The organism is Acidovorax sp. FG48, assembly GCF_057809085.1.
In genome coordinates, this window is record NZ_JBMDJH010000009.1 from 1 (window position 1) to 56,424 (window position 56,424).

Sequence of the window (56,424 nt, forward strand, 5' to 3'; positions counted from 1 at the left end):
TGCCCGCCGTGTGCCCCGCCAGATCCACCAAAATGTCTATGCCGTCCGCCCTCACTCTCTCGGCCAGCGCATCGTCGCTCAGCCCCTTGGTCGGCACCCAGTGATCCACGTAGCTCTTGTAGCGCGCCGTCTGGGCGTCTTCTCTCGCCAGGTCCGCATAGGCGTACACCTCCACACGCTCGCTGTCATGGTGCGCCAGCAGCGGCTCCATGAAGTACCTCGTCGAGTGGCTGCGAAAGTCCGGCGATACATACCCCACCTTCAGCCTGCGTCCTTGTGCCCTGGCGTTGCCGTGATCCTTCCACTGCGCCCTGTACGGCTTGCCAAACCTCTCCTCATACTCCTCGTACGCCGCGTAAATCTCCTCCCCGCTCTTGTCCGGGTGGTAGTTCAGCGTGAACAGCAGGTTATGTATAGCCGTGTGGTAGTCAGGCTTCAGTTCCAGCGCACGACGCAATGCCGCAATGCCTTCGTCCAATATACCCAGAACGTTATAGATACCGCTGAGGTAGTTCCAAGCGACAGCGAAATTCGGCCGCAATGCGAGCGCTTTCTCAAAAGCCGCCCAAGCCGCCCTGATGTGTCCCGCCTGCGCAAGTGCCAAACCCAAATTGCTGTGCGCCTCAGCATGTTGCGGGTTCAACTGCGTCACTCGCGTGAGCACATCGACAGCTTCATCGTTGCGCCCGAATTCGTACAAAGCATTACCCAGGTTGCTTTGAGCCTCCAAATCATTCGGGAGCAGCTGCGCCGCCTTGCGTTTAGCCTCAAGCGCCTCTTCGAGGCGTCCCAATGGCTGCAGCATGGTCCCGAGCGCTTTCCAGGCAAACCCACTATCTGGAAACTGCTCCACCATGGCGCGAGCCACGCGCTCACCTTCAGCATAGGCCCCTCGGCTGAAAAGGTCTGCCAACGCCTGCATGGCCTTGCGACTGGGTGTACGCACCGCGCCTTGGCGGTCAACTTGCGGTTCACTCGGCTGTACCGGCGATCCAACTGTCAGCCCGGCACCAAGACGTCCCAAGAGATCATTGACCGTTGTGCGCTGCAGCCCGGCTGCCTGCGCAATCGGAAGCAACTGCCGGACCAGGTCAGCGTGCCCCACCCGAACAAGGGCATCGAGATAACTGAACCAAAACTGCGCACTATGAGGGTTTGCATTGAGCGCGGCTTCTAGGTACGGCAGTGCTTCTTGAGGCCGCAGTAGCTGCACAGCCAACAAAACCCCCAAGTTGTGATTTGCATCAGGATGCTCGGGCGCCTGCGCGAGAAGTTCACGGTAAGCCTGTTCGGCCTCCGCATGCTCCCATGAGGAGTGATGCTGGATGGCCCGAGCCAAAATTGCGCCGAGCACGGACTGGGCTTCATCACTCTGGTTCGGATCCAGCGGCATATAGGAGTTAGACATCAGCGTCGCAGCGGCAAAGTGGCATGTTGCTAGGGAGTCTCTGCACGAATCACCGCGCCGTGTGCATCTGCGGCTTCGGGCGGTCTGCCGCGCCCACTTGTCGCTCGATTCGTGCGGAGACTCCCTAGAGGATATGTGCCCGCAAGGGAACCGAACCTGAGAGTTACCCGCTATTTGCAGGGCATCTCTTTTTACCCGCATGATCAACTCTCCCGCAAGATCGCCATCAATGGATCGTCTGGGGCGTGGCATGAACCGCTGGGTATAACTGGGAGACTGATGCCTTTGGCGATGCGGGCTATCACGGTGTAGACAAACGGCCCTGTGCCAAAGCCGGCATGCGTCCAGGATCGCGCGGGGCTGAGGGCAAGGACAAGCCTGCGGATGTGCTGATCGCCCAATTTGAGCGCACAAAGGCCAACCTCAGCGCCACGATGCTGCCCTGTTTTGAGTACTCAAGCAGCAGTTCGGTGAGATGGAGGCGCGCTATCGGGGGGGGCAAGAAAATGGCAGGCCGGATCGTCACGCTGTTTGCGCGGGACCATCTTTGGATGGCCAGGCACGAACTGCTGAGGTGTACGGGGTAGGAGCGCTTGCAACAGAGCATTGCCCAGCAAAGCTGGACAAGTGCCGTAGCGCAGCAACAGGCCGGGCGTTGCCCCCGCGAAAATACTTGCTGTTTTCGTTCAGAAGGGCTGCAGTAAAGCCCGGGTCGATTCGCGAAGAGCCTCCCGAGGCGGACTGCCATTGTTTCCACCTATAAGTCAGAACTATGCTGTATGTTCGAACTTGATTGTTCTTTGCACTTAAAACGGTTCTGACACAATCCCCAAACTATGTTTGTAATCATCGGTTACGTGGTCTGCCTAGGCTGCATCTTCGGCGTGTACATCGTGCACGGCGGAAACATCAGCGTGATCCTCAAGGCCCTGCCCTTCGAGATCATCACGATCCTGGGGGGCGCGCTGGGTGCGTTCGTGGTGAACAACCAGCCCAAGGTGATCAAGGCCACGATGGCGGCCCTCCCAATGGCGCTCAAGGGGTCCAAATACACCAAAGAGCGCTATATGGAGCTGATGGCGATGCTCTATGACATCCTGCAGAAGGCCCGCAAGGAAGGCCTGATGGCCATTGAGAAGGATGTGGAAGCGCCCCACGAATCCGAGATCTTCAAGAAATACCCCACGGTGGGCAGCGACCACCATGTGATCGAATTCACCACCGATTACCTGCGCATGATGGTGTCGGGCAACCTCAACTCCCACGAGATCGAGGCGCTGATGGACAGCGAGATCGACACCCACCACCAGGAGGCCCACGCCCCCGTGGCGGCACTGGCCCGCCTCGCCGGTGCCCTGCCCGCCTTCGGGATCGTGGCCGCGGTGCTGGGTGTTGTGAACACCATGGGCTCGGTGGGCCAGCCGCCCTCGGTGCTGGGCGGCATGATCGGCTCGGCACTGGTGGGCACGTTCCTGGGCATTTTGCTGGCCTATGGCGTAGTGGAACCCCTTGGCGGACTCGTCGAGCAAAAGACCGAGGACGCTGCCAAGGAACTGCAGTGCATCAAGTCCACCCTGCTCGCCAGCATGCAGGGCTACAACCCGGCCACGGCCATTGAGTTTGGCCGCAAGGTGCTGTTCTCCAACGTCCGCCCCAGCTTCTCGGAGCTGGAAGGGCATGTGAAGGGCAAGAAGTAGACGCCTCTAATGCAGTAGCAGCGCCACAACGCCCCATCGCCATGGCAGAAAAGAAGCTCCAGCCCATCATCATCAAGCGCGTCAAGAAAGGCGGGCACGCAGTGCATGGGGGCGCCTGGAAGATCGCTTACGCCGACTTTGTGACGGCAATGATGGCGTTCTTCCTGCTGATGTGGCTGCTCGGCTCCACGGCCAAGGGGGAGCTGCAGGGCATTGCAGCGTATTTCGCATCGCCGCTCAAAGTGGCGATGGCCGGCGGCGACGGCGCGGGTAACAGCTCCAGCGTCATCCCCGGCGGCGGAAACGATCTCGCCAAGGTGCACGGCCAGGTACGCCGCTCCGATGTGGAAGAAGCCAAGCAGCGCCGCATGAGCATCGATGCCGCGCGGGCGGAACGCGCCAAGCAGGACCAGGAACGCCTCAAGGCTTTGGAGGCCAAGATCGATGCGCTGATCACCGAAAACCCGCGCCTGAACGAATACAAGTCGCAGATCCGCATCGACATCACGCCCGACGGGCTGCAGATCCAGATCATCGACGACCAGAACCGCCCCATGTTCGACAGCGGCAGCGCGTTGGTAAAACCCTACATGCGTGACATCCTCCGCGAAATTGGCGCGGCCCTCGGTGGCGTTGAAAACCGCATCAGCCTGGCCGGCCACACCGACGCCGTGCCCTATGGCAACAGCGAAAAGGGGTACAGCAACTGGGAGCTGTCGGCAGACCGTGCCAACGCCTCGCGCCGAGAGCTGGTCTCTGCCGGCATGCCAGACGCTAAACTGGGCCGCGTGGTGGGCTTGGCCGCCAGCGATCTGCTGGACCCCAAGAACCCACGCGCCCCCTCCAACCGGCGCATCACCATCACGGTGTTGACCCGGGAGGCCGAAGAACGGCTCATGGGCAAAGGGATTCCCGAAATCACGTCCACAGAACTGTTGACTGAAAAGCGGGAAAATCCCCCCCCAAGCAGGTAACAGTTACGACTTGTCACCAAACCTGCCGCCCATGACAATGCTTACAGTAAATCTCGACTGAAAGGGTCCCAAGTGACCACAGCCCTTCGTTTTTTGATCGTTGACGACTTCTCCACCATGCGACGCATCGTTCGCAACCTGCTCAAGGAGAGCGGGTTCTCAGACGCTGACGAGGCCGAGGATGGCGTCGCCGCACTCAACAAGCTGCGCAACAGCAAGTTTGATTTTGTGGTGACCGACATCAACATGCCCAACATGAACGGCTTCCAGCTGCTGGCCGAGATCAAGAAGGACGACAAGCTCAAGCACCTGCCCGTCCTGATGGTGACCGCCGAAGCGCGCAAGGAAGACATCGTTGCTGCCGCTCAGGGCGGTGCTGCGGGTTACATCGTCAAACCCTTCACCAAGGCAACTCTGGAAGAGAAAGTGACCTTGATTCTGAAGAAGATGGGGCTATGACACCATGGACGACACACCGGACAACAGCCAGCCGGCCGCCGAAGCCGATGTTCACCACAAGATTGGCCTGCTGACCCGCCAGCTTCACGATTCACTGAATGAACTGGGGTACGCCGACAAGCTGCGCGGCTCCATGGGCGAACTGCCCGACGCCCAGAGCCGGCTGTCATACATCGCCCGGCTGACGGGCGAGGCGGCCGAGAAGGTGCTCAACCGCGTCGAACAAGCCAAGGCGCAGCACGACTACATTGCGGCGGAAACACGCAGGGTCGTCAATTCGCTGGTGGCCGACCCGGTAGCTGCCGTGGCCAAGGGCGAGATCTTCAACTTCCTGACCGACGTGGAGCGTGTGACCAAAGAGGCCGACACGCACCTCACGGAAATCATGATGGCCCAGGATTTTCACGACCTCACCGGCCAGGTGATTGCGCGCGTGGTGAATCTGGCAGCCACCATTGAAGAGCAACTGGTGCAACTGCTCATCCAGACGGCCCCGCCCAACGCCCAGGTACCCGCCGAGCCCGCCCGCCCGGCCCACCTGCAAGGCCCGGTGGTGGACCCGGCCAACACGCCCGACGTGGTCACCGACCAGTCCCAGGTGGACGATCTGCTGGCCAGCCTGGGCTTCTGACACGCTGTTTTCAGCCCAATGTGCTTCAAGCGCTAGTGCAATATGCCCTAGCCGCTATCATTTTTGAAAATGCTGATGACCATCGGCCGTAGCGGGCAGACGCCCGCCAGCGACTGAAAACACCCCGGGCCTCACCGAAAAGAGGGGGCGGCAGCCCCCTTATCCACCTTTAGATTTCCAGGTCGCTCACGACAATGGCATGACCCCAGCCGTCATGCCACCATGGAATCCAGCCAAGAAAAAAGCCTCCCCGCGTCAGAGCGCAAGCTGCAGAAAGCACGCGAAGACGGCCAAGGGGCACGCTCACGCGACCTGTCGCACCTGGCCATTCTGGGCGCGGGCGCCGCATGCATGCTGCTGCTGGCCCCACAGCTGATGGACCGCATGCAGTGGGCCATGAGCCAGCAGCTGGCGTTCAATGCGGCCACGGTGATGGCGCCGGGCACCATGCTGTCGCGGCTGCAGGACATGGTCATCGTGGGCGTGATCGCGAGCACAGTGTTCGCCACGCTGACCAGCGCGGCGGCCCTGATCAGCGCCATCGGAGCGGGCGGCTGGATCCTCAGCGCCAAGCCCATCACCCCCCAGTTCAGCCGCCTCAACCCGATCTCGGGGCTGGCCAACCTGTTTTCCAAGCAGCAGATGGCCAACGTGGCCAAGATGGTGCTGATGACGGTCATCCTGACCTATGTGGCCTGGAAGTTCCTGGGCAACAGCATCGAAACCGTTGCCATGCTGGTGCTGCAGCCCTCCCCCATGGCCCTTCGCCAGATTGCCGACTGGCTGACTTCGGGCATGAGCCTGTTGTTGCTGGTCGTGTTCCTGGCCGCTTTGGTGGACGTGCCTTTGCAGGCGTTCTTCTTCAAGGAGCGGCTGAAGATGTCTCACGAGGAAGTCAAGCAGGAGCACAAGGAGTCGGACGGCAACCCCCACATCAAGGGCCGCATCCGCCAGAAGCAGCGCGAAATTGCCGACCGCGCCAGCGTGAGCGCCGTGCCCAAGGCCGATTTTGTGGTGATGAACCCGACCCACTATGCGGTGGCCCTCAAGTACGACGAGAAGACCATGAGTGCGCCCCAGGTGATCTCGCGCGGCACCGACCTCATCGCCATGAAGATCCGCGATGTGGCCCGGGAGCACAACGTGCCCGTGCTGCAGTCGCCCATGCTGGCCCGCGCGCTGTATGCCCATGCCGAGCTGGACCAGGCCATCCCCGCCACGCTCTACACCGCCGTGGCCCAGGTGCTGGCGTATGTGTACCGCCTCAAGGCCGCGCTGCGTGGCGAAGGCCGCATGCCCGACAGCCTGGTGCAGCCCTTTGTGCCGCCTGAACTCGATCCGCTGAACCGCACCACGGTGCAAGGTGCTGCCGTATGAACACCTCCGTAAAGTCTTTGCAGCAATGGGCGGGCACCAACGCCAGCGCCCTGCAGGGCCTGTCGGCACCCCTGCTGGTGGTGGCGATTCTAGCGTTGATGGTGCTGCCCATCCCGCCGTGGCTGCTGGATGCCTTCTTCACGCTCAACATCGCCGTTGCGCTGATGGTGATGATGGTTGCGGCCTACATGCTGCGCCCCCTGGACTTCGCGGCCTTCCCTTCGGTGCTGCTGCTGACCACCCTGATGCGCCTGTCGCTGAACGTGGCCTCCACGCGCGTGGTGCTGCTCGAAGGCCACCAGGGCCCGGGTGCTGCCGGTGCGGTGATCGAGGCCTTCGGCCACTTCCTGATCGGTGGCAATTTCGCGGTTGGTCTGATCGTGTTTGCGATCCTCGTGGTGATCAACTTCGTGGTGATCACCAAGGGGGCGGAGCGCATTGCCGAAGTGTCGGCCCGCTTCACGCTGGACGCCATGCCCGGCAAACAGATGGCGGTGGACGCCGACCTGAACGCCGGCCTGATCGACGAGAAGGAAGCCAAGCGCCGCCGCGCCGAAGTGGCGGAAGAAGCCAACTTCTTCGGCTCCATGGACGGCGCCTCCAAGTTCGTGCGCGGCGACGCCGTGGCGGGCATTCTGATTCTGCTCATCAACATCATTGGCGGCTTCACGATTGGCGTGTTGCAGCACGACCTGTCGGCCAAGCAGGCGGCCGACAGCTACATCCTGCTGGCCATTGGCGATGCGCTGGTGGCGCAGATTCCCGGCCTGCTGATCTCGGTGGCCGCCGCCATGGTGATCTCCCGCGTGGGCAAGGACCACGACATGGGCCGCCAGATCGTGCAGCAGCTGTTCATGTCGCCCCGCGTGCTGGGTGTCACGGCCGGCATCCTGATCCTGCTGGGCCTGATTCCTGGCATGCCGCATGTGGTGTTTCTGACCATGGGCGGCCTGCTGGGGTATGGCGCCTGGATGATGTACGAGCGCCAGAAGGTGCCGCCCGTCGTCGAGGCCCCACCGCCACCGGTCACCGACGGCGAAGCCACCTGGGACGACCTGCAGCCCGTGGACCTGTTGGGCCTGGAGCTGGGCTACCGCCTGATCAGCCTGGTGGACAAGAGCCGCCAGGGCGACCTGCTCACCCGCATCAAGGGCGTGCGCCGCAAGTTTGCGCAGGAAGTGGGCTTCCTGCCCCCCGCCGTGCATGTGCGCGACAACCTCGAACTCAAGCCCAGTGGCTACCGCATCACGCTGCGCGGCGTGGTGGTGGGCGAAGGCGAGGCCTTCCCTGGCATGTTCCTGGCCATCAACCCCGGCGGCATCACCACCCCACTGATCGGCACGGCCACCACCGACCCCGCCTTTGGCCTGCCAGCACACTGGATCGACGATCGGCAGAAGGAAGCCGCACAAATGGCGGGTTTTACCGTCGTTGATTCCGAAACCGTGATGGCCACCCATTTGTCACACTTGATGCAAGTGCAAGCCGCCAAGCTCCTCAGCCGCACCGAAACGCAGCAGCTGGTGGAGCACGTGGCCAAGCTGGCTCCCAAGCTCATCGAAGAAGTGGTCCCGAAAATGGTCTCCATCGCAACGTTCCAGAAGGTCCTCCAGCTGCTGCTGGAAGAGTCTGTGCACATCCGCGATATCCGCACCATCATCGAGACGCTGGCCGAGCATGCCGGTGCGGTCTCCGACCCCGTCGAGCTGGCCCGCCGCGTGCGCATTGCGCTCTCGCCCGCCATCGTCCAGCAGATCTACGGCCCCACCCGCGAGCTCAACGTCATCGCCATCGAGCCCGGCCTGGAGCGCCTTCTGGTGCAGGCCCTGGGCAACACGGCAGGCCCTGCGCTCGACCCCGGTGTGGCCGACATCCTCACACAGAAGGCCGCCGAAGTGGCCCTCAAGCAGGAAGAGATGGGCCTGCCCGCCTGCCTGCTGGTTCCCGATCAGATCCGCAATGCCATCTCCCGTCTGGTGCGCCGCGTGGCGCCCCGCCTGCAGGTGCTGGCACACAGTGAAATTCCAGAGACCCACACCATCCGTATTGGGCCGATCCTTAAAGGTGCATCAGCATGAACATCAAACGCTTTACCGCCCCCACCTCCCGGGAGGCTCTGGCCAAGGCGCGCATGGCCTTTGGCGACGGCACGCTGATCCTGTCCAACCGCCCCACGGCCAACGGCGTGGAAGTGGTGGCCACGGCCGAAGACACGCTGTCGGCCCTGGATGGTGGTGCCCCCGCCTCTTCGTCCAATGCGCCCCTGCTGGCACCCAGCACCCCGCGCAGCGCCCCACAGCGCGCCAGCCAGCCGGCGGCAGCATCGGGCCTGGGCCGCAACCCGGTCGAGGAAGACACCGAACAGCTGGCCATGAGCACGCTGTCGTTCCAGGACTATGTGCGCGAGCGCATGCTGCGCCGCCGCCACGAGGCCCTGAACGGCCCGTCGGAGCCCCAGACACTGTCTGAACGCAGCCGCGACCAGGAGCCCGAACGCGAACGCATGTCCACCCCATCGGTGGCGCGCCACAACCCGCTGCGCACCATTCCGATGGACATCCCGCCCGAGCCACCACGCCGCCGGCAGGAGGCTCCCAGCGCCCACCTGATCCAGTCGAACAACCAGAGCGTGATGAACGAACTGCATGCGATGAAGGAGCTGATTGAGGACCGCTTCAACACGCTGGCCTGGCTGGGGCAGGCACGCCAGAACCCGATCCAGTCCAACCTGATGCTCAAGATGATCCGTGCTGGTTACTCCCCCTCGCTGGCCCGTGCTGTGCTCGAACGCATGCCCGAGGATCTGTCGGCGGGCGAATCGGTACGCTGGCTGATGGAGGTGCTGGAGCGCAACCTCAAGACCGACCAGACCGATCCCCCCCTATATGAACAGGGCGGCATCTTCGCCATGGTGGGCTCGACCGGCGTGGGCAAGACCACCACCACGGCCAAGCTGGCAGCGATGTGTGCACGCATCCACGGCCCCGGCAGTGTGGGGCTGATCACACTGGACACCTACCGTGTGGGCGCGCACGAACAACTGCGCACTTACGGGCGCATGCTGGGCATCGTGGCCCACTTGGCGCACGACCGTGCCGCGCTGCAAGACCTGCTGGGCCTGCTCAGCGGCAAGAAAATGGTGTTGATCGACACCACCGGCGTGGCCCCCAGGGACCCCCGCAAGCGCGACATGCTGGATGTGCTGGACCTGCCCCATGTGAACCGCCTGCTCGTGCTCAACGCCGGCTGCCATGGCGACACGCTGGATGACGTGCTGACCGCCTTCAAAACCGACGGCTCGCAACAGGCCATCCTGTCCAAGGTGGACGAGGCCGTGAAGCTGGGCCCCGCCATCGACGCGCTGATCCGCCACCAGATGGTGCTGCGCGGCGTGACCAATGGCCAGCGTGTGCCCGAAGACTGGGAGCGTGCCAACGCCCACCAGCTCATCAGCGCCTCCATGCGGTCGCCCGCCAAGTCGGCCTTCGACCCCAAGGCCACCGACCTGAACTTCTTTTTTTCGCACTCTCCCGATACCGTGACGGAGGGGGGATTGGTCGATGCTTGATCTGGGTTTTCATCAGGCGGCCAGCCTGCACAGCCTCACCCCGCAGGCGGAGCTGCGGCTGCTGGCGGTCGCCAGCCAGGGCAACACGGCGAATGGCCTCGAAACGCTGTGGCAGATCTGCGCCAGCCTGCAGCGGCTGGGCTACCCGGTGGTGGTGCTCGACGGCACGGCGCAGGAGTCCGACGACAGCCCCGGGCTGCTGCACCTGCTGCAACACGCCACATGGAATGACGGTGCCAGCCTGAACCTGGGCGCCACTGCGTCTTCGCTCGCCGTGATTCCGGCGGCCAAAGGGCTGCAGCACCTGAGCCGCAAGGCCGGTGACACCGCCCGATCCCCCATGGAAAGCCTGTTGCCCTACTTCAGGACCTATGGCCTGATGGTGATTCACGCACCGGCGTCCACCCTGGGGCCCCTGCTCACCCACACGGCCACGGTGCCGCTGGTGGTCATGGGCAGCGGCGCAGCGGGGGTGATGACGAGCTACAAGAGCCTCAAGCAGATCGCGCTGCACACGGGCTTGCCCTCCATGGTGGCAGCCTTGCTGCACAGCAACACGGCCGCCGAACGCCGCAAGGCCCAGTCCCAGTTGATGACACTGCAGGCCTGCGCCGAACGCCATCTGGGCGGCCCCATTCGCACCACCACCATTGCCACGCAGAACCCCCAGGATCTTCAGCGTCTGGCCTTGCAACTGCTGGAAAATGCGGGCACCATGAACGGAGCGCTGGCTGCGCTGACACCCAGCAACTTGACAGGCATGCCTGCGCATTTTGTCCGGAGCCACTGACCAGAGCCTGTGATGCACCTCTACGTACCCACGTTGACCCGCACTGCCCCCAACGGTCTGGCCAGTCGCCAGCCCCGCGAGGCGGATGAAGTTCGGGCGATGGCACCCCCAAGCGGCTCCAGAACAAGATCGCATACCCGCCTTACCAGTGCATAACACCCTCTCTATGTACACCGCCAAAGGCCAGCTTGATCGCGATGCCATGATCCGCCAGCATGTACCGCTGGTACGGAGGATTGCGCACCACATGATCGCCAAGCTGCCTCCCAATGTCGAACTGGATGACTTGATCCAGGTCGGCATGATGGGGCTCGCCGAAGCCCTCTCGCGCTATGAAGTCGCGCAGGGCGTGCAGTTTGAAACCTTCGCCACCCAGCGCATCCGGGGCGCCATGCTCGACGAGTTGCGCGAGGGTGACTGGATGAGCCGCAGCTCGCGCAAGAGCCAGAAAGACATCGAGCACGCCGTGCACCGGCTGGAACAAAAGCTGGGCCGCAGCCCGCTGGAGTCTGAAATAGCTGGCGAAATGGGCATGAGCCTGGCGGACTACCAGAACCTGCTGGGCAAGGTACGCGGTACCCAGCTGGTGTACCTGGAAGACATGACGCATGGCAACGACGACGAGGACGGTTTTCTGGACCGCCACGTTGCCGACAGCGCAGCCGACCCGGTGGAGCTGCTGCGCGATCAGCGGCTCAAGACATCACTGGTCAACGCCATCAAGACCCTGCCGGAGCGCGAGCAGCACATCATGGGCATGTATTACGAACATGACATGAACCTCAAGGAAATTGCCGCCGTGTTGGGCGTGACCGAGTCTCGGGTGTGCCAGTTGCACAGCCAGTCGATTGCCCGCCTGCGCGCCAAGATGCGCGCACACTGAGCCCGCGCGTCAGGCCACGAGCCGGGCAACACAAGGCATTGCGGGGCCAACAGTTTGGATGGCTGCGCGGGCGGGCACCTCTTGCGCCCTGGCCCGCCCCTCCCTCAGAAAAGTCTTTGGTGCTCAGCCCGCAGAGCGGTAGATGCGCGCCACGCCTGGCGCAGCTCCGCGCGCGCCCAGGCCGTCCCCGTAGGTAGAAGCTGCATTGGACGGAGGCAACAAGCCCGCGGCCTGGCGGTCGGTGACGGCGGCCAACCGGGCCAGGCTGTCACGGTGCAAAGTCAGCATGGTGCGGATGGCATCCGCACGCTTCTGCAGCGAAGCCGGTAGCGGCATGCCACGCGCGGCGGCTTGTTCGAGCGCACGCGAAAAGTCGGCCGCTGCATCGCGCAAGGCCGTACTGTGTTTTTCCAGAGAGAGGGGATCTGCCGCGAGAAGTGCGGCGGAGACTTGTTCGATCCGCTGTTCAACAGCTGAGAGAGATTCTTCCAGAGTCATGGCGCATTGTGCGACGGATTGCGCCCTCTAACAAAACGCCGATCAGCCCCGGGAGCGGGACAGGATCTCCTGGGCGTTGGACAGCAGTTTGTCGGCAATGGCTTCCGCGTCGACCGAAAATTCACCCTTCTCGATGGCAGCGCGCACGGCCTTGACCTTGCCTGCATCAAAATCGGCCGTGCTGCGGGTGGCGGGGCTGAGCGCGCGGGCTGCGGTGGACACCGTGACGGGCACACCGGCGGATGACGCAACCAGTGCGTCTTTCGTGGCTCCTTCCGCCGCGCTGGCGGGAGCCTTGGCTTGCTTGGCAAGCCCCGTCGGCGGCAACCCGCCCGGCAGTTCCGGTGTTTGACCTATCTTCATCGCTCTCTCCACCACCCCGTTGGATGTGGGGCATCAGTAGCAATGTTTTCGACCCATTTGGCCCGGACTTTAGCCATTTATTACCGGGGCGTCATCACAGAGTGACATCCACCGTCCCAGAATCGTTCACAGTTCCGCTCACGATACGCCCATTCTCCATGCGAACACGCACAGTCTGTCCGGCCGAGCCCGCCGTCAACGCCTGGCCCGCCGAGCTGACTGCGTAGCCGGGCCCCTGGGCCACCACCTTCACCTGCGCACCCGCCTTGAACAGCAGCGGGGCCCGCACCATGGCCTGGCGCACCGCCTGACCCGCCACGAGCTGGCGAGCGGCGGTCTGACCCACCCACAGGTCAGGGTTGGCCAGGACAGGGGAGGCATCGGCCGCCCAATCCACTTCGGCCTCGGTGGCGTCGTTGGCCGTCAACACGGCGCCCGGCGCTACATTGTTGGTCAGCACCCAGGCGGGCCCAAACGCTTTGATGGTGACGGGTAAAAACACATTCCATGCGGTCGCGCCTTCCACACAACGCAGCCCCAGGCGTGTACGGCCCCACAGGCGAGCACCCACGGGGAGATAAGGTTCAACGCGCGCACAGGGTGCCAGCCGCAGGCGCGAATCCAGTGAGCCAACACTCACTTCCATGCGCAGCGGCAGTGCGGAGGACTGGTTGCGAGCCAGAGCATCGTCCAGCCAGCGCTGGGTGAGCGGGCCGAGGTCTGCCGCAGGGTCCGCCGCCGACTGGGCGTGAGCGACACCGCTGGCACCGAATGCGGCCCCGGCCACGGCACCCACCAGACACCAGGTGCGCACCAAGGCGCCAGCACGCACAAGCAGCCGCGGCCGGGCGGCGCAGCGCAGCGCGGCGTTAGCGTCAGAAAAAAGGGTGTGGGCGGTCATAGGGGCCTCCTGGGCATCGGATGGCCAGGCTGCCTGCGCACGGGGCGCAACGGAAGGCAGAGGCCATTTCACCCCTGGAACTATAGGCACGCGCCTTGAACGCAAAACCCGGAACTGCGCATCCATTTGCCACTTCTTCGCGCTTTAGAAAAAAGGCGCGGTTTCCATAATCAAGCAACGCCAAAAAGGCCCCTCGGGCTGGCGACTTTGCAACCGACGGTGTGAGGCACACATGCTTGACAAGATGACTAACCAGCTGAATTTTCACGGCAACGCCCTGGTGCTGCGCGGTGAACGCCAGCGCGCCATCGCCAGCAACATTGCCAACGCCGACACGCCGGGCTATGTGGCTCGGGACTTCAAGTTTGGCGATGCGCTGCGCGAGGCCACGGGCGTGACATCTTCGGCCACCGGCACGCCCGGCGCGGCCATCACACGGCTGGCCACCAGCGGCTCGTACGGAACCGCGGGCACCACCGATCCGCACCACATTCCGCTGCCCACCGTGAATTCCAGCACCAGCATCGACCGGCAAGGCGCTCTCGGCTACGCCGTGCAGACGCAGCCCAGCCTGGACAACAACTCGGTGGACCTGGACCGCGAGCGTGCCAACTTCGTGGACAACGCCGTGCGCTACGAAGCCACGCTGCGGTTCATCAACGGCAACGCCAAAACCATGCTCAGCGCCATTCAGGGCCAATAACTACGCAGCCCAGCAGCTCAGAAAGCGAGCCACCCCATGTCCATGTTCTCGATCTTCAACGTGTCCGGCAGCGCCATCAGCGCGCAGTCGCAACGGCTCAACGTGGTGGCCAGCAACCTGGCCAATGTGGATGCAGTGGCCGGTCCCGACGGTCAGGCCTACAAGGCACGCCAGGTGGTGTTCCAGACAGCGCCGATGGGCGCCGACAGCTCTGCAGGCGTCAAGGTCAGCGGCATCAGCGAAAGCAACGTGCCGGGCCGGCGTGTGCACGATCCCAGCCACCCCTCGGCGGACGCCGAGGGCTATGTGACCCACTCCAACGTCAATGCCGTGGAGGAGATGGTCAACATGATCTCCGCCTCGCGCTCGTACCAGAACAACGTCGAGGTCATGAACACGGCCAAGTCGCTGCTCCTCAAGACCCTGCAGATGGGCCAGTAATTCCCGGGAGACCCCACCATGATTGTCAGCAGCGCCACCAACACCACGCCTACGGCGGACTCGTCCAGCACGAAAACCAACTCGGCCACCGACCCGGCAGCCGCGCAGGACCGCTTCTTGAAACTGCTGGTGGCGCAGCTGAATAACCAAGACCCCATGAATCCGCTGGATAACGCCCAAATGACATCACAGATCGCACAGATCAACACTGTGACGGGCGTTCAGCAGCTCAACGAAACCGTCAAGTCCTTGGCAAGCCAATTCGCCGCTCAGCAACTGATGCAAGGTAGCAATATGGTGGGCCGGCAGGTGCTCGTGGAGGGCAACACGATGACCGTGGACGAGACCAGCAAGAAAGCCACTGGCGCATTTGATTTGGCGGGCTCCGCCGCCAGTGTGACCGTGCAGGTGCTCGACCCGACAGGCAAGCAAGTGGGTGTTGTCGAGATGGGCTCACTGCCCGCAGGGCGTTACAACTTCAGCTGGGACGCCGCGCAGTACCAAGGTGACGCCAATGTGCGATTCAAGGTGGTCGCCAACAACGCCAAGGCAGTCGTAGGAGCTACGCCGCTGGCCGTGGACAAAGTGGTCGCCGTGAGCATGGATGGCGGCAAGCTCCAGCTGCAACTCGGGCGCGGGGGCGTTGCCACACAGGATGGCATCAAAGCGATTTTGTAATTTCCCAGACTTTCCACCAGGAGCACCAATATGTCATTCCAACATGGCCTCTCAGGCCTCAACGCTTCCAGCAAAAACCTGGATGTGATCGGCCACAATATCGCCAACTCTGGGACCACCGGGTTCAAGGCATCCCGCGCCGAGTTCGCGGAAATGGTGGCCGCATCCATGGGTGCTGGTGGCGGAAACTATGGCATCGGCGTCGAAGTGGCCGCAGTTTCACAACAATTCTCGCAAGGCAACATCACCGTAACCGGCAACAACCTGGACGTAGCCATCAATGGCAACGGATTTTTCAAGGTCATGCAGACCGATGGTTCTGCGGCCTACACCCGCGCTGGCAACTTCAAGCTCGACAAAAACGGCGATCTGGTGACCAATACCAGCGCCAAAGTCATGGGCTTCAAGGTGGACCCGACCACCGGCCTGAGCACCTCCGAAGCCACCCCCCTGAGCTTTCCCACAGGCGCGCCGATCCAAGCTAAGCAGACCGACAACATTACCGCCACGTTGAACCTGGATGCGCGCGCCAACGATGCCGTCGGGGTGCCCGCCGATCCTGGCCCACCACCCGTCCCCGCCATTCCACCAACACCGCGATCCACCTACGGCACTTCGATCAATGTGTACGACACCCAGGGTGTCGCCGTACCCGTCAATCTTTATTTCGAGAAGAACGGATCGAATACTTGGGATGTCTTCACGAGCCTGGATCCGGCAGCCACCTCCGTAGGTACCGTCGTCTTCGATGGCAATGGCGTGTATGACATCACAGCCAACACCCCCATCACCATTCAAGTGGACCCCGTCGCGACCAACCCGAACAACCCACCTGCCCCTTGGGACGTCACCCTCGACCTGTCGAATTGCACCCAGTTTGGCAGCAAATTTGCTGTGGCAGACCTCAAGCAGGACGGCTACGCATCGGGCGACCTCACAAGCATCAACATTTCCAACGACGGTATGGTCATGGCCAGTTACTCCAACGGCGTGACACGCGCCGAGGCGCAAGTGGCGCTGGCAAACTTCCGCAACCCCCAAGGCCTGCTCTCGGTGGGAGGAAACAACTGGGTGGAGTCTTTCGATTCTGGCCCAGCCGTCCTTGGCAAGCCCGGGGACGGTAATTTCGGCGCCCTGCGCTCGGGCGCCCTGGAAGACTCCAACGTGGACCTCACCGCCGAGCTGGTGAACATGATGACCGCCCAGCGCGCTTACCAGGCCAACGCACAGACCATCAAGACGCAAGACCAGGTGATGTCCACCCTGGTGAACCTGCGCTGATCGGCTGACCGCCCCTACTGAACCCGCCCAGGACCCCGGAGAGCCCCCATGGACCGCATCATCTACACCTCGATGACAGGCGCCAACGCCGCTGCCCACCGGCAGGCGGTGCTGTCCAACAACCTCGCCAATGTGTCCACCGGCGGGTTCCGCGCCGAGATGTCCACCTTCCGCTCGGTGCCGCTGCAGGGCGACGGCGCCAAGACGCGCGTGTTTGCGCTGGAGGCCACCTCGGGCTACGTCAATACCCCCGGCCCCGTGCAGCGCACCGGCCGCAATCTCGACGCGATGGCCGCAGGCAACGCCTGGTTTGCCGTGCAGGGCCTGGATGGCACCGAGGCCTACACCCGCGCCGGCAGCTTTGAAGTGTCGGCCACGGGCCAGCTGCTCACCCCCACCGGACTGCCTGTGCTGTCGGATGGCGGCGCGCCCATCGACGTGCCGCCCGGAGCCGATGTGTCGCTCGGGTCGGACGGCACCGTGACCTCCAAGATTCCGGGCCAGCCCGCCCAGGCCATTGGCCGCCTCAAGCTGGCCACGCCCACGCCCGAAGATCCGCTCAAACGCGGCGACGACGGGCTGTTCCGCACCACCTCGGGCGACCCCATGCCCAACGACGCCAACGCCCGCATGCTGTCGGGCGCGCTGGAGGGATCGAACGTGAACCCGGTCGAATGCATGGTTGGAATGATCGCTGCATCACGCCAGTTCGAGCAGCAGATGAAGCTGCTGCAGACCGCCGAAACCAACGACAAGACCGCCAGCCAGTTGCTGAGCATGAACGGCTGATGCCGCTGCCCCACCCTGCACGCACCCGCCAAAAGGAAGCACCATGATCAACTCCCTCTGGATCGCCAAGACCGGCATGTCTGCCCAGCAGACCCAGCTCGACGTCATCTCGCACAACCTGGCCAACGTCTCCACCACCGGCTACAAGCGCAACAACGCGGTGTTCGAAGACCTGATCTACCAGAACCTGCGCCAGGTGGGCGCCAATACCACCGAGCAGAACCAGCTGCCCACCGGCCTGCACCTGGGCCTGGGCGTGCGCACGGTGGCCACCAGCCGCAACTTCATGCAGGGCAGCCTGCAGGAGTCCAAGAACAACCTGGATGTCGCCATCAACGGCAACGGCTTCTTTGAAGTGACCATGCCCGATGGCACCGTGGGCTACACCCGCGATGGCTCGTTCCAGGTCGATGCCCAGGGCCGCATGGTCACATCCAGCGGGCTGCCTGTGGTCAACGGCATCACCATTCCGGCCAACGCCACCAGCGTCACCATCAGCGCTGAAGGCGCCGTGGCCGTGACCGTGCCGGGCAACACACAGCCGCAGACGGTGGGCAACCTGGCCATGGCCAGCTTCATCAACCCGGCCGGCCTGGAGCCCATCGGGCAGAACCTGTTCAAGGAATCCGCTGCGTCCGGCCAGCCCCAGCAAGGCACCCCCGGCACGAACGGCCTGGGCATCATCAAGCAAGGGTTTCTGGAAGCCTCCAACGTCAACGTGGTGGAAGAGCTGGTCACCATGATCCAGACCCAACGCGCCTACGAGATGAATTCCAAGGCCATCCAGACCTCGGACCAGATGCTGGCCAAGCTGGCCCAGCTGTGACCTCCCTTGTGACCGCCCGTTTGCCCGCGCTTTCGCCCAGGACCTCCGCCATGCGCACTTTCACACGCTCCCTTCGCCTGCTGCAGGCACTTGGCTCGCTGCACGCGGGCGTTCCCGCCCTGGGCGCAGCACTGCTGTGCGCTGGTTGTGCCAGCCTGTCGCCACCGCCGCCGGTGGACATCCTGCCCACCACCCCGCCCCCGCTGGCCGCTGCACCGCGCACCCCGCCCCCGGTGACGGGCGGACTGTTCCACAACGCCAGCTACCGCCCCGCGTTTGAAGACCGGCGCGCGCGCCTGGTGGGCGACAACGTGACCATCCAGATCGTGGAAAACGTGACGGCCAGCCAGAAGTCGTCGTCCACGGTGGACCGCACCTCTGAAGTCTCTGCTGGCGTGACGGCCCTGCCCTTCACCAGCAAGACCTTCACCGACAAGCTGGGCGTTGGCGCCAATTCGGGCAATGCGTTCTCCGGCAAGGGCGGCACCGAAAGCGCCAACACCTTCACCGGCTCCATCACCGCCACGGTGGTGGATGTGCTGCCCAACGGGCACCTGGTCATCACCGGCGAGAAGCAGATCGGCGTGAACCAGAACGTGGATGTGCTGCGCTTTTCGGGCACGGTGGACCCCCGCGCGCTACAACCCGGCAGCATCGTGAACTCGACCCAGGTGGCCAACGTGCGCGTCGAATCGCGCGGACGCGGCGCACAGAACGAAGCCCAGGCCATGGGCTGGATGGGCCGGTTCTTCAACACCGTCACGCCGTTCTGACCAGCCCGGGCGCCCTGAGTGCGCCCAGTGCGCCCATGCCCCCAGTCCTTCCGGCATCTGACGGAAGGCTGGGCGTTGCCTTTGTTCACTACGAATTTGATAGCTATCAGCGCATATTGCACTAGCGCTTCTGGCCATTTTTGCTCAAAAATGGCCTGTCAGACCGCTCGCAGGCCGTGCCTACGCCCCCCTTGCCAACGCGGCTAAGGACCCAGCCAATAAGCCGGTGAACCCGCTTCTTTTTGGGTTTTAGTTCTGGCCATGGCCCACCACAATGGATGCCATGAAAGCCTCGTCCCACTCCCCCCTGACCCGCACGGCGCGCGCGCTGTGGCTGCTGCTGGCCCTGGCGGCCGCAGGTCTGGCAACGCCTGCACAGGCCTTGCGCATCAAGGAAGTGGCGGCAGTGCAGGGCGTGCGCAGCAACCAGCTGACGGGCTACGGCCTGGTCGTGGGGCTGGACGGCACGGGCGACCAGACCACGCAGATGCCCTACACCACGCAGGCCATGTCCAACTACCTGCAGCAGATGGGCATCAGCCTGCCCCCCGGCACGGCGTCGCAGTTGCAGCTCAAGAACGTAGCGGCGGTAATCGTCACGGCGCAACTGCCCGCCTTTGCCCAGCCGGGCCAGCAAATCGACGTGAACGTTTCGTCCATGGGCAACGCCAAATCGCTCAAGGGCGGCACACTCATCGTCACACCGCTGCGTGGCGCGGACGGCGAGATCTATGCGCTGGCCCAGGGCAACATGGTGGTGGGCGGTGCAGGCGCATCGTCCGGTGGCAGCAAGGTGCAGATCAACCACCTGAGCGCCGGCCGCATTCCGCTGGGTGCGCAGGTGGAGCGGGCCGTGCCCACCCCCCTGAACGAAGGCGACACCATCAACCTGGGCCTGAACGCCTCGGACTTCCAGACTGCCCGCCGCGTGGCGCAGGTGATCAACGCCAAGCTGGGCAACGGCCTGGCCACCGCGCTGGACGGCCGCACGGTGCAGGTGCGCGCGCCCATCGACCCCGGCGCCCGCGTGGGCTTCATTGCCGACCTGGAAGAGCTGCCGCTCGAAACCTCCACCCCCTCGGCCAAGGTCGTCATCAATGCCCGCACGGGCTCGGTGGTGCTCAACCAGGCGGTCACGCTGGGGCCTTGCGCCATCGCCCACGGCAACCTGTCGATCACCATCAGCAGCACGCCCGTCATCAGCCAGCCCAACCCGCTCTCGCAAGGGCAGACGGTGGTCACGCAAAAGAGCGACATCACCATCAACCAGGAACCGGGCAACGTGATCCAGATGCCTGCGTCGCCACAGCTGGCCGACGTGGTCAAGGCCCTCAACACGCTGGGCGCCACGCCCGGAGACCTGCTGGCCATCCTGCAGGCCATCAAGGCCGCCGGCGCGCTCAACGCCGAGCTGGAGGTGATCTGACATGGCCCGCCCTGCTGCCGCTGCGTGCGCCATCCACCGGGAGCGACCATGGCCCTGACCCTGCCCTCGTCCAGCACCACCAGCCCGTCGAACGCGCTGGCCGTCGATATCCGCTCGCTCAACTCCCTCAAGTACGAAGCGGGCACCGCCAACAGCGCACAGGTCACGCGCGAAGCGGCCAAGCAGTTTGAATCGCTGTTCATGCGCGAACTCATCAAAAGCATGCGCGACGCCACGATGAAGTCCGGCCTCATGGAAGGCGAGCAGGCCAACCTGGGCCAGGACATGCTGGACCAGCAGCTATCGGTCAACATGTCGGGCCTGCAGGGCGGTCTATCAGAAGCCATCGCCCGCCAGCTCTCGCGCCAAATGGGCGGTGCGGACACCAACTTCTCGGTGCCGTCCACGCTCAGCTTGCCGCAGGCACAGAACCGGTCGGCGGCTTCCGCCACCACTTCGTCCGTCGATACCACCCTGCCAGTGCCCAAGGGCCGCGAAGGCTTTGTGCAGCACCTCAGCGGCACCGCCGAGCGCGTGGCGCAGGAAAGCGGGATTCCCGCCAGCTTCATGCTGGGCCAGGCCGGGCACGAAACCGGCTGGGGCAAGAGTGAAATCAAGACCGCCAACGGCGGCAACTCGTTCAACCTGTTCGGCATCAAGGCCGGCAAGGGCTGGACCGGCAAGGTGGCCGAGATCACGACCACCGAATACATCAACGGCACTCCGCGCAAGGTGGTGGCCAAGTTCCGCGCGTATGACTCGTACGAGGACTCGTTCCGCGACTACGCCAAGCTCATCACCGACAACCCGCGCTACGAGAAAGCCCAGGCCACCGCCAAGACGGGTTCTGCCGTGGCCTATGCGGCCGAGCTGCAAAAGGCCGGATACGCCACCGACCCCGAGTACGCCAAGAAGCTCAGCGGCGCCATCAACAGCGCACTGCGCGTACAGCGCGCCCAGGCGTGATGGACGAGAAGAACCGAGGTAAGCCATGAGTCTGCTCAACGTCGGCGCCCGCGCCCTGCTGGCCAACCAGGTGGCCTTGCAGACGGCAGGCCACAACATTGCCAACGTCAGCACGGCGGGATATTCCCGCCAGAGTGTGGTTCTGCAAACCGTGCAGGGGCAGTTCACGGGCGGAGGTTACATCGGCAAAGGTGTCGAGGTGGCTACCGTGCTACGCAACCACAGCGAACTGCTGACTCGCCAAGCTACTGCTGCTGCCGCTATTGATGCAGGAGATACCTCAAGGCTGGAGCGCCTGCGCCAGCTGCAAGACGTCTTTAGCGGCGGTGAAAGCGGTATCGGCATTTCAGTCAACCAAATGATGAACGCGCTGTCTGATGTGGTCAACAGCCCCATGGATCTGACGGCACGCAACGTGGCGCTCACCCGGATGGACGAACTTGCATCACGGATGCGCGATGCCTCACAGCGCCTGGACGAGATTGGCTACACGGTGCAGGAACAGTTCAAGGGCAGCATATTCGCTGTGAACAATCTGGCGAAGAACATCGCAGAAGTCAATGGACAGATCGCCCGCGCCAAGGGCAACGGCCAGCCCGCCAACGATCTGCTCGACCGGCGCGACCAACTGATCCGAGAAATCAACCAACATATACAGACATCGCAAGTGGAGGCCGACGACGGCTCGGTCAGCGTTTTTGTGGCGGGAAGCCAGCCGCTGGTGCTCGGCGACAAGGCGGCCTCGCTCTCTATTGATAACCCCGCCGACTTTGGCGCTGGCAGCGGGCGCAAGGTACTCAATTTTGTTGCGCCAGGCTCTTCAGTAAAGGTCGAACTGAACGAAAGCATGCTGGGAGGCGGCGAAATAGCGGGCCTATTGCGCTTTCAGAACAACGATCTGGCTGAAGGGCGTAATCTGCTGGGCCGCATGGCCGTGGCCATCAGTGAGTCCATGAACCAGCAAAACAGGTTGGGCCTCACGCTGGATGGGCAGGTGGGAGACAACCTGTTCGCCCCCATCGCCCTCGGAAATGCCGTTCCTAGCAGTACGAACAGCTCTTCCGTCGACCTGTCTCTGACCGTGACAGATCCAACCCTGTTACAGGCATCCAACTACACCATCGACTTCACAGCTCCCGACGCCGGCTCGGTCACACGCCAATCGGATGGGAAGGTATTTGCGTTCAACGGTTCAGGGCTCCCCCCTGTCACTGTGTCAGACATCTTCGCGGCCCAGGGCTTGGGAGTCGCACTATCCGGCCCCCCCAACCCTGGTGACCGCTACATGATCACCGCCTTACAGGGAGCGGCCGCCGAATTCAAGGCCTTGCAATACTCGCCGGTGGACCTGGCCGCTGCCAATCCTGTGAACGCTGCGATGGGTCCCACCAACCAAGGCAACCTACAGCTAGTGGGCCTCAAAGCGCTGAGCAATCCACCTGGCACCACAGTACCAGTGACCATCACATTTGACAGCCCCAGCACCTACACTCGCTCGGATATTGCTGGAACGTTCACCTACACCCCCGGCCAACCCATCACCTACGACAACGCCACCCCGCCCACGGGCTGGTCTCTGACCGTGACGGGCACGCCGCGTGTGGGCGACACCATCACCCTGGACGACTCTCTGGATCCAGCCTATGGCGATTGGTACAAACGCGATGCGGGTAATGCCCGCTCACTGATGAATCTGCGCGACGTACCCATGTTCGATGGAGCTACGCTATCCGACGGTTTTGCCAGCGCCATCGCGCAAGTTGGCACCCGAACACAAAGCGCGACATTTGCGGCCGAGTTGTCCTCCTCCATCGCCAGTAACCTGGAACGTGACCGTACCGCCGTCTCAGGCGTCAACCTCGACGAGGAGGCAGCACGCCTGATTCAGTACCAGCAGGCCTACCAAGCGTCTGCAAAGATGATTCAGATCGCGCAGAATATCTTCGACACTTTGATAGCAGGGCTGGCGCGCTGACCCGTCCCGAAAGGAGTCCGTCATGAGCAACTCTTTGTACCGGCTTAGCACGGCCAACCAGTTTGACAGCGCGCTGCGCAACCTCAGCCAGCGCCAAACGGCCTTGTCTAACCTGCAAGAGAACCTCACCTCAGGTAAACGCGTCGTGCGCGCGAGCGACGACCCCGTGGCCGCCGCGCAGGCCGAACGCGCACTCACGCGCCTCAAAAGAAACGACACAGACCTGCGCGCATTGGACATGCAGCGCAACACCATGGCATTGGCCGAATCCACCTTGGGCGAGGCAGGAGACGCCATGCAGGCCTTTCGTGAGTTGGTAGTCAGCGCAGGCAACGGCACACACACGCAGACAGAACGCGATGCGATCCTGCAGCAACTCGTGAGCCTGCGCGAGCAGATCATGGGCTATGCCAACCGAAAAGACGCCAACGGCCTGCCGCTGTTTCAAGGACTGGGCAGCGCACAGACACCTTTTGGCGGTGTCCCGGCATCGTTCAGCTTCTCTGGACTCCCGGGCCAACACGCCAGCGGGAACATTGAAATCGCCAAAGTGCTCGACGGCGACGCAGCCTGGATGAGCGTACCCACCGGGAATGGGGTGTTTGAAGTCTCCCTCGGTGCGGGCAATACCGGCAAAGCTTGGACCGATGTGGGACAAGTGACGGATCCTTCGGCTCTGACAGGCCACAACTACAGCATTCAGTTTTCGGTGGTGGGAGGCGTGACCACCTACGACGTCATCGATAACGACGCCGTCTCCACGGTGCTCACAGGCCAGCCCTATACGCCGCCAACGACCATTGCCTTTGATGGCTTGCAGCTGAAGGTATCAGGGGTACCGGCAGACAATGATCGTTTCGACCTCGGACCCAGCCAAAACTCCAATGTCTTTCAGGTGCTGGAGGATGCCATTGGTGCTATCCGCAACGCAGGCAAACTCGACGGCAGTACCTCGTACGGTAGCCTGACGCACGGCATCACCCGTGGACTGGCCGAAATCGACGCTGCCATGAACCGGCTTCAGACTTCTCGCGGATTGGCAGGTGACCTGCTCAACCGAGCCGACCGCATTGAAGGAGAGCTGGACACACGCAACGTTCAGCTTGAGGATGATCGCTCACGCGCCGAAGACCTCGATATGATCAAAGGAGTGTCAGACTTCCAGAATCAGCAGGTTGGTTACGAGGCAGCACTCAAGTCATACTCGATGACACAAAAACTCTCGCTTTTCAACTTCATTGCTTAATGGTGCAATCCGTCCTAGGTAGTCTGATCCTGGGCTACCGCCCTCTGTGGAACCGAGCCCGCAAACTCGCAGGCATCCAGCTGTACGCCCACAACGAGGCCTCGGCCACCGTCGATGGCGGCCACCTGCTGCGCACGCTGCAGGAGCTGTGGTCGGCCAGCTCGCCGCCGCTGCTGATCTCGGCACAGACCCGCCAGCTGCTGTGCGACCTGCTCGAAAACGCCCCGCGTGCCGCGCCATGGATCGAGGTGCGCGGCGAGTGGCTGTCGGACTCGGCCATTTATGACCGCGTGAAGGCCGCGCACCAGCGCGGTCTGCGCCTGGTGTGGCGTGGCGACATGGACAAGTTGCCCGAACCCGAGATAGCCCGCTGCTTTGACAACAGCCTGCTGACACTGCGCCCCGCAGACGCCGTGGCTGCATTGCAGACCACACCGCCCCGCCCCGGCAGCGCCGCAGCCGCTGCGCCCCCACCGGCGGCCAAGCGCGCTCCCAGCCCGGTGCTGGCTGGCCAGATGTACGAAAACATCGCCAGCCGGGCCCTCATGGAACACTGCCTGGACCACGGCAACGCGATGGCCCTGGCCGGCTGGCCGACCGAGGACGTGCTCTACAGCCTGCGCCACCACCCGCAGCAGCCGTCGCACGCGGTGATCTTCAAGCTCATGAAGGCCATCGACGACGAGCAGTCGTTGGAGACGTTTGAAGACATCATGGGCGAGGACCCGCTGCTCGCCTACCGCTTCATGGTCTACACCAACTCGGCCGCGCTCGGCCTGCGCACCGGCATCGATTCGCTGCGCCGGGGCCTGGTGATGATGGGCTACAGCTCCATCAAGCGCTGGCTGTCCGACCAGCTGCCCCATGCGAGCACCGAGGCCAACATGCAGCCCGTGCGCGAAGCCATGGTGATGCGCGCCCAGCTCACGGCACGGCTGCTGGACGCGGGCATCGAGAACGACCTGCGCCGCGAGATCTACCTGTGCGGCCTGCTCTCCCAGCTCGACGAGCTGCTGGGCGAGCCCCTCGGCACCATCCTCAAGCGCCTGCCCCTGTCCGAACGCATCTACGACGCCACGGTGCTGCGCACCGGCCCTTACACCGGCGGCCTGCAGATGGCCTGTGCGCTGGAGACCGACGATGCCAGCGCCATTCGCCAGCTGTGCGAGACCTTCGAGATGGACCTCGAAGAGGTCAATCGCGCGCTGCTGCGGGTGTTGTCTGATCTGGAAGTGGAAAGAAAATAAGCCCTGCCGAGCAGCTGCGCGTGTCCTCCCCAGAGGCTGCCTCCCGTTGCCCCAACGAGGAGCCCGCTTCGCACGACGGGGCCGCGCTCAGCGACTCACCGGGCCTGCTCGTCGCGCACCCGTGCAAAGATCTTCCAGAACGCCGCCTCCTGCGTCGTCGCAAAGTTGATGCGCATGAGGGTGCTGGGTTTGCGCTCGGCATGGAACAGGGCGCCGGGCGCCAGCAGGTAGCCCTCGTCCAGCATGCGCTGGGACAGCGCATCGGTGTCCACCCCGGTCTCCACCCAGCCAAACAGGCCCACCGGCTCGGCCGCAAAGGTGCAGCCCGCCCCGAGGGCCAGCTTCACGCTGCGCGCGCGCGCCGCATCCAGCCGGGTGCGAATGCGTTCGGCGTGGCGGCGCAGCTGGCCCTGCTCGATGCACAAGGCCAGGGCTTTTTCCAGCAGCGCGGGTGTGGTCAGCGTGGCCAGCAGCTTGGTGTCGAGCAACTGCTCCACCAGCGCGGGCGGCGCGGCCATGAAGCCGATGCGCCAGTTTGGCGCGAGGATCTTGGCAAAGCCGCTCACGTAGATGGTGCGTTGCAGGCCATCCAGCGCCGTGAGGCGCGTGGCGTGCTCGGGCGCAATGTGGCTGTAGGTGTCGTCCTCCACCACATGGAAGTTGTGCTGGTTGGCCAGTTGCAGCACGCGGTGGGCGCTGCCCGGCGTGAGGCAATAACCCGTGGGGTTGTGGAACACGCTCACGCTGACGTAAAGCTTGGGCTTGTGCACCTCGCAGTAGCGCGCCATCACCTCCAGGTCCGGGCCATCGGCGCGGCGCGGCACGGGCAGGATGTGCATGCCAAGCGCCGCCAGGCGCGCAAACTCCACCGCCCAGCCGGGCTCCTCCACCATCACCGGGTCGCCCGGGCGCAGCAGGGTGCGGCTCACGATGTCGAGCGCATGGGTGGCCCCCACGGTGGTGATGATGTTCTCGGGCACCGTGTGCACGTTGAGCGTGGACAGCTTCTTGGCCAGCACACGCCTCAGGCCTGCATCGCCCAGCGGCTCGCCGTATTGCAGCGAGAAGTCCTGCAGGGCCCGTGAGTTGGTGACCTTGCGCACGGCTGCAGGCATGAAAGTGGACTCCAGCCAGTCGGGCGGAAAGACCCCCATGCCGGGCTGGGGCTTGTCGCTGATCTTGTGGAACATGCCCCGGATCAGCGCCGTGGCGTTGACGGGCGACACGCCTGGGCCCGCGCGCCCCGCCGCGCGCGCTGCAAACCAGTGTGCCGTGCTCCAGTTGGCGGCCGCACTCTCCAGCCCGGGGTCCACAGGGTGGGCGTCCTGGTCGTCGGCAGCATGGGCCGCGCGGCCACTTTCGCGCACAAAAAAGCCCCGGTTCTTGCGCGCCTCCACCAGCCCCTGGGCCAGCAGCTGGTCATAAGCCGCCACCACGGTAGACGGGCTCACCCCGTTTTGCTGCGCGCACTGGCGCACCGACGGCAGGCGCGCGCCGGGCGCCAGCAGGCGGTTGCGGATGCGCTCCGAGATCCGGGCCGACAACTGCTCGGTGAGCGACTGGGTGGAGGATTTCATCAGCATGGCAAGGCCCCGGGTGGTGTACTGTCTTCGCAACCAATACAGATTCAATACTGCGCTGAATGACTGTACTGGTCATGTATTGGTTTGCAAGATTACATTGAACCCACACAACCGACAAGAACCCCTCTGCAATTCCCCATGAGCGTCGCCGAACTCACCGCCCTGCTGCTGTTTTGCACCGCCATGAGCTTTTCGCCGGGGCCCAACACCACCCTGTCCACTGCGCTCGCGGCCAATCTGGGCCTCAAGCGCGCGCTGCGCTTTTGCTTCGCCGTCCCTGCGGGCTGGACGCTGCTCATGCTGGGCAGCGGCCTGGGCCTGGGTGCCCTGATCACCGGCGTGCCAGCCTTGCGCTGGGCTGTGACGTTGCTGGGCGTGGCCTACATGCTGTGGCTGGCTTTCAAGCTCAGCCGCGCCGGCCAGATGACGGCCATCGACACCTCGCGCCTGAACGTGACCTTCTGGCAGGGTGTGGGCCTGCAGTTCGTCAACATCAAGGCCTGGATGCTGGCCCTCACGCTCAGCGCAGGCTGGGTGGTCAACGCCGCCGGGCAGCCGGCCTCCAACCCCGGGGAGCGCCTGGCCATCATCTGCGGCGTGATGATGGTGTTTGCCTTCACCAGCAACTTTGTCTATGCGCTGGTGGGCTCGCTGCTGCGCCAGTGGCTGGCGCAGGGCACCCGGCTGCTGTGGTTCAACCGCACGCTGGCACTCGTGCTGGTGCTCACGGCGTACTGGATGCTCACCCTATGAACCGCACACAGGAAAAAGAAGCCCTGCTCTGGGGCCTGGTCGGCGTCACGCTGTTTGCGGCCACCTTGCCCATGACGCGGCTGGCCGTGGGCTCCACCGATGCGCCCCAGTTGTCTCCCTGGTTCGTCACGTTCGGGCGCGCCGCCGTGGCGGGGCTGCTGTCCATCGGCTACCTGCTGTGGCAACGCGCACAGGGGCGCCTGAACCTGCCAGTGCGCGCCGAGTGGCCGCTGCTGGGCATCACAGCGTTCGGCGTGATCGTGGGCTTCCCGTTGTTTCTGGCGCTGGCACTGCGCCACGTGCCCAGCACCCATGGCGCGGTGGTCACCGCGCTGCTGCCACTGTCCACCGCCCTGCTGGGTGCGCTGTGGTACCGGCAGCGGCCCTCGGCAGGCTTCTGGGCCTGTGCGGTACTGGGCAGCGGGCTGGTACTGGGCTTCATGGTGTGGCGCGCAGGCGGCCTGTACCTGGGCGCGGCCAACGTCTACCTGCTGATTGCCATGACCACGGGCGCTTTGGGCTACATCGGCGGCGCCCGCCTCACGCCCCGGCTGGGTGCCGAGCAGGTCATCTGCTGGGTGCTGGTGTGCAGCCTGCCCCTCACGCTGCCCGTGGCCTGGTGGTTTGCGCCGGCCATGCCCTCCAGCATTGGCGCGATGAGCTGGGCAGGCTTTCTTTACGTGGCGCTGTTCTCGATGTGGATCGGCTTCTTTGCGTGGTACCGCGCACTGGCGCTGGGTGCCGTGCGGGTCAGCCAGATCCAGCTCATTCAGCCCTTTTTGAGCCTGCTGTTTGCGGTGCCGCTGCTGGGTGAACACCTCGATACCGTGACCCTGGTGTTTGCCGTGGCCGTGATCGCCACCGTCTTCATGGGCAAACGGATGCCCATTCAACAACGAGGAGCCCCCGCATGAGTGCCATCACCCCGGAGCAGCGACTGCAACAGTTGGGTCTGGTGCTGCCCACCGTGTCCGCCCCGCGCGGCAACTTCGATGCCTATGTGCTGGACGGCCACACGCTGTACCTGTCGGGCAAGGGATCGCCCCTGCGCAACGACATGGCGGTGGTACCCAAGGTGGGCCGCGAGATCAGCACGGACGAGGCTCGCCAGCACGCCCGCGACGTAGGCCTGCACCTGATTGCCACGATGCAGGCAGCCCTCGGAGACTTGTCGCGCGTGCGCCGCGTGGTCAAGCTGCTGGGCATGGTGAATGCGGTGCCCGACTTCATGCAGCACACCGAGGTCATCAACGGCTGCTCCGACCTGCTGGTGGAAGTGTTTGGAGAAGCGGGGCGGCACGCGCGCTCGGCCGTGGGTGTCGGCTCCTTGCCGCGCGGCTTTGCGGTCGAGATCGAGGCCGTGGTGTCGATCAAGGACTGAAACCATGCATTTGCAGAACATCGCCTTTGCCACCACCGACTGGGCCAGCATTCCGCGCGAAGAAAAAAGCGCCGAAGCAGGCCAGGCCTTCTGGCGCACCCAGACATTTGGCGAGGTGCGCGTGCGCATGGTCGAGTACACACCCGGCTATGTGTCCGACCACTGGTGCACCAAAGGCCATGTGCTGCTGTGCCTGAGCGGCGAGCTCCACACCGAGCTGGCCGACGGCCGCCAATACACCCTGACGCCGGGCATGAGTTACCAGGTGGCGGACAATGCAGAACCTCACCGGTCCACCTCCCCACAGGGCGCCACCCTGTTCATCGTGGACTAAGAAGATATGAACGCGCCCGCCAGGGCTGCTACCCCCCATTTTTTGACAACAACTTTGCAACCGTAGCGGCCCAGGCGGCCACCCGCAGGAGACGAGAGTGAAACTGAACGACCTTCCCACCACCAGCACGTGGACCCTGGCACGCCGTGCCGAGCGCATGAACCCCTCGGTCATCCGCGAAATCCTGAAGGTCACCGAAAAGCCCGGCATCATCAGCCTGGCGGGCGGCCTGCCGTCGCCCAAGACCTTCCCGGTCTCCGCGTTTGCCGCCGCCTCCGCCGCGGTGCTGGCCAATGACGGCCCCGGCGCCCTGCAATACGCCGCCAGCGAAGGCTACGGCCCGCTGCGCCAGGCGATTGCCGACTTCCTGCCTTGGGACGTGAGCCCCGACCAGATCCTGATCACCACCGGCTCGCAGCAGGCGCTGGACCTGATCGCCAAAATCCTCATCGACGAAAACAGCCGCGTGCTGGTAGAAACCCCCACCTACCTGGGCGCGCTGCAAGCCTTCACGCCCATGGAGCCCAACGTGGTGTCCGTGGCCAGCGACGACCAGGGCGTGCTGATTGACGACCTGCGCGCCAAGGTGGGCACGGGCGCGGACAAGGCGCGTTTCCTGTACGTGCTGCCCAACTTCCAGAACCCCACGGGCCGCACCATGAGCGACGCACGACGCGCCGAGCTGGTGGCCGCCGCCGCCGAGCTGAACCTGCCCCTGGTGGAAGACAACCCCTACGGCGACCTGTGGTTTGACGCCCCGCCGCCCGCCCCGCTCACGGCCCGCAACCCCGAGGGCTGCATCTACATGGGCTCGTTCTCCAAGGTGCTGGCCCCCGGCCTGCGCCTGGGCTACATCGTGGCGCCCAAGGCCGTGTACCCCAAGCTGCTGCAAGCCAAGCAGGCGGCCGACCTGCACACCCCCGGCTACAACCAGCGCCTGGTGGCCGAGGTGATGAAGGACGGCTTCCTGGACCGCCACGTGCCCACCATCCGCGCGCTGTACAAGCAGCAGTGCGAGGCCATGCTGGCTGCGCTCGACAAGGAAATGCAAGGCCTGGGCGTGCACTGGAACCGCCCCGACGGCGGCATGTTCCTGTGGGTGCGCCTGCCCGAAGGCATGAGCGCCATCGAGCTGCTGCCCAAGGCCGTGGAGCGCAATGTGGCCTTTGTGCCAGGGGCGGCCTTCTATGCCGACAACGCCGACCACCGCACCCTGCGCCTGTCGTTCGTGACCTCCACCGTGGAGCAGATCGCCACCGGCATCGCCGCCCTGGCTGCGGCGATCCGCGAGAGCAAGGGCTGATTCACCATGCTGAGGCTCTGGGGGCGCCTGTCGTCCATCAACGTGCGCAAGGTCGTGTGGGCCGTGCAAGAGCTGGGCCTGCCCTCGGTGCAGCGCACCGACGCGGGCGGCCAGTTCGGCATCGTGCGCGAGGCACGCTACCTGGGCCTCAACCCCAACGGCCTGGTGCCGCTGATCGAGGACGAAGACACGGGCGTCACGCTGTGGGAGTCCAACGCCATCGTGCGCTATCTGTGCGCCCGGCATTCGCTGGGCAACCTGTACCCCGAAGACCTGCCCACGCGCTTTGTGGCCGAACAGTGGATGGACTGGCAACAGACCACGCTGAACCCCGCAGGGCGTGATGCGTTCCTCCAGTGGATTCGCACCCCCGCAGCACAGCGCAACGAGGCGCTCATCGCCGCATCGGTCGCACTGACCGAGCCGCTGATGGCGATGCTCGATGCCCACTTGGCGCGCCAGCCCTTCATGGCGGGTGAGCGGTTTACCATGGCCGACATCCCGGTGGGCTGCGAGATCCACCGCTGGTGGGGCCTGCCGCAAGATCGCGCCGCACACCCCCACCTGGAGCGGTGGTACAACACGGTCAGCACCCGCCCCGGCGCCCGGGGCGTGTTGGATCAGCCTCTCGCGTGAGCCTCTCCATGCACCAGCGCCCCTTCAAGCAGATCGACGTGTTCAGCGACCGCCCCGGCTACGGCAACCCCGTGGCCGTGGTGCTGGATGCCGACGGCCTGAGTGACAGCGACATGCGCCGCTTTGCGGCCTGGACCAACCTGTCGGAAACCACCTTTCTGATGCCGCCCACCGACGCCGGGCGTGCGGCCGGGGCTGACTACCGCCTGCGCATCTTCAGCCCCAATGGCGAGCTGCCTTTTGCGGGCCACCCCACGCTGGGCACCTGCCACGCCTGGCTGCAGGCGGGCCACCGCCCGCAGCAAGACGGCATGGTGATCCAGGAATGTGCGCTGGGCCTGGTGCGCATTGCCCTGAGCGGCGACACCCTGGCGTTTGCCGCGCCCCCGCTCAAGCGCAGCGCCCCCAGCCCCGCGCTGGTGCCGCTGATAGCCAGTGCCCTGGGCCTGCGCCCGCAGCAGATTCTGGGTGCGCAGATGCTGGACAACGGCCCCGTGTGGCTGGGCTTGCTGCTCGACAGCGCCGACACGGTGCTGGGCCTGCACCCCGACCACGCCCGCCTGAAGGACCTGGGCCAGGACGTGGGCGTGATCCACGTGGGCCCTGCCGCCAGCAACACCGCCCAGCCCGGCGTGGTGGTGCGCGCCTTTGCCGCCCCCATGGGCAACCCTGAAGACCCGGTCACGGGCACCCTCAACGCCAGCCTGGCCGAATGGCTGATTGCCGACGGCCTGGCCCCCCGCAGCTACCTGGTGGCCCAGGGCGAATGCCTGGGCCGCGCGGGCCGCGTGCACATCCGCCAGGACGATGACCACCAGCTGTGGGTGGGCGGCCGCGCGGTCACCTGCATTGAAGGCACGGTGCTGCTATGACCCCGCACCGCACTGCACCACGCCCCAGCGGCTGATTGCCCCCTCGGCCCCGCCAGGGCACCGAGCCACTACCACCTGTTTGCACACCGGGCCACACCCCGGTGAGCCCCCGGCGTGCCCGGCCCACCCCGCTTTACTGCCCGCTTGATTGACCAAGGACCTGACCACCATGCACCAACGCCCCTTCCAGCAAGTCGATGTGTTCACCGCCACGCCCTACCGGGGCAACCCCCTGGCCGTGGTGCTGGACGGCTCCGGCCTCAGCACCGAAGCCATGCAGGACTTCACCAACTGGACCAACCTGTCCGAAGCCACCTTCCTGCTGCCGCCCACCCCGGAAGGCCGCGCCGCCGGTGCCGACTACCGCGTGCGCATCTTCTGCCCCGGGCGCGAACTGCCTTTTGCAGGCCACCCCACACTGGGCAGCTGCCACGCATGGCTCAAGGCCGGCGGCCAGCCCCAGGTGGCAGGCCAGGTGGTGCAGGAATGTGGCGTGGGCCTGGTCACGCTGCGCCAGGATGGCGAGCGCCTGGCCTTTGCCGCGCCGCCGCTGATCAAGAGCGGCCCGCTGGCCGAAGAGGATGTGGCGCTGATCGCGCGCGGCCTGGGCGTGGCACGCAGCGACATCCTGCACCACGCCTGGTGCGACAACGGCCCCAACTGGCGGGGCGTGATGCTGCGCAGCAGCGAGCAGGTGCTGGCGCTGAAGCCGGACGCCAGCATCCTTGGCCAACTGGACGTGGGCGTGGTCGGCCCGCGTGGCAAGGTGGGCGTCATTGGCAGCACCGACGCCGAAGGCATCGCCTTTGAAGTGCGCGCTTTCTTCCCCGGCAACAACGGCCTGGCTGAAGACCCCGTGACCGGCAGCCTCAACGCCGCGTTGGCCCAGTGGCTCATCGGCGCCGGGCTGGCCCCCACGCAGTATGTGGCCGCCCAGGGCACCTGCCTGGGGCGTGCCGGGCGGGTGTACGTGCAACAGGACGGCGACACCATCTGGGTCGGCGGCAGCTCGGTCACCTGCATGGCCGGTGAGGTGCTGCTGTGACGGCGCTTAGCCAGCCCCCCTGCGTGGACCACCTGGTCGTGCTGGCGGCCAACCTGGCGAGCGGTGTGGCCTGGTGCGCGCGCACGCTGGGCATCACCCCCACGGCGGGCGGCGAACACCCGCTGATGGGCACGCACAACCGCATCATCAACGTCTCCAGCCCGGCGCATCCACGCGCCTACCTGGAGATCATTGCTATCAACCCAGGAGCGCCCAAGGCAATATCCACTGGCGCAAGACGTTGGTTTGACATGGATGACGCCAATTTGCAGACCCAGGTGGCACAACACGGCCCCCAGCTCATCCACTGGGTGGCGAGCGTGCCCGACGTGGCGGCTGCGTGCACCACGTTGTCGGCGCTGGACATGGATCGCGGCGCCGTCATCACCGCCAGCCGCCCCACGCCCCATGGCCTGCTGCAATGGCAGATCACCGTGCGCGACGACGGCCTGCGCCTGATGGACGGATGCCTGCCCACGCTCATCCAGTGGGGCGCCGTGCACCCCTGCGACAGCCTGCCCGCGAGCGGCGTGCAGCTGGAACAACTCGCACTGCAGCACCCGCAGGTCTCCACGCTGCAGGCGGCATGTGACGCCATCGGTGTCGGCCCCCAGGTCGCCGTCGCCGCAGGCAACGCGCCTGGCCTCACGGCACACCTCTCCACGCCGCTGGGCCCCGTCACCCTGTGGTCCTCTACCGAAAAGAAAGCCGCCGCATGAACACCCGCCTCGACCCCACCGCCCTGCTGCCCACCCTGGCCGACATCGAAGCCGCTGCAGAGGTGGTGTACCGCGACTTCGCCGCCACGCCCCAGTACCGCTGGGGCCTGCTCAGCCAGCGCCTGGGCACCGACTGCTGGCTCAAGCACGAGAACCACACACCCGTGGGCGCGTTCAAGATCCGGGGTGGCCTGACCTACTTTGACCAGCTCGCACAACGCGGCGCGCTGCCCCAAGAGGTCATCAGCGCCACACGCGGCAACCACGGCCAAAGCATGGGCTGGGCCGCGCGCCGCCACGGCGTGGCCTGCACCATCGTCGTGCCGCGCGGCAACTCAGTGGAGAAGAACGCTGCCATGCGCGCGCTGGGCGTCACGCTCATCGAGCACGGCGACGACTTTCAGGAAGCGCGCGAACACGCCATGCAGCTCGCGGCCCAGCGCGGCGCCCACATGGTGCCCAGCTTCCACCCCGACCTGCTGCGGGGGGTGAGCACCTACTGGTGGGAATTTTTGCGCGCCGTGCCGCAGCTCGATGTGGTGTACGTGCCCATCGGCCAGGGCTCGGGCGCATGTTCGGCCATCGCCGCCAAGCTGGCGCTGCAGCACCCCGTGCGCGTGGTCGGCGTGGTCAGCAGCCATGCCACCACCTACGCCGACTCGCTGGCCGCTGGCCATGTGGTCGAAGCACCGGTGACCACCCAGCTCGCCGACGGCATGGCCTGCCGCGTGGCCGACGCCGAGGCCCTGGCCGTGCTGGCACCCCACATCGACCACATCGTACAGGTGAGCGACGCCGAGGTGGCCGCCGCCATGCGCGCGATCTTTACCGACACCCACAACGTGGCGGAGGGTGCGGGCGCCGCCGCGCTGGCGGCAGCCCTGCAGGAACGCGACCAGCTACAGGGTTTGCACGTGGGCCTGGCGTTGACGGGCGGCAACGTGGATGCGCCCATGTTCGGCAGCGTTCTGGCGGGCTGAAGCCCTTGCGGATTCAACCTAAAAAGCTACACATTTAATAGCATCGGTCGCTTTTGCGACAAACGCCTGCGGCGGGTTCTGATCACAATCCGCCGCATGGGAACCCTCTACCTCGTGCGCCACGGCCAGGCCTCGTTTGGCGCAGAAGACTACGACCAGCTCAGCGCGCTGGGCCGCCAGCAGGCGGTGCGCCTGGGCGAACACTGGCGCGCACGCGGCTTGGGGTTTGACGCCGTCATCACCGGCACACTGCGCCGCCACACGCAGACGCTGGAAGGCATCGCCGAGGGCCTGCAGACCACGCCCAATGCGCTGCAGTTGCCAGGCCTCAACGAATACGACAGCCACGCACTCATCGCCGCCATCCACCCCCAGCCCCTGGGCCCGGCCGACACGCCCGAGCGCTACCGCGCGCACTTCCGCATCCTGTGCGACGCACTGGCGCAGTGGATGGCAGGTGTCATCAGCCCCCAGGGCATGCCCAGCTGGAACGAATTTTCGGCCGGCGTGCGCAGCGCGCTGGACCATGTGCGCCACCACCACGCAGGCCAGAACGTGCTGCTGGTGAGCAGCGGCGGCCCCATCTCCACGGCCGTGGGCGAGGTGCTGGGCACGGCGCCCGAGGTCACCATTGCGCTGAACATGCGCATCCGCAACAGCGCGGTGACGGAGTTCTCCATCTCGCCCAAGCGATTGATGCTGCAGACCTTCAACACGCTGCCGCACCTGAATGAGCTGGAGCATGCGCAGTGGGTCACGCACGCCTGAGCACCGAGATTTCGGCTTTTTGAGCCTTTCAGGCTGCTTGCGTTAGTGGATCATGCGCCAGTAGCTATCAATAAGATAGCAAATCGATTCAACCCAGGTCAGGCCCGCTCGCCAGGGTAGATAGCGGCAGCGCCTGCAGCTCCTGCAGCAGCGCCACCAGTTGCTGCGCTGCAGCGTCTACCACCGCTTGCCCCTTGTCGGCCGTGGCTGCGGCCGCGTCACCCACGGCACCCGCCGGGTGGTAGTCCTGCATCTGCCAGCCCAGCTTGGCGCTTTTGCCGTTGCCCAGGATGGCGTAGCGCTCCGACCGGTCTTGTGAAGTGGAGCGGAAGTTCTGCGCCTGTTCCATGCGCACCGTGGCGGGCGCCAGGTGCAGCATCATCGATGTCTCGATCTCGCCTGCGTGGATGCCAAAGCGGTGCTCCTGGGCGCTGAACTGGCCCGCTACCGCGTCTGGCAGCGGCAGGCTGAACCAGCTGGCGCTGTAGACGATGAGATCGCATCGCGTGCGCAGCTCGCGCGCCACGATGTCCATCACGCTCACCTGGCCGCCGTGGCCGTTGAACAGCAGCAGTTTCTGGATGCCCGCGCGCGCCACGCATTCACCGATCTCGGTCCACAGCGCAATCACCGTAGCGGGCGACAAGGTGAGCGTGCCGGGAAAGCGAATGTGCTCCGGGCTCAGGCCCACGTTCTGTGGCGGCAAGAACAGCACGGGCAACTCGGCGGGCAGCTGCGGCAGCGCGGCATCGATCACGCCCTGCAGCAGCGTCGCATCCACCGACAGCGGCAGGTGTGGCCCATGCTGCTCGACAGCCGCCACCGGCAGCACGGCCACCACCTGTTCAGCCTGCCCGCTAGCCTTTAGCGCCGCGAAATCACGGGTGGACAAGTCGGCCCAGAAGCGGGAGGGCAAGGGAGTCAATGCGGCAGAAGTCATGTGTGCATGGTAGCGGCGCTGTTGATGCCTGGGAAACGGCCAGCGCCGCCGCTAACATGCCACCATGACCCAAGACCTCTTCCGCCAAGACGCCTACCTGCGCGAATGCAGCGCCCACATCACCGCCGTCACCGAGGCCGGGGTCGTGCTGGACCAGACCGTGTTCTACCCCCTGGGCGGCGGCCAGGCCGGCGACAGCGGCGTGCTGGTGCTGGCAGACGGCACGCAGATCACCATTGCCGACACCCGCAAGGGCAAAGATGCCGATGGCAACCCCACCAGCGACATCGTCCACGTCCCTGCCCCCGGGCAGGAAGACCGCGTGGCGCAGCTCACGCCCGGTACGGCCGTCACCGCCCGCATAGACTGGGAGCGCCGCCACCGCATGATGCGCCTGCACACCACCAGCCACCTGCTGTGCCACGTGGTGCCGCAGCTGGTCAACGGCTGCTCCATCACGCCCGACTATGCGCGGCTGGACTTTGCAATGACCGACCCGCTGGACAAGGAGCACCTGACCGCCGCCATCGCCACCCTGGTGGCCGCTGCGCACCCGCTTACCGTGGCCTCGATCAGCGACGAAGAACTGGACGCCAACCCCGCCCTGGTCAAGAGCATGAGCGTGCAGCCTCCGCGCGGCACCGGGCGCATCCGCACCATCCGCATCGGGGGCGAAGGCGGCGCGCCGCTGATCGACCTGCAGCCCTGTGGGGGCACGCATGTGGCCAACACCTCGGAGATCGGCGGGATCGTGGTGACCAAAATCGAGAAAAAGAGCGCAACGACCCGGCGGGTGGTACTAGGCTTTGCCCAGTGATAAGCCGCCCGGCCCCACTGTCAACAATCTTGAGCCACCGCAGCCCCCGGTTGCATTGGCTTACGCAGGCAGGCGGACAACGGGGACAATAGCGCCCGCGCGCAGCAGCCGCCCGGCATCCGGGTGGCGATGACCGGGCCTCCCCCGGGGGCTGCGGCGCCTACCCTTGCCTGCCGCCATGCCGATCTCCCTGCGCTCCGTCTCGTTTGCCACCCTGCGCCAGCACCGCTGGTTCCGCCCCGCCGTCCGCGCGCTGGCGGGCTTGATCGCTCTTTGGCTGGTCACCTGGCTCGCCATCCCGCCGCTGGTCAAGGGCCCGTTGGAGCGCATCGCGTCCGAGCAACTGGGCCGCGCCGTGACCATTGGCGGCATCGACTTCCAGCCCTGGAGCCTCGAATTTGCGCTGCGCGACGTGGCCGTGGCGGGTGCCAATGGTGCGCCCCCGCAGCTGACCATTGGCCGCATCTATGCCGATGGCGAGCTGCAATCGCTGTTTCGCCTGGCGCCCGTGGTGGATGCCTTCACCATCGACAACCCGGTGCTGCGCATCACCCACCTGGGCGACGGCCGCTACGACGTGGACGACATCATCGCCAAGGTCACCGCGCCCAAGAACGACCCCGAGCCCGACCAAGGCCCCGCGCGCCTGGCGCTGTACAACCTCGCACTCACGGGCGGCAGCATCGACTTCATCGACAACACCATCAGCGAGACCCACGAGGTGCGCGCGCTGACGCTGAAGGTGCCGTTCATCAGCACCCTGCCCTCGCAGCGCGAGGTCAAGGTGGAGCCCCACCTGGCGTTCACGCTGGACGGCAGCCGGTTTGACTCGTCCGCCGAGGGCACGCCGTTTGCGCAGACCGGCAAAGCCGACGCGCAGATCCGGCTGGATGGGCTGAACCTGGCGCCCTACCTGGGCTACCTGCCCGCCAACCTGCCCGTGAAGGTGCAAAGCGCCACGCTGGATGCGGATGTGAAGGTGGCCTTCGAGCAGCACCCGCGCATGGCCGTGAAGCTGAGCGGCACCGTGCAAGCCAGCGGCGTGCGCATGGCCGACCGCCAAGGGGCCGACCTGCTGAGCTACGAGCGCCTGAAGATCGACATGGCCGATGTGCGCCCGCTGGAGCAGATCGTGCGCCTGCAGCATGTGGAGCTGACGGCGCCGGTGGTCACGGCCACACGCGATGCGGCGGGCCAGATCAACCTGGCACAGCTGGCGGCGCCTGCACAGCCTGCAACGCCCGCCAAGGACAAGACCACCGCACCTGCAGCGCCAGCATCGGCCGACGCGGCATCTTCACCGCTGACCACCGCCAGCACAGCCTCCGCCCCTGCGTCCTCCGCCTCCACGGGCAAGGCCAAGGCCAAGACAGTCGCCCCCGCCTGGTCGGTCGAAGTCGCCACGGCCGCCGTGCGTGGCGGCACCCTGCGCTGGGCCGACGCCACCACGCGCCCCGCCGCGGCCCTGCAGGCCACCGAATTTGCGCTGGAGGCCGCCGACATCGCCCTGCCCTTTGCCAAAGACAACGCCAAGCCCTTCACCTTCAAGGGCGGGCTCAATCTGCAGGGAAGCACGCTCAGCTTCACCGGCGAAGCCACGGACCAGAAGGCCCAGCTCAACACCACCCTGAACGCCCTGGCCCTGCAACTGGCCGCGCCCTACCTGGCCCAGGCGCTGGAGCCCACGGTGACCGGCCAGCTCAGCGGCGACGTGGGTGTGCTGTGGCAAGCCCCCACAACAGCGGCCGCACAGGCCGGCGCCACGGGTGTCACCCTCAAGGCGGGCCCCCTGGCGCTGGAGCAACTGGCCTTCAAGCAGGGCAAGACCACCTTGGCCAGCCTGGGCAAGCTGGAAATCGCAGGCGCCGAAGTGCCCCTGGACGCACGCACCGCCACGCTGGAGCGCCTGGCCATCAGCCAACCGCAACTGGCGGTGGAGCGCGGTGCAGACGGCCGCTGGATGTTTGAGCGCTGGCTGAAATCTGAGAAGGCCGCCCCCGCCGCGCAAGGCAGCGCCACCGCAACTGCAGACCCCGCCCCCGCCAGCAACACCGCGCCCTGGAAGCTGCGCGTAGCCGACTTCTCGGTGCAGGGCGGCACGGTTTCCCTGGCCGACAACGCCCAGCCGCGCCCCGTGGCGCTGGACGTGACGGCCCTGGGCATCACCGCCCGCAACCTGGCCAGCGACGGCAGCAAGCCCGAGGCCTTCACGCTCACCGCCCGCGCCGCCGCGCCGGGCAAGGGCGGCAACAAGGCCGTGCCCGGCACGATCGACTACCAGGGCACGCTGGCCCTGCAACCGCTGGCCACCCAGGGCAAGCTCGACGCCACGCGCCTGCCGGTGCACGCACTGGACGGCTACCTCGCCAGCCAGCTGTCGGTGGAGCTGCTGCGCGCCGATGTGGGCTACCGGGGCCAGGTGGCGCTGGCGCAGACGGACAAGGGAGTCAGCCTGCGCCTGAGCGGCGATGCGGTGGTGGAAGACCTGCGGACCAACAGCACGGCCGCCTTCACCCCCAAGACCGAGGCCCAGGTGGGCGAGGAACTGCTGGCCTGGAAGAGCCTGAACCTGCGCGGACTGGCCGTGGCCACCGCCCCCGGCACCGCGCCGCGCGTGGAGGTCAAGGAAACCAGCCTGGTCGACTTCTTTGCACGCATCACGATCAACGAGGCCGGCCGCATCAACCTGAGCGACATTGCCAAGACCCCGGCCGAGGCCCAGGCGGCCAACGCAGCCAGCGCTGCTGCCAGCACAGCGGCACCCACCGCACCGGCTCCCGCCACAGCCGCATCGGCTGCGCCAGCGGCCACCCCCACGGCCGCAGTGGCCCAGGCCGACCCGCTGGCACCCGTGGTCGTGTTTGGCCCGGTGAGCCTGGTCAACGGCAAGGTGCTGTTCTCCGACTTTTTCATCAAGCCCAACTACTCGGCCGACCTGTCGGAGCTGACCGGCAAGCTCAGCGCGTTCTCGTCCGAAGCGCCCGGCGGAGATCCCGTGCTGGCCGACCTGGAGCTGCGCGGCCGTGCCGAGGGCTCGGCGTCGCTGGAAGTCGCCGGCAAGCTCAACCCGTTAGCAAAACCGCTGGCGCTCGACATCGTGGGCAAGGTGCGCGATCTGGAGCTGCCCCCGCTCACGCCGTATTCCGTCAAGTACGCCGGGCACGGCATCGAGCGCGGCAAGCTCAGCATGGATGTGAACTACAAGGTGCTGCCCAATGGCCAGCTCACCGCCAGCAACCGGCTGGTGCTGAACCAGCTGACCTTTGGCGAACCCGTGGAGGGCGCGCCCAACAGCCTGCCCGTGAAGCTGGCCGTGGCCCTGCTGGCCGACCGCCAGGGCGTGATCGACCTGGACCTGCCCATCAGCGGCTCGCTCAACGACCCGCAGTTCCGCATCGGCCCGGTGATCTTCAAGATCATCGTCAACCTCATCGGCAAGGCGCTGACCTCGCCCTTCAGCCTGCTGGCCAGCGCCTTTGGTGGTGGCGAGGAAATGAACCATGTGCCCTTTGCCCCCGGCAGCGCCACCCTCACGCCCGAGGCGCAGCAGAGCCTGGACAAGGTGACCAAGGCCCTGACCGACCGCCCCGCGCTGAAGATCACCGTGACCGGCACGGCCAGCCTGCCGGACGAACGCGAAGGCCTGCAGCGCGAGCACCTGCAGCAGCTGGTGCTGGCCGAAAAACGCCGCGCCAACCCGGCGGACACCGCCCCCGTGTCGGCCGCCGAGTACCCTGCCCTGCTCAAGGAGGTGTACCGCCGCGCTGACATCCCCAAGCCGCGCAATCTGGTCGGCCTGGCCAAGGACCTCACGGTGCCCGAGATGGAAGCCCTGCTGCTGGCCCACCAACCCGCCACCGAGGCCATGGCCGCCGAACTGGCCACGCAGCGCGGCCAGGCGATCCGCGCGTACCTGGTGGCGCAAAAGCTGCCGGTGGAACGGCTGTTCGTGGCCGCGCCCAAATCGGGCAAGCAGCCCGAAAAGTGGACCCCGCGTGCGGATTTGAGCCTGGCGACACAATAAGCGGCTGGCTGGCGGGAGGTTCTGGGCGAATCTCCCACCAGCCAGTCCCATCGCCCCGCAGGCAGAGCGCAGGGCGCCGGAACCAATCCCGCCCCGCCCGCTCCCACACTGCACCATGCCTTCACGCCTGTTCCACCGCCTTGCAGCCACTCTCTTTTTTATAGCTGCCAGCGCTTTATGGACTAGCGCTATCGCCCAATTGGGCACCAAAACAACCGGCCAGGGCACCAGCGTGGTCACCACGCCCTATGTGCGGGCCGAGCTGCTGGCCCATGCGCCCCAGGGCGTGGCACCCGGCCAGCCGCTGTGGCTGGGCCTGCAGATCACCCACCAGCCCGAGTGGCACACCTACTGGAAGAACCCCGGCGACTCCGGCCTGCCCACCGACCTGGCCTGGACGCTGCCCGCCGGGCTGGACGCGGGCGAGATCGCCTGGCCCCTGCCCAAGAAGATCCCCATCGGCACGCTGGCCAACTATGGCTACGAAGGCACGGTGCTGCTGCCTGTTCCCGTGACGGTGGCCAGCACCTACGCCCCCGGGCCGCTGGCCAAGGACGCGACGATCAAACTGCGCGCCTCGTGGCTGGTGTGCCGCAAGGAGTGCATTCCTGAAGAGGGCGAGTTCACGCTGCAACTGCCTATCCAGAGCACCACGGCGCTCAACGGCGCGGCTTTCGAGGCCGCCGCCAAGGCCCTGCCCCAGCCCGTGCTGGCGGGCACCAACGGCGTCGTTCCCGACAGCCAGGCGCAGATTGCGGACGGCAATGTGCTCAACGTCAGCGTGCAGGGCCTGCCCGTGGCGCTGCGCGGCAAGACGCTGGACCTGTTCCCCGAAACTGCCGAGGTCATCGACAACGCCGCGCAGTGGAAGCAGGCCTGGAACGGCAGTGTGTGGACCGCTCAGATTCCCCTGTCCGCCCAGCGCAGCGCCAGCCCCAGCCTGATGCCCGTGGTGCTGGCCGAGCAGGCGGCCCCGGGCCACGGCACCGGCCCCGACACCCGCACCGGCTACCGCGCCGAACTGAAGGTGCTGGGCACCTGGCCGCAGGGCGCATCGGTGGCCAGCGTGTCACCCGCCCTGGAAGCCGCACTCAAGGCGAATGCGGCGCAGGCGGGCGGCGCGGCAACACCAGCTGCTGGCTCTGGCGCCTCGTCGCTCACCCTCACCGCCGCATTGCTGGGCGCCTTGCTCGGCGGGCTCATTCTTAACCTCATGCCCTGCGTGTTCCCGGTGCTGGCGATCAAGGTGGTGGGCTTCACCCAGCATGCGCAAGACCGGCGCGCGCACCGCATCAGCGGCATGGCGTACACGGCAGGCGTGGTGCTGTCGTTCATTGCCCTGGGCGCGCTCATGCTGGGCCTGCGCGCAGCGGGCGAGGCGGTGGGCTGGGGCTTTCAGCTGCAGTCGCCCGCTGTGGTGGCATCGCTGGCAGCGCTGTTCACGCTGATCGCGCTCAACCTGGCGGGCGTGTTCGAGTTTGGGCATTTCCTGCCCTCCTCGGTGGCCAGCCTTCAGGCGCGCCACCCGGTGGCCGACAGTTTTCTGACCGGTGTGCTGGCTGTGGCCGTGGCCTCGCCCTGCACGGCGCCGTTCATGGGCGCGTCCATGGGGCTGACAGCCACGCTGCCTGCGCCCCAGGCGCTGGCAGTGTTTGCCGCGCTGGGGCTGGGGCTGGCGCTGCCGTACCTGGCGGCCAGCTTTGTGCCCGCCGTGGCGCGCGCCCTGCCCCGCCCCGGTGCGTGGATGGACACCTTCCGCAAGCTCATGGCCTTCCCCATGCTGGCCACTGTCGTCTGGCTGGTGTGGGTGCTGGGCCAGCAAAGTGGCATCGACGGCGCGGGGGCGCTGCTGATCCTGCTGGTGGGCCTGTCGCTGGTGGTGTGGGCCCTGTCGCTGGCCGGGCGGGCGCGGGTGTGGATGGCCACGGTGTCCATCGCGGCCATGGCCTTGCTGGTCTGGACCTTTGCGCCGCACGTCACCAACATGCCTGCCGCGCAGGCGGCCGCGTCGTCCCCGCAGGTCTCCGCCACCGGCTGGCAGCCCTGGGCACCCGGCGCGGCCGAGCAGATCGTGGCCGGTGGCCGCCCCGTGTTTGTGGACTTCACCGCCGCCTGGTGCGTGACCTGCCAATACAACAAGAAGACCACGTTGGCGGATGCCAACGTGGTCGCCGACCTGCAAACCAAGAACGTGGCCCTGCTGCGCGCCGACTGGACGCGACGCGACCCTGCCATCACCGCCGCCCTGGCGTCGCTGGGCCGCAGCGGCGTGCCGGTGTACGTGTTCTACCGCCCCGGCAAGCCGCCGGTGGTGCTGACCGAGGTGCTCAGCGTGGACGAGGTGCGCGCCACCATCGCCCAGTTGTAGCCCTCCCCGCTTTCGACCACCCGCCAACCCTTCAGGAGACCCCGCCATGAAGTTGCTTCGCCGAACGTTGATTGCCACCGCCGCCCTTGTCGCCCTGGGCGCCCAGGCAGCCGCCACCGTGGGCCAGCCCGCGCCCGACTTCACGCTCAAGGACACCAACGGCAAGACCGTGCGCCTGTCGGACTTCAAAGGCAAACACGTGGTGCTGGAATGGACCAACCCCGGCTGCCCCTTTGTGCGCAAGCACTACGACAGCGGCAACATGCCCGCCACGCAAAAAGACGCCACCGGCCAAGGCGTGGTCTGGCTGTCCATCAACTCCACCGAAAAAGCCAGCAGCGACTACCTGGAGCCCGCCAAGCTGATGGCCTGGAAGCAGGAGCGCAAGGCCACCCCCACCGCCGTGCTGATGGACGAAGAAGGCACCGTGGGCAAGAGCTACGGCGCACGCACCACGCCGCACCTGTACATCGTCAACCCACAGGGCCAGCTCATTTACGCGGGCGGCATCGACAGCATCCCCTCAGCCCACCCGGCCGACATCGAGAAGGCCACCAACTATGTGAAGGTGGGGCTGGCCGAGGCGCTGTCAGGCAAGCCCATCTCGGCGACGACGACGGCGCCGTATGGGTGCAGCATCAAGTACAAGTCGCCGGCCTGACCTGCCGCTGCGAACCCGAGGGCATGCGTACACTGTTTGCATGCTCCACACCCCCGACACCATCAGCACCCTGCGCCACCTGCTGACCGCCTGCCGCACCATCGCGGTGGTGGGCCTCTCGCCGCAGTGGCACCGCCCCAGCTACTTTGCGGCCAAGTACATGCAGGCGCACGGCTACCGCATCGTGCCGGTCAACCCGCTGGTGGCGCGTGAGGGCGGGCAGATCCTGGGCGAGACGGCCTACGCCAGCGTGACCGAGGCGGCTGCCGCGCTGGCAGCGCAGGGCCAGAAGATCGACATGGTGGACTGCTTTCGCAAGAGTGAGGACATCCCGCCGCTGGCCGACGAGGCCGTCGCCATCGGCGCAAAGTGCCTGTGGCTGCAGCTGGGCGTTTTCAACGAGGCCGCAGGCCTGCGCGCCGAGGCCGCCGGGCTGCAGGTGATCCAGAACCGCTGCGTGAAGATCGAACATGCCCGGCTGTTTGGTGGCCTGGGCTGGATGGGCGTGAACACGCGCGTGATCAGCGCCAAGCGCTTGCGGCAGCTGCCTTACTAGCAAATTGATAGCTGCCAGCGCATATTGCACTAGCGCTTGCGGCCTATTTCATTCAAATTCCTTCACCCAACCCCCTGCGCAGCACTGCGGGCTGCGCCACCGCCATGACAGAGCCCACATCCAACGGCGCCGACCGCCACTTCGGCTTTGGCACCCGCGCCATCCACGCCGGCGCCCAGCCCGACCCCGTGACCGGCGCGCGCGCCACGCCCATCCACCAGACGACCAGCTTTGTGTTCGACAACGCCGAGCACGCGAGCAGCCTGTTCAACCTGCAGACCTTCGGCAACGTCTACAGCCGCATCAGCAACCCCACGGTGGCTGTTTTTGAAGAGCGCATCGCCAGCCTTGAAAACGGCCGCGCGGCGCTCGCCTGCGCCAGCGGCATGGCCGCGCAGATGGCGGCGCTGCTGGCCATCCTCAAAACCGGCGACCACATCGTGGCGGCCAGCACGCTCTATGGCGGCACGGTGGGGCAGCTGGGCGTGGGCTTCAGCCGCCTTGGCATCGAGACCACCTTTGTGGACCCGGCCGACCCCGAGAACTTTGCGCGCGCCATGCGCCCCAACACCCGCGCCGTGTACGGCGAGACCATCGGCAACCCGCTGGTCAACGTGCTCGACATCGCCGCTGTGGCCGAGGTGGCGCATGCGCACGGCGTGCCGCTCGTCATCGACAACACCGTGGCCAGCCCCTACCTGTGCAACCCCTTGCAGCTCGGCGCCGACATCGTGGTGCACAGCGCCACCAAGTACATCGGCGGCCACGGCACCACCATGGGCGGTGTGGTGGTGGAGGGTGGCAAGTTCCCGTGGGACAACGGCAAATTCCCCGAGATGGTGGAGCCCAGCCGCGCGTACCACGGCGTGAAGTTCTACGAGACCTTTGGCGACTTCGGCTACACGATGAAGGCGCGAATGGAGGTCAACCGCACCTTTGGCGGCGTGCTCTCGCCCATGAACGCGTGGCAGCTGCTGCAGGGCGCCGAGACGCTGCACCTGCGCATGCGCGAGCACTGCCGCAACGCGCTGGCCGTGGCGAAGTTTCTGCAAAGTCACCCGCAGGTGGCGTGGGTCAACTACCCCGGTCTGCCGGATTCGCCGTGCTACGACCTGGCGCAAAAGCAGTTCCGCGCGGTGGACGGCACACCGGGCGCCTCAGGCATCCTCACGTTTGGCGTGAAGGGGGGCGCAGCAGCGGGTGAGAAGTTCATCGACGCCTGCGAGTTCTTGAGTCACCTGGCCAACATCGGCGATGCCAAGACGCTGGTGATCCACCCTGCATCGACCACGCACCGGCAGCTCAATGAAGAAGAGCTGGCCCGCGCGGGGGTGAGCGCGGACATGGTGCGGCTGTCGGTGGGGATTGAAGACCTGGATGACATCCTGTGGGACATCGACCAGGCGCTGGGGCGCGCAGCGGGCTGATCGCCCAACGGCCTACACAGGGCCGACCGGCGCGCCCAGGCGCTGCGACAAGCTCCGCGCCGCCTCGCGCAGATGCTGCGCCGCCGGGCTCGCAGGCCCCGTCTGCAGCGTGGCGCTGGGGCCGATCACGGCGATGCACAGCACCAGCTGCCCGAACCCATCAAACACCGGCGTGGCCAGCGCGCTAATGCCGGGCAGGAGCTGGTCGGTCACTTCGCTGATCTGGTGCTGGCGCACGGCCTCCAGTTCGGCCGCAAACGCGGGCTCATCCAGCGCACCCGCAAACCCTTCGGCCGCCAGCGCGGCGGCGGCGCGCTCGCGCGGGCCGAAGGCTGCAAACACCTTGCCCGTGGCCGTGTGCCGCACCGAGGCCGTGGTGCCGTGGCGCATGGCCACGTACACGGCCGTGGGGCCTTCTTCCACCCGAATGATGGTAGGGCCGTTGTCGCCCCAGACCGAGGCCGACACGGTGTAGCCAATGCGCTGGGCCAGCGCGGGCAGCTCGGCAATGGCCAGACGCACCGGGTCCACCTGCTGCAGGCTGATCAGGCCCAGCTGCATGGCCAAGGGGCCCAGGCCGTAGTGGCCGCTCACGGCATCCTGCTCGATCAAGCCCAGCTTGCCAAAGCTCACCAGGTAGGGGTGGGCCTTGGCGGCCGTCATGTCCGCCGCGCGGGCCAGGTCCTTGAGGGCCATGCGCCGACCGGTGCGGGCCAGCACTTTCAGCAGCTGGCCGCCCACCTCCACGCTCTGGATGCCGCGCGGGCTGCGGGGCGTGTCTTCGTCGTCGGCGGGGGGCAGGTCAGGAGTCGTGGTGGGCATGGGGCGATTGTCCACGCAGCGCAGCATCCACACGCTCTTCGGGTTTACACCTAAACAAATGCGTTAGACATAAACAAATTTCTTGCCTAACATCAACGCGTTCCGTTTAGATAAATGCATTCGCCATTAACAAATCAACACCATGAGCACCGTCAAAACCTTTGCCTCCGCCGCTGACCTCGAAGTGAAGAAGGTGAGCTTCGACAAGCTCTCCGACCACGCCTATGCCTACACGGCCGAGGGCGACCCCAACACCGGCATCATCATTGGCGACGACGCGGTGATGGTCATTGACACCCAGGCCACGCCCGTGATGGCGCAGGACGTCATCCGCCGCATCCGCGAGGTGACGGATAAGCCCATCAAATACGTCCTGCTCTCGCACTACCACGCAGTGCGCGTGCTGGGTGCCAGCGCTTACGGTGCCGAGCACATCATTGCCAGCGAGGACACCCGCGGCCTGATCGTGGAGCGCGGCCAGTTCGACAAGGACAGCGAGATCGGCCGCTTTCCGCGCCTGTTCCAGAACGTGGAGAGCGTGCCGGACGGCCTGACCTGGCCGACCATGACCTTCAACAAGAAGATGACCCTGTGGCTGGGCAAGCTGGAGGTGCAGATCCTGCAACTGGGCCGGGGCCACACCAAGGGCGACACGGTGGCCTGGTTGCCGCAGGAAAAGATCCTGTTCAGCGGCGACCTGGTGGAGTTCGACGCCACGCCGTATGCGGGCGACGCGTATTTCCAGGACTGGCCGCAGACCCTGGACAACATCGCAGCCCTCAAGCCCGAAAAGCTGGTGCCCGGCCGTGGCGCCGCGCTGCAGACGCCCGAGCAGGTGCAGGCGGGCCTGGCAGGCACGCGCGCCTTCATCAGCGACCTGTACGAGAGCGTGAAGGCCAGTGCGGCCAAGGGCGAGGACCTGCGCAAGGTCTACGAGGCCACGTTTGCCCAACTGCAGCCCAAGTACGGCCACTGGGTCATCTTCAACCACTGCATGCCGTTTGACGTGACCCGGGCGTACGACGAGGCCACGCAATACCCGGACCCACGCATCTGGACCGCTGAACGCGACATTCAAATGTGGAAAGCCCTGGAAGGCTGAACCGCCGAGGTTGGAGGAGACAAAAAATGAACCCCAGAGACATTCCCCGCGAGGCCTTCCACGCCAGTGGCGCCGAGGTGCAGGCCATCGACTTCGGCTACGTGCGCTCGCCCGACCAGAACAGCGCCACGCCTGCGCAGCACCCCATCGCGGTGATCGGCGCGGGCCCCGTGGGCCTGTCGCTCGCCATTGACCTGGCCCAGCGCGGGCAGCGCGTGGTGGTGCTGGACAACGACCACAAGCTCTCCATCGGCTCGCGCGCCATCTGCTTTGCCAAGCGCACGCTGGAGATCTGGGACCGCCTGGGCGTGGGCCAGCGCATGGTGGACAAGGGCGTGTCGTGGAACCTGGGCAAGGTGTTCCTCAAAGACGAGCAGCTGTATGAATTCAATCTGCTGCCCGAAGAAGGCCACGAGCGCCCCGCCTTCATCAACCTGCAGCAGTACTACGCCGAGGCCTACCTGGTGGAGCGTGCGCTGCAGCTGCCGGGCATCGACATCCGCTGGCACAACAAGGTGACGGCCGTACAAAGCCGCCCCGATGGCGCGCTGCTGAGCATCGACACGCCCGAGGGCGCCTACCAGATGGATGCGCAATGGCTGGTAGCTTGCGACGGCGCACGCTCGCCCACGCGGCAGATGCTGGGGCTGGAGAGCAAGGGGCGCATCTTTCAGGACCGCTTCCTGATCGCCGACGTGAAGCTGGCGGGCGATGCAGACTTCCCGACCGAACGCTGGTTCTGGTTCGACCCGCCCTTTCACCCCAACCAGAGCGTGCTGCTGCACCGCCAGCCCGACAACGTCTGGCGCATCGACTTCCAGCTGGGCTGGGACGCTGACCCCGAAGAAGAAAAGAAGCCCGAGAACATCATTCCGCGCGTGAAGGCGCTGCTGGGTGCAGATGCACAGTTCGAGCTGGACTGGGCCAGCGTCTACACCTTTGCCTGCCTGCGCATGGACCAGTTCGTGCACGGCCGCGTCATCTTTGCGGGCGACAGCGCGCATGGTGTGTCGCCCTTCGGCGCACGCGGTGCCAACAGCGGCGTGCAGGACGCCGAGAACCTGGCCTGGAAGCTGGACTGGGTGCTCCAAGGCCGCGCCAGCCCCACGCTGGTGGCCACCTATGGGCCGGAGCGCGAATACGCGGCCGACGAGAACCTGTGCAACTCCACCCGCGCCACCGACTTCATCACGCCCAAGAGCGAGGTGAGCCGCCTGTTCCGCGACGCGGCGCTGCACCTGGCGCGTGAACACGCCTTTGCACGGCGCATCGTCAACAGCGGGCGCCTGTCGGTGCCGGCCACGCTGCACCAGTCGCCGCTGAACACGCCGGATACCGATCACTTCGCAGGCACCCAGGTGCCCGGTGCCGTGCTGCTGGATGCACCGTTGACGAAACAGGGCCAGCCCACCTGGCTGCTGCGCGAGCTGGGGCCGGACTTCACGCTGCTGGTGTTTGGCCCGGCTCCGGCATGGGCCCATGACCTGCCCGGTGTGAAGGTGCTGCAGATCGGCATTGACGTGATCGACCACCAGGCGCTGGCCGCCCAGCGGCTGGATGCGCTGCCGCGCACCGTGTACCTGGTGCGGCCCGACCAGCATGTGTGCGCACGCTGGCGCACGCCCACCGAAGCGGCTGTGCGCAGCGCACTGGCCCGTGCGACGGGCGCAGCCGTCTGACCAGGAAGACGACAAGGAACATGCCCATGCTGAACACCCAACCGAACCTGCAGGCCTGCGACGACTTCTATGAAGCGCTGATTGCCGCGCACCAGGGCCTGTCCACGCCCGAGAGCCACGCCATGAACGCACGCCTGGTGCTGCTGCTGGCCAACCATATCGGCGACCAGTCCACGCTGCAGCACGCGCTGCAACTGGCGCGCGGCAGTGCCGTGCCCACGGCCGACCGGCGCACCACCCCGGCCATCACGCCCGTGGTGCCCACCCACGCGGTGGCGGCCTAGCCCGCACCTTTTCACCTGGCACTTCAGCACCGCGCAGACGGTGCGGGGTCCGACCCGCCTTGAACTTTGACCACTACGGAGACAACACCACCATGCAGCGCAAACATTTCCTCGCCACCCTTGCGGGCCTGGCACTGGCCACCACCCTGCCCCTGGCCCACGCCCAGGATTCCAAGCCACTCGAATGGGTGGTGGGCTACGCGGCGGGCGGCGGCTCGGACATCGTCGCGCGCACCATTGCCGAATCGATGTCGGCCACGCTGGGCCGCCCCCTCATCATCAACAACAAGCCCGGCGCGGGCACCAACATCGCCGCAGAGTACGCAGCGCGCAACAAGGACTACGGCAACCTGATGTTCTCGGCCGACTTCGCCACGCTGGCGGCCAACCCGTTCCTGTTCAGCAAGCTGGCCTACAACGCCGAAAAGGACTTCCAGCCCGTGGGCCTGCTGGTGCGCTTTCCGATGTTCCTGGTGGTGTCCAACAGCGTGCCGGCCAAGAACCTCAAGGAGTTCATGGCCTGGGCCAAGGGCCAGGCCGATGGCGTGAACTGGGCGTCGGCGGGGCCGGGCAGCCCGCACCACCTGGTGGGCGAGCTGTTCCGCGAGCAGAGCGGTCTCAAGCTCACGCATGTGCCCTATCGCGGCGCAGCCCCGGCCATCCAGGACGTGATCGGCGGCCAGGTGCCTGCGATGTGGATCGACAGCGCCACGGTGTACCCGTTCCTCGCGGGCAACAAGGTGCGCGCCATTGGCGTGGCCAGCCCGCAGCGCGTGACCACCATGCCCGATGTGCCCACGATTTCCGAGCAGGGCCTGCAAGGTTTTGAAGGTTTTGCGTGGCAAGGCCTGGTGGTGCCCACCGGCGCGCCGGCCGATGTGGTAGCGAACTTCAGCAAGGCACTGCAGACGGCACTGGCGGACACGCGCACCAAGGCCCGACTGCAGGCCCTGGGTGTGGAGCCCATGCCCGGCACTGCGGCGCAGATGGGCAGCTTTGCGCGGGCGGAGCGCGAGAAGTGGGGCCGCGTCATCACCAAGGTGGGCGTCAAGCTGGATTGAGCCCCTGAGCGGCTGCGCCGCTTCCCCTCAGGGGGTCGCCACCCGTGGCTTGGCGAAGCCAGCTCCACGGTGGCACTGGCGATGGCCGCGCGCCAGTTTTGCCGCCTGTGGACTTTAGGCTCTGCCGAGCCTCGCGTTTCGGAAAGTGGGCAGCGCCGATCCGCGCGTTACGCAGCGGCTGATCGGCAGCGTGCCAGCCGCCGTTTGCGGTGCAGGGCGGGGGCCAGCCACAGCAGCTGCACGGTGGCGTAGCCCAGTGCTGCGAGCAGCAGTCCCAGGGTGGGCAGGCCGATCAGCAGCGGCGTGCCCAGCGCCTGCATCCAGGTGCCCAGGGCCTGCACCGTGAACTCCCCCCCAGGCGCCACGCTGCTCCAGGCGGGCAGCGTCTGCGCGCCGGGCATCACCAGCGCCCCGAGGTAGAAGGCCATGACATACAGCGGCACCGTGGTGAGCGGGTTGGTATAGAAGGTGGCCACGCCCCCAGCCACCACGTTGCCGCGCAGCCAGGCGCACACCAGCAGCGTGCCCGGGATCTGCAGCGGCCCGGGGATCAGGCCGCAGAACATGCCCGCCGCCACCCCGCGCGCCAGCGGCTGGCGCTGGAAGCGGAACAGCGCGCGCCGCTCCAGCCAGGGCTGGAACTGCGCGAGCCAGCTGCGGTCCAGCAGCTGGCGAGCCCGGGGCTCCAGCGCGCGCAACCATCGGCGCAAGCGACACAGCGGCTGCATCATGCGACGAAGGCTACCGCAGTGCCGGCGCCCCACAAGGCGGTGAGGCCCACCAGCAGGTTCACGTCGCGCGGCTCGTTCTCAGCGTGGTAGGCCATGGCTGTGGCCCCTACCAAGCCCAACAACATGCACAGCATCACCGATTCGATCAGATCCATGGCTCAAGTCTCCCGGTTCGGCAGCGATCAGGCCTTGGGGGGCAGTGCGGGTGGGGCGCCCTTGGCCGCCTCGCCCGAATTGCGCAGCGACAGGAAGATCGACCCGGCGATCAGCGTGGCCGTGACCAGCAACGCATAGCCAATCGGAATCTTCACAAAGTCGATGAGCAACATCTTGCCGCCAATGAAGACCAGGACCAGCGCCAGGCCATAGGCCAGCAGGTGGAAGCGGTCGGCCAGGTCTGCCAGCAGGAAGTACAGCGCACGCAGGCCCAGGATGGCAAAGATATTGGCCGTGAGCACGATGAACGGGTCGCTGGTGATCGCGAAGATGGCCGGGATGCTGTCCACCGCAAAGATGATGTCGGTCGTGCCGATCAGGATCAGCACCACGAACAGCGGCGTGTAGTGCTTGACGCCATTGATCATGGTGGAGAGCTTTTCACCGTCGAACTGGTCGGTGATGCGGATGCGCTTTTTCAGGAACTTGAGCACCGGGTTGGTGGCGATGTCAGGTTCCTGCCCGGCGGCAAACCACATCTTCACGCCCGTGACGACCAGGAACGCACCGAACACATACAGCAGCCAGTGGAAGGTGGCCAGCAGCCACGCGCCTGCCAGGATCAGCAGCGTGCGCAGCACGATGGCGCCGATGATGCCGATGATGAGCGCGCGCTTCTGGTACTGCGGTGGCACGGCAAAGTAGCTGAACAGCATCAGGAAGACGAAGATGTTGTCCACCGACAGGCTCTTCTCCACCAGATAGCCGGTGATGAACTGCATGGACACCGTGTTGGCGACCTCGCGCCCCTGGCTGCTGTCCAGGTACCACCACAGAATGGCCACGAACACAAAGGCCAGCGAGAACCACAACAGGCTCCAGCGCGCGGCCTCGCCCATGGTGACCTTGTGCGCGCCCTGGCGCTCCATGACCAGCAGGTCCACGCCAATAGCGATGACCACGAAGACGGCAAATCCCGCCCACATCCACCACGTTCCGATTGTTTCCATCGAGTTTCTCCAAAGATGCCCTCACACGCCCAGACCAGCCGGGCGCCCAAGCCCCGCACTGTAGGGGCCGATGTACTTCTTTAAAACCTGTGATCACAGTAGTATTGGTTCGGTTTTTACGAACCAAAACCCTCTCCCATTGGAAAACCCCATGAGCCAGAGCTTCAACTACCGCCATCTTTTTTACTTCTGGGTGGTGGCCAAGGAGGGCGGCATTGCCCGCGCCGCCGAGCGGCTGGACATGGCCGTGCAGACCATCAGCGCCCAGGTGCGCGAGCTGGAAAAGTCGCTGGGCGTGAGCCTGCTGCGCACCGAGGGCCGCAACCTGGTGCTGACCGACGCGGGCGTGGCTGCGCTGCACGAGGCCGACCACATCTTTGCGCTGGGCGAGCTGCTGCCCGTGCGCGTGCGCGAGGCCGCCACAGGCCAGACGTTGCGGCTGAACCTGGGTATCTCCGACGGCATTGCCAAACTGGCCGTACACCGGCTGCTGACCCCCGTGCTGGACGAGCCCCACCTGCGCCTGCTGTGCCACGAGGGCGAGTTCCAGCCCCTCCTGGGCGAGCTGGCGCTGCACAAGCTCGATGCCGTGCTGGCCGACCGCGCCGCGCCCCCCAACCCCGCCCTGCGCACCACCAGCCAACTGCTGGGCACGAGCGCGATTGCCTGGTACGCGCCGCCGCTGTGGGCCGAGGCGGCGGCCAACAACTTCCCGCACAGCCTGGCCGTGGTGCCTGTGCTGCTGCCCACCGACCACGCCGCCATGCGCGCGCGCATCGACCACTGGCTGGAGCGCGAACGCATCCGCCCGCACATTGCCGGCGAGTTTGAAGACAGCGCGCTCTTGAGCACCTTTGCCGCCACCGGCATGGGCGTGATGCCCGCGCCGGTATCGCTGGGCGAGCACCTGGCCCAAACCCACGGGCTGGTGCAGGTGGGTACCGCGCCCGACGTGCAGGAGCAGTTCCACCTGATCTACAGCGCGCGCAAGGTGATGCACCCGCTGCTCACGCGGCTGCTGGAGGCGGGCCAGGGCGGAACGCTATTGAATTAATAGCTGCTAGCGCATATTCATCTAGCGCTTGGGGCCAAAAACACTCAAAAACCGACGCATACCCCCTGCGCAGGGCCTGTCAGTCGCGCCCGGCCCGCTCGATGTGCAGCGCGGCCGATGCCGGGTCGGAGAAGCACAGCTCGTGGCTGCCCGGGCACTCCACCAGGCGGAACAGGCCCAGCCGCTCCGACAGGCGCGGGTGCCACGGGAGGCTGTGGGGCAGCGCGGTGTCTTGCTGCGCGTTCAGGTAGCTCTTGCCCACCTCCAGCGCGGCCAGCGGCACGGGCAGCTGTGCGGGTTCGGTGAAGGTGCGGTAGGGGTGGGGGTTGAGCAGCGCGTAGGTGCTTTGCGCCAGGGCCTCGTCGGCGTCGTTGATGAAGGCCTCGCGCCAGATGGGGTACGGCAGCATCACGGCGTTGCCGTTGCTGGCCGCGACCTGATCGAACAGTGCGCGGTAGTGTGGCGGCACCAGGTCGTTCAGGCACTCGCCCGGCTGCGGCACAAAGGCGTTCCAGTACACCAGGCGGCGGATGCGCCCAGGCAAGCGCGCAGGCATGTGGCTGATGACCATGCCGCCATAGCTGTGGCCCACCAGGCGCACATCGGTCAGGCCTTGGCTATCGATGAAGGCCGCCAGCGAATCCACCGCATCGGCGAGACCCGTGGCCGCGCGGTCGTCGCCGGGGCGGTTGCCCGCGAGCGTGGGGCAGTGCACCGTGTGGCCGCGCTCGCGCAGATGGGTGGCGGTGGCTTCCATCTCGGCACCGGTGTGCCAGGCGCCATGGACCAGGACATAGGTATCCGGCATGTGTGTGTCTCCTTGAGGTTGTTTTGCAGAACCGGGCAAACCGCCCTGCCGCTACCTTAGAAACACCGGGCGGCGCTGAATGGCCTGCGCGTGCCAGCCGGCTGTGCTGGGTGTGCCAAAAGCTCCACCGCCGTGCAGCACGGCAAGGCGAAGCCACAACGACACGGATGATTGGGAAACGGAATCAGCCGCCGCGCCGCCACTGCGCGGGCGACACGCCCATGGCGCTCTGAAAGGCGCGTGCGAAATGCGAGGGGTCGGCAAAGCCGCAGCGCCGCCCGATCTCGCCCACGGCCACATGGGCCAGCTGGGGGCGGCGCAGCAGCTCAGCCGCCCGCGCCAGGCGCAGTTCGCGCAAGGTGCCCGCAAAGGTATGGCCCTGCGCCGCAAACGCCCGGTGCAGGGTGCGCAGCGACACGCCCGCCTCCTGCGCCAGCGCTGGGGCCGAGAGGCTGGGCTGGTCGATGCGCGCCCGCAGCAACGCGCACAGGTGGGCATGCAGGCTGCGCGCAGCGGTGGGGGCGGGTGGCTGGGGTGGCTCCAGCGCCGCGCACAGCAGCGCCCCCAGGTGGTCGGACAGCAAGGCGGGCGGCAGGGCCTGCGCCGAGGCCGGTTCGCGTGCCAGTTGCACGGCCAGCGCCCCCAGGCTC

Annotated in this window: 55 protein-coding genes and 1 pseudogene (1 of these 56 only partly in view); 44 read left to right on the forward strand and 12 right to left on the reverse strand. The window is 65.9% G+C overall.

Annotation, left to right across the window (positions count from 1 at the left end; genetic code table 11):
- Positions 1–1,408, reverse strand: a 1,408-nt coding sequence (locus ACODSU_RS14005) for a tetratricopeptide repeat protein (RefSeq protein ID WP_488842735.1), incomplete at its 3' end; no start/stop codon positions are given.
- Between the two features lie 272 nt (positions 1,409–1,680).
- Here ACODSU_RS14005 and ACODSU_RS14010 point away from each other — a divergent pair.
- The 10 genes and pseudogenes from ACODSU_RS14010 to ACODSU_RS14055 all read left to right on the forward strand — a co-directional run.
- Positions 1,681–1,995 (forward strand): annotated as a pseudogene (locus ACODSU_RS14010) (IS5/IS1182 family transposase); the annotation flags it as partial.
- 249 nt (positions 1,996–2,244) lie between these two features.
- On the forward strand, positions 2,245–3,105 hold the full coding sequence (motA, locus tag ACODSU_RS14015; protein ID WP_056172898.1) for a flagellar motor stator protein MotA: 861 nt from the start codon (positions 2,245–2,247) through the stop codon (positions 3,103–3,105).
- A 41-nt stretch (positions 3,106–3,146) separates the two neighbouring features.
- On the forward strand, positions 3,147–4,079 hold the full coding sequence (gene motB, locus ACODSU_RS14020) for a flagellar motor protein MotB (RefSeq protein ID WP_488842736.1): 933 nt from the start codon (positions 3,147–3,149) through the stop codon (positions 4,077–4,079).
- Positions 4,080–4,151: 72 nt separating this feature from the next.
- The gene (cheY, locus tag ACODSU_RS14025) at positions 4,152–4,538 is read left to right on the forward strand and encodes a chemotaxis response regulator CheY (protein WP_015015821.1); all 387 of its coding nucleotides are present in this window, start codon (positions 4,152–4,154) and stop codon (positions 4,536–4,538) included.
- Between the two features lie 4 nt (positions 4,539–4,542).
- A complete protein-coding gene (locus ACODSU_RS14030) occupies positions 4,543–5,169 on the forward strand; it encodes a protein phosphatase CheZ (protein ID WP_488842737.1) in 627 nt (208 codons plus the stop codon).
- 222 nt (positions 5,170–5,391) lie between these two features.
- Positions 5,392–6,546 (forward strand): EscU/YscU/HrcU family type III secretion system export apparatus switch protein, encoded by a 1,155-nt coding sequence (locus tag ACODSU_RS14035; RefSeq protein WP_488842738.1) that lies wholly within the window; start codon positions 5,392–5,394, stop codon positions 6,544–6,546.
- Positions 6,543–8,624 carry a flagellar biosynthesis protein FlhA gene (gene flhA / locus ACODSU_RS14040; protein WP_015015824.1) on the forward strand — a complete coding sequence of 694 codons (2,082 nt, stop codon included), beginning with the start codon at positions 6,543–6,545 and terminating at the stop codon, positions 8,622–8,624. Before ACODSU_RS14035 ends, flhA begins: the two co-directional genes overlap by 4 nt.
- Positions 8,621–10,114 (forward strand): flagellar biosynthesis GTPase FlhF, encoded by a 1,494-nt coding sequence (flhF, locus tag ACODSU_RS14045; RefSeq protein ID WP_488842739.1) that lies wholly within the window; start codon positions 8,621–8,623, stop codon positions 10,112–10,114. Before flhA ends, flhF begins: the two co-directional genes overlap by 4 nt.
- On the forward strand, positions 10,107–10,904 hold the full coding sequence (locus tag ACODSU_RS14050; RefSeq protein ID WP_488842740.1) for a hypothetical protein: 798 nt from the start codon (positions 10,107–10,109) through the stop codon (positions 10,902–10,904). The genes flhF and ACODSU_RS14050 overlap by 8 nt, the downstream gene beginning before the upstream one ends.
- A gap of 166 nt (positions 10,905–11,070) precedes the next feature.
- Positions 11,071–11,787, forward strand: a complete 717-nt coding sequence (locus tag ACODSU_RS14055; RefSeq protein ID WP_015015827.1) for an RNA polymerase sigma factor FliA — start codon at positions 11,071–11,073, stop codon at positions 11,785–11,787.
- A gap of 123 nt (positions 11,788–11,910) precedes the next feature.
- Here ACODSU_RS14055 and ACODSU_RS14060 read toward each other — a convergent pair whose 3' ends face one another.
- The 3 genes from ACODSU_RS14060 to flgA all read right to left on the reverse strand — a co-directional run bounded on the left by ACODSU_RS14060 (position 11,911) and on the right by flgA (position 13,549).
- Complete coding sequence (locus tag ACODSU_RS14060) at positions 11,911–12,285, reverse strand: hypothetical protein (RefSeq protein WP_110961864.1); 375 nt, start codon at positions 12,283–12,285, stop codon at positions 11,911–11,913.
- A gap of 42 nt (positions 12,286–12,327) precedes the next feature.
- The gene (gene flgM, locus ACODSU_RS14065; protein ID WP_110961863.1) at positions 12,328–12,648 is read right to left on the reverse strand and encodes a flagellar biosynthesis anti-sigma factor FlgM; all 321 of its coding nucleotides are present in this window, start codon (positions 12,646–12,648) and stop codon (positions 12,328–12,330) included.
- 94 nt (positions 12,649–12,742) lie between these two features.
- Entirely contained in the window at positions 12,743–13,549 is an 807-nt protein-coding gene (flgA, locus tag ACODSU_RS14070) for a flagellar basal body P-ring formation chaperone FlgA (RefSeq protein WP_488842741.1), read from the reverse strand.
- A 232-nt stretch (positions 13,550–13,781) separates the two neighbouring features.
- Here flgA and flgB point away from each other — a divergent pair, with 232 nt between their 5' ends.
- The 12 genes from flgB (at position 13,782) to ACODSU_RS14130 (ending at position 25,900) form a co-directional block, all read left to right on the forward strand.
- Positions 13,782–14,252 (forward strand): flagellar basal body rod protein FlgB, encoded by a 471-nt coding sequence (gene flgB, locus ACODSU_RS14075; RefSeq protein WP_015015831.1) that lies wholly within the window; start codon positions 13,782–13,784, stop codon positions 14,250–14,252.
- A gap of 36 nt (positions 14,253–14,288) precedes the next feature.
- The gene (flgC, locus tag ACODSU_RS14080) at positions 14,289–14,693 is read left to right on the forward strand and encodes a flagellar basal body rod protein FlgC (protein WP_015015832.1); all 405 of its coding nucleotides are present in this window, start codon (positions 14,289–14,291) and stop codon (positions 14,691–14,693) included.
- A gap of 21 nt (positions 14,694–14,714) precedes the next feature.
- Positions 14,715–15,371 (forward strand): flagellar hook assembly protein FlgD, encoded by a 657-nt coding sequence (locus ACODSU_RS14085; protein WP_488842858.1) that lies wholly within the window; start codon positions 14,715–14,717, stop codon positions 15,369–15,371.
- A gap of 30 nt (positions 15,372–15,401) precedes the next feature.
- On the forward strand, positions 15,402–16,652 hold the full coding sequence (gene flgE, locus ACODSU_RS14090) for a flagellar hook protein FlgE (protein ID WP_488842742.1): 1,251 nt from the start codon (positions 15,402–15,404) through the stop codon (positions 16,650–16,652).
- Between the two features lie 48 nt (positions 16,653–16,700).
- Complete coding sequence (flgF, locus tag ACODSU_RS14095; protein ID WP_015015835.1) at positions 16,701–17,441, forward strand: flagellar basal-body rod protein FlgF; 741 nt, start codon at positions 16,701–16,703, stop codon at positions 17,439–17,441.
- A 43-nt stretch (positions 17,442–17,484) separates the two neighbouring features.
- Positions 17,485–18,267 (forward strand): flagellar basal-body rod protein FlgG, encoded by a 783-nt coding sequence (flgG, locus tag ACODSU_RS14100; protein WP_015015836.1) that lies wholly within the window; start codon positions 17,485–17,487, stop codon positions 18,265–18,267.
- Positions 18,268–18,317: 50 nt separating this feature from the next.
- Complete coding sequence (locus ACODSU_RS14105) at positions 18,318–19,040, forward strand: flagellar basal body L-ring protein FlgH (RefSeq protein WP_488842743.1); 723 nt, start codon at positions 18,318–18,320, stop codon at positions 19,038–19,040.
- A gap of 283 nt (positions 19,041–19,323) precedes the next feature.
- Positions 19,324–20,466: a flagellar basal body P-ring protein FlgI gene (locus ACODSU_RS14110; RefSeq protein ID WP_015015838.1), complete on the forward strand. Its 1,143-nt coding sequence runs from the start codon at positions 19,324–19,326 to the stop codon at positions 20,464–20,466.
- Between the two features lie 48 nt (positions 20,467–20,514).
- Positions 20,515–21,432 carry a flagellar assembly peptidoglycan hydrolase FlgJ gene (flgJ, locus tag ACODSU_RS14115; protein ID WP_110961858.1) on the forward strand — a complete coding sequence of 306 codons (918 nt, stop codon included), beginning with the start codon at positions 20,515–20,517 and terminating at the stop codon, positions 21,430–21,432.
- A 25-nt stretch (positions 21,433–21,457) separates the two neighbouring features.
- Entirely contained in the window at positions 21,458–23,407 is a 1,950-nt protein-coding gene (gene flgK, locus ACODSU_RS14120; protein WP_488842744.1) for a flagellar hook-associated protein FlgK, read from the forward strand.
- A 22-nt stretch (positions 23,408–23,429) separates the two neighbouring features.
- A complete protein-coding gene (flgL, locus tag ACODSU_RS14125; protein ID WP_343735603.1) occupies positions 23,430–24,653 on the forward strand; it encodes a flagellar hook-associated protein FlgL in 1,224 nt (407 codons plus the stop codon).
- Entirely contained in the window at positions 24,653–25,900 is a 1,248-nt protein-coding gene (locus ACODSU_RS14130; protein ID WP_488842745.1) for an HDOD domain-containing protein, read from the forward strand. Before flgL ends, ACODSU_RS14130 begins: the two co-directional genes overlap by 1 nt.
- 95 nt (positions 25,901–25,995) lie before the next feature.
- On the opposite strand, the gene ACODSU_RS14135 is transcribed toward ACODSU_RS14130, so the two are convergent.
- Positions 25,996–27,483 (reverse strand): aminotransferase-like domain-containing protein, encoded by a 1,488-nt coding sequence (locus ACODSU_RS14135; protein ID WP_488842746.1) that lies wholly within the window; start codon positions 27,481–27,483, stop codon positions 25,996–25,998.
- 138 nt (positions 27,484–27,621) lie between these two features.
- Here ACODSU_RS14135 and ACODSU_RS14140 point away from each other — a divergent pair, with 138 nt between their 5' ends.
- The 11 genes from ACODSU_RS14140 (at position 27,622) to ACODSU_RS14190 (ending at position 36,274) form a co-directional block, all read left to right on the forward strand.
- Positions 27,622–28,236, forward strand: a complete 615-nt coding sequence (locus tag ACODSU_RS14140; protein ID WP_343735605.1) for a LysE family translocator — start codon at positions 27,622–27,624, stop codon at positions 28,234–28,236.
- Entirely contained in the window at positions 28,233–29,150 is a 918-nt protein-coding gene (locus ACODSU_RS14145; protein ID WP_209820594.1) for a DMT family transporter, read from the forward strand. The genes ACODSU_RS14140 and ACODSU_RS14145 overlap by 4 nt, the downstream gene beginning before the upstream one ends.
- Positions 29,147–29,617 (forward strand): RidA family protein, encoded by a 471-nt coding sequence (locus ACODSU_RS14150; protein WP_488842747.1) that lies wholly within the window; start codon positions 29,147–29,149, stop codon positions 29,615–29,617. The genes ACODSU_RS14145 and ACODSU_RS14150 overlap by 4 nt, the downstream gene beginning before the upstream one ends.
- 4 nt (positions 29,618–29,621) lie before the next feature.
- Positions 29,622–29,951, forward strand: coding sequence for a DHCW motif cupin fold protein (locus ACODSU_RS14155; protein WP_060986802.1), 330 nt, complete (start codon positions 29,622–29,624; stop codon positions 29,949–29,951).
- Between the two features lie 97 nt (positions 29,952–30,048).
- Entirely contained in the window at positions 30,049–31,254 is a 1,206-nt protein-coding gene (locus ACODSU_RS14160; protein ID WP_488842748.1) for an aminotransferase-like domain-containing protein, read from the forward strand.
- Between the two features lie 6 nt (positions 31,255–31,260).
- Positions 31,261–31,890 (forward strand): glutathione S-transferase, encoded by a 630-nt coding sequence (locus ACODSU_RS14165; RefSeq protein WP_309828673.1) that lies wholly within the window; start codon positions 31,261–31,263, stop codon positions 31,888–31,890.
- 8 nt (positions 31,891–31,898) lie between these two features.
- Positions 31,899–32,762 carry a PhzF family phenazine biosynthesis protein gene (locus ACODSU_RS14170; RefSeq protein WP_056065622.1) on the forward strand — a complete coding sequence of 288 codons (864 nt, stop codon included), beginning with the start codon at positions 31,899–31,901 and terminating at the stop codon, positions 32,760–32,762.
- A 169-nt stretch (positions 32,763–32,931) separates the two neighbouring features.
- Positions 32,932–33,807 (forward strand): PhzF family phenazine biosynthesis protein, encoded by an 876-nt coding sequence (locus ACODSU_RS14175; protein WP_422847871.1) that lies wholly within the window; start codon positions 32,932–32,934, stop codon positions 33,805–33,807.
- A 23-nt stretch (positions 33,808–33,830) separates the two neighbouring features.
- Positions 33,831–34,526 (forward strand): VOC family protein, encoded by a 696-nt coding sequence (locus tag ACODSU_RS14180; RefSeq protein ID WP_488842749.1) that lies wholly within the window; start codon positions 33,831–33,833, stop codon positions 34,524–34,526.
- Positions 34,523–35,506 carry a threonine dehydratase gene (locus tag ACODSU_RS14185; RefSeq protein ID WP_488842750.1) on the forward strand — a complete coding sequence of 328 codons (984 nt, stop codon included), beginning with the start codon at positions 34,523–34,525 and terminating at the stop codon, positions 35,504–35,506. Before ACODSU_RS14180 ends, ACODSU_RS14185 begins: the two co-directional genes overlap by 4 nt.
- 96 nt (positions 35,507–35,602) lie before the next feature.
- Complete coding sequence (locus tag ACODSU_RS14190) at positions 35,603–36,274, forward strand: histidine phosphatase family protein (protein ID WP_015015854.1); 672 nt, start codon at positions 35,603–35,605, stop codon at positions 36,272–36,274.
- 88 nt (positions 36,275–36,362) lie between these two features.
- On the opposite strand, the gene ACODSU_RS14195 is transcribed toward ACODSU_RS14190, so the two are convergent.
- Positions 36,363–37,214: a creatininase family protein gene (locus ACODSU_RS14195; RefSeq protein ID WP_476018211.1), complete on the reverse strand. Its 852-nt coding sequence runs from the start codon at positions 37,212–37,214 to the stop codon at positions 36,363–36,365.
- Between the two features lie 64 nt (positions 37,215–37,278).
- Between ACODSU_RS14195 and ACODSU_RS14200 the strand changes: the two genes are divergently transcribed.
- The 6 genes from ACODSU_RS14200 to ACODSU_RS14225 all read left to right on the forward strand — a co-directional run bounded on the left by ACODSU_RS14200 (position 37,279) and on the right by ACODSU_RS14225 (position 47,067).
- The gene (locus ACODSU_RS14200) at positions 37,279–38,031 is read left to right on the forward strand and encodes an alanyl-tRNA editing protein (RefSeq protein WP_488842751.1); all 753 of its coding nucleotides are present in this window, start codon (positions 37,279–37,281) and stop codon (positions 38,029–38,031) included.
- A 178-nt stretch (positions 38,032–38,209) separates the two neighbouring features.
- A complete protein-coding gene (locus tag ACODSU_RS14205) occupies positions 38,210–42,055 on the forward strand; it encodes a DUF748 domain-containing protein (RefSeq protein ID WP_488842752.1) in 3,846 nt (1,281 codons plus the stop codon).
- 115 nt (positions 42,056–42,170) lie between these two features.
- On the forward strand, positions 42,171–44,423 hold the full coding sequence (locus ACODSU_RS14210) for a protein-disulfide reductase DsbD family protein (RefSeq protein ID WP_488842753.1): 2,253 nt from the start codon (positions 42,171–42,173) through the stop codon (positions 44,421–44,423).
- Positions 44,424–44,469: 46 nt separating this feature from the next.
- Positions 44,470–45,084, forward strand: a complete 615-nt coding sequence (locus tag ACODSU_RS14215; RefSeq protein ID WP_488842754.1) for a thioredoxin family protein — start codon at positions 44,470–44,472, stop codon at positions 45,082–45,084.
- A gap of 40 nt (positions 45,085–45,124) precedes the next feature.
- Complete coding sequence (locus ACODSU_RS14220; RefSeq protein ID WP_295943236.1) at positions 45,125–45,640, forward strand: CoA-binding protein; 516 nt, start codon at positions 45,125–45,127, stop codon at positions 45,638–45,640.
- A 104-nt stretch (positions 45,641–45,744) separates the two neighbouring features.
- Positions 45,745–47,067, forward strand: coding sequence for an O-acetylhomoserine aminocarboxypropyltransferase/cysteine synthase family protein (locus ACODSU_RS14225; RefSeq protein WP_488842755.1), 1,323 nt, complete (start codon positions 45,745–45,747; stop codon positions 47,065–47,067).
- A 12-nt stretch (positions 47,068–47,079) separates the two neighbouring features.
- On the opposite strand, the gene ACODSU_RS14230 is transcribed toward ACODSU_RS14225, so the two are convergent.
- Positions 47,080–47,889, reverse strand: coding sequence for an IclR family transcriptional regulator (locus ACODSU_RS14230; RefSeq protein WP_043565733.1), 810 nt, complete (start codon positions 47,887–47,889; stop codon positions 47,080–47,082).
- A gap of 142 nt (positions 47,890–48,031) precedes the next feature.
- On the opposite strand from ACODSU_RS14230, the gene ACODSU_RS14235 reads away from it, so the two are divergent.
- The 4 genes from ACODSU_RS14235 (at position 48,032) to ACODSU_RS14250 (ending at position 52,015) form a co-directional block, all read left to right on the forward strand.
- A complete protein-coding gene (locus tag ACODSU_RS14235) occupies positions 48,032–48,991 on the forward strand; it encodes an MBL fold metallo-hydrolase (RefSeq protein ID WP_488842756.1) in 960 nt (319 codons plus the stop codon).
- Between the two features lie 26 nt (positions 48,992–49,017).
- Positions 49,018–50,670 carry an FAD-dependent oxidoreductase gene (locus ACODSU_RS14240; protein WP_488842757.1) on the forward strand — a complete coding sequence of 551 codons (1,653 nt, stop codon included), beginning with the start codon at positions 49,018–49,020 and terminating at the stop codon, positions 50,668–50,670.
- A 26-nt stretch (positions 50,671–50,696) separates the two neighbouring features.
- Positions 50,697–50,954, forward strand: coding sequence for a DUF2783 domain-containing protein (locus ACODSU_RS14245; RefSeq protein WP_488842758.1), 258 nt, complete (start codon positions 50,697–50,699; stop codon positions 50,952–50,954).
- A gap of 92 nt (positions 50,955–51,046) precedes the next feature.
- Positions 51,047–52,015 (forward strand): Bug family tripartite tricarboxylate transporter substrate binding protein, encoded by a 969-nt coding sequence (locus ACODSU_RS14250; RefSeq protein ID WP_488842759.1) that lies wholly within the window; start codon positions 51,047–51,049, stop codon positions 52,013–52,015.
- Positions 52,016–52,182: 167 nt separating this feature from the next.
- Here the strand turns inward: ACODSU_RS14250 and ACODSU_RS14255 are convergent, their stop codons facing one another.
- Genes ACODSU_RS14255 through ACODSU_RS14265 form a run of 3 tightly spaced genes read right to left on the reverse strand, consistent with a single transcriptional unit; the run spans position 52,183 to position 53,912 of the window.
- Complete coding sequence (locus ACODSU_RS14255; protein WP_488842760.1) at positions 52,183–52,725, reverse strand: DUF2062 domain-containing protein; 543 nt, start codon at positions 52,723–52,725, stop codon at positions 52,183–52,185.
- A 17-nt stretch (positions 52,726–52,742) separates the two neighbouring features.
- The gene (locus ACODSU_RS14260) at positions 52,743–52,901 is read right to left on the reverse strand and encodes a hypothetical protein (protein WP_165836520.1); all 159 of its coding nucleotides are present in this window, start codon (positions 52,899–52,901) and stop codon (positions 52,743–52,745) included.
- 27 nt (positions 52,902–52,928) lie between these two features.
- Entirely contained in the window at positions 52,929–53,912 is a 984-nt protein-coding gene (locus ACODSU_RS14265; RefSeq protein WP_060987433.1) for a TerC family protein, read from the reverse strand.
- A 151-nt stretch (positions 53,913–54,063) separates the two neighbouring features.
- On the opposite strand from ACODSU_RS14265, the gene ACODSU_RS14270 reads away from it, so the two are divergent.
- The gene (locus tag ACODSU_RS14270) at positions 54,064–54,966 is read left to right on the forward strand and encodes a LysR family transcriptional regulator (protein WP_209820569.1); all 903 of its coding nucleotides are present in this window, start codon (positions 54,064–54,066) and stop codon (positions 54,964–54,966) included.
- Between the two features lie 79 nt (positions 54,967–55,045).
- On the opposite strand, the gene ACODSU_RS14275 is transcribed toward ACODSU_RS14270, so the two are convergent.
- Positions 55,046–55,774 (reverse strand): alpha/beta hydrolase, encoded by a 729-nt coding sequence (locus ACODSU_RS14275; protein ID WP_488842761.1) that lies wholly within the window; start codon positions 55,772–55,774, stop codon positions 55,046–55,048.
- A 184-nt stretch (positions 55,775–55,958) separates the two neighbouring features.
- A protein-coding gene (locus tag ACODSU_RS14280) for a helix-turn-helix domain-containing protein (RefSeq protein ID WP_488842762.1) crosses the window boundary here: on the reverse strand, positions 55,959–56,424 show its end. It continues 503 nt past the right edge of the window; the window shows 466 of its 969 coding nt (coding positions 504–969); its start codon lies off the right edge, out of view; its stop codon occupies positions 55,959–55,961.

Bases quoted from the DNA above. Each gene is read 5' to 3' on its own strand.
- motA (WP_056172898.1), top strand. From the start codon at position 2,245: ATGTTTGTAATCATCGGTTACGTGGTCTGCCTAGGCTGCATCTTCGGC.
- motB (WP_488842736.1), top strand. From the start codon at position 3,147: ATGGCAGAAAAGAAGCTCCAGCCCATCATCATCAAGCGCGTCAAGAAA.
- ACODSU_RS14030 (WP_488842737.1), top strand. From the start codon at position 4,543: ATGGACGACACACCGGACAACAGCCAGCCGGCCGCCGAAGCCGATGTT.
- ACODSU_RS14035 (WP_488842738.1), top strand. From the start codon at position 5,392: ATGGAATCCAGCCAAGAAAAAAGCCTCCCCGCGTCAGAGCGCAAGCTG.
- flhA (WP_015015824.1), top strand. From the start codon at position 6,543: ATGAACACCTCCGTAAAGTCTTTGCAGCAATGGGCGGGCACCAACGCC.
- flhF (WP_488842739.1), top strand. From the start codon at position 8,621: ATGAACATCAAACGCTTTACCGCCCCCACCTCCCGGGAGGCTCTGGCC.
- ACODSU_RS14050 (WP_488842740.1), top strand. From the start codon at position 10,107: ATGCTTGATCTGGGTTTTCATCAGGCGGCCAGCCTGCACAGCCTCACC.
- ACODSU_RS14055 (WP_015015827.1), top strand. From the start codon at position 11,071: ATGTACACCGCCAAAGGCCAGCTTGATCGCGATGCCATGATCCGCCAG.
- ACODSU_RS14060 (WP_110961864.1), bottom strand. From the start codon at position 12,285: ATGACTCTGGAAGAATCTCTCTCAGCTGTTGAACAGCGGATCGAACAA.
- flgM (WP_110961863.1), bottom strand. From the start codon at position 12,648: ATGAAGATAGGTCAAACACCGGAACTGCCGGGCGGGTTGCCGCCGACG.
- flgA (WP_488842741.1), bottom strand. From the start codon at position 13,549: ATGACCGCCCACACCCTTTTTTCTGACGCTAACGCCGCGCTGCGCTGC.
- flgB (WP_015015831.1), top strand. From the start codon at position 13,782: ATGCTTGACAAGATGACTAACCAGCTGAATTTTCACGGCAACGCCCTG.
- flgC (WP_015015832.1), top strand. From the start codon at position 14,289: ATGTCCATGTTCTCGATCTTCAACGTGTCCGGCAGCGCCATCAGCGCG.
- flgE (WP_488842742.1), top strand. From the start codon at position 15,402: ATGTCATTCCAACATGGCCTCTCAGGCCTCAACGCTTCCAGCAAAAAC.
- flgF (WP_015015835.1), top strand. From the start codon at position 16,701: ATGGACCGCATCATCTACACCTCGATGACAGGCGCCAACGCCGCTGCC.
- flgG (WP_015015836.1), top strand. From the start codon at position 17,485: ATGATCAACTCCCTCTGGATCGCCAAGACCGGCATGTCTGCCCAGCAG.
- ACODSU_RS14105 (WP_488842743.1), top strand. From the start codon at position 18,318: ATGCGCACTTTCACACGCTCCCTTCGCCTGCTGCAGGCACTTGGCTCG.
- ACODSU_RS14110 (WP_015015838.1), top strand. From the start codon at position 19,324: ATGAAAGCCTCGTCCCACTCCCCCCTGACCCGCACGGCGCGCGCGCTG.
- flgJ (WP_110961858.1), top strand. From the start codon at position 20,515: ATGGCCCTGACCCTGCCCTCGTCCAGCACCACCAGCCCGTCGAACGCG.
- flgK (WP_488842744.1), top strand. From the start codon at position 21,458: ATGAGTCTGCTCAACGTCGGCGCCCGCGCCCTGCTGGCCAACCAGGTG.
- flgL (WP_343735603.1), top strand. From the start codon at position 23,430: ATGAGCAACTCTTTGTACCGGCTTAGCACGGCCAACCAGTTTGACAGC.
- ACODSU_RS14130 (WP_488842745.1), top strand. From the start codon at position 24,653: ATGGTGCAATCCGTCCTAGGTAGTCTGATCCTGGGCTACCGCCCTCTG.
- ACODSU_RS14135 (WP_488842746.1), bottom strand. From the start codon at position 27,483: ATGCTGATGAAATCCTCCACCCAGTCGCTCACCGAGCAGTTGTCGGCC.
- ACODSU_RS14140 (WP_343735605.1), top strand. From the start codon at position 27,622: ATGAGCGTCGCCGAACTCACCGCCCTGCTGCTGTTTTGCACCGCCATG.
- ACODSU_RS14145 (WP_209820594.1), top strand. From the start codon at position 28,233: ATGAACCGCACACAGGAAAAAGAAGCCCTGCTCTGGGGCCTGGTCGGC.
- ACODSU_RS14150 (WP_488842747.1), top strand. From the start codon at position 29,147: ATGAGTGCCATCACCCCGGAGCAGCGACTGCAACAGTTGGGTCTGGTG.
- ACODSU_RS14155 (WP_060986802.1), top strand. From the start codon at position 29,622: ATGCATTTGCAGAACATCGCCTTTGCCACCACCGACTGGGCCAGCATT.
- ACODSU_RS14165 (WP_309828673.1), top strand. From the start codon at position 31,261: ATGCTGAGGCTCTGGGGGCGCCTGTCGTCCATCAACGTGCGCAAGGTC.
- ACODSU_RS14170 (WP_056065622.1), top strand. From the start codon at position 31,899: ATGCACCAGCGCCCCTTCAAGCAGATCGACGTGTTCAGCGACCGCCCC.
- ACODSU_RS14175 (WP_422847871.1), top strand. From the start codon at position 32,932: ATGCACCAACGCCCCTTCCAGCAAGTCGATGTGTTCACCGCCACGCCC.
- ACODSU_RS14185 (WP_488842750.1), top strand. From the start codon at position 34,523: ATGAACACCCGCCTCGACCCCACCGCCCTGCTGCCCACCCTGGCCGAC.
- ACODSU_RS14190 (WP_015015854.1), top strand. From the start codon at position 35,603: ATGGGAACCCTCTACCTCGTGCGCCACGGCCAGGCCTCGTTTGGCGCA.
- ACODSU_RS14195 (WP_476018211.1), bottom strand. From the start codon at position 37,214: ATGACTTCTGCCGCATTGACTCCCTTGCCCTCCCGCTTCTGGGCCGAC.
- ACODSU_RS14200 (WP_488842751.1), top strand. From the start codon at position 37,279: ATGACCCAAGACCTCTTCCGCCAAGACGCCTACCTGCGCGAATGCAGC.
- ACODSU_RS14205 (WP_488842752.1), top strand. From the start codon at position 38,210: ATGCCGATCTCCCTGCGCTCCGTCTCGTTTGCCACCCTGCGCCAGCAC.
- ACODSU_RS14210 (WP_488842753.1), top strand. From the start codon at position 42,171: ATGCCTTCACGCCTGTTCCACCGCCTTGCAGCCACTCTCTTTTTTATA.
- ACODSU_RS14215 (WP_488842754.1), top strand. From the start codon at position 44,470: ATGAAGTTGCTTCGCCGAACGTTGATTGCCACCGCCGCCCTTGTCGCC.
- ACODSU_RS14220 (WP_295943236.1), top strand. From the start codon at position 45,125: ATGCTCCACACCCCCGACACCATCAGCACCCTGCGCCACCTGCTGACC.
- ACODSU_RS14225 (WP_488842755.1), top strand. From the start codon at position 45,745: ATGACAGAGCCCACATCCAACGGCGCCGACCGCCACTTCGGCTTTGGC.
- ACODSU_RS14230 (WP_043565733.1), bottom strand. From the start codon at position 47,889: ATGCCCACCACGACTCCTGACCTGCCCCCCGCCGACGACGAAGACACG.
- ACODSU_RS14235 (WP_488842756.1), top strand. From the start codon at position 48,032: ATGAGCACCGTCAAAACCTTTGCCTCCGCCGCTGACCTCGAAGTGAAG.
- ACODSU_RS14240 (WP_488842757.1), top strand. From the start codon at position 49,018: ATGAACCCCAGAGACATTCCCCGCGAGGCCTTCCACGCCAGTGGCGCC.
- ACODSU_RS14245 (WP_488842758.1), top strand. From the start codon at position 50,697: ATGCTGAACACCCAACCGAACCTGCAGGCCTGCGACGACTTCTATGAA.
- ACODSU_RS14250 (WP_488842759.1), top strand. From the start codon at position 51,047: ATGCAGCGCAAACATTTCCTCGCCACCCTTGCGGGCCTGGCACTGGCC.
- ACODSU_RS14260 (WP_165836520.1), bottom strand. From the start codon at position 52,901: ATGGATCTGATCGAATCGGTGATGCTGTGCATGTTGTTGGGCTTGGTA.
- ACODSU_RS14265 (WP_060987433.1), bottom strand. From the start codon at position 53,912: ATGGAAACAATCGGAACGTGGTGGATGTGGGCGGGATTTGCCGTCTTC.
- ACODSU_RS14270 (WP_209820569.1), top strand. From the start codon at position 54,064: ATGAGCCAGAGCTTCAACTACCGCCATCTTTTTTACTTCTGGGTGGTG.
- ACODSU_RS14275 (WP_488842761.1), bottom strand. From the start codon at position 55,774: ATGCCGGATACCTATGTCCTGGTCCATGGCGCCTGGCACACCGGTGCC.